Consider the following 41854-nt stretch of genomic DNA (forward strand, 5'->3'; position numbering starts at 1 on the left):
AAACAGGTATTCATGGGGCAAATTTTGTAGGCGCCATCATTTCTCCAAATTCCATTAATTCTGCATGGGTCAAAAAGGAACTTGAAATCGCAATGACGCATGAAAAGTATCTTAATAAAACTAAAGTAATTGCAATAATCTGTGAAAAGTGTGAATTGCCAGAGTTTTTACAAAATCGATTAAATGTAGATTTTACAGACTCTCTAAAATTTCAGTTTGCATTTGAGAAATTAATAACAGCAATTATTGAAAAAGCTCCTCCAGTGTTATTTTCAGCTAGAGAAGCCCTTATCGAATTAAAAGGTAAAACAAGAGGAGTCGGAAATCTTGTTGGGATTAGCCAGCAAGGAATTAACCAACAATATATTAACTTAAATAATCGTGGTAACTGGAATTCTGCAGACGCAAAAACTGGAAGAAGCAGAACCTGGATTGCAGAATATTTTAATTATAATACTCTCAAATATAATTCTTTTGGTTTTTGTGACGGTCAAATTACTGAATATCCAATTTTAACTGTTCCAAAAGAACATTCCCAAAAGATTCAAGTAGTAAATTTTGTTGTTATTGATTCAGTAGATTATAAACAAAGCTATTAACTATTTTAATAAGCAAAACCCTAATCTAAGTTCATACAAAGATATCATTATACTGACAAGGATGTTTTTTGATAATAAATCAAAAGCTTTCATATGGAAAATAATGTTTTATGATATTGTATTTGTTGAGTGTATTTATGCTTCAGATTTTTCTGCTAAAACTGGAGAACTACTTTTTGAACATTACGTGAGAGTATAGGAGTTAGAAGAACAAAATAAATCTTATAATTTTAACAGTTCTGAAGATTCTAATTCATATGATATTTGGAAATATTTTAATGACAATATCCCAAATCTAAAATCAGTTATAATTAATGCTGCCGCCAATGCAAAAAGTAAAATTATTGGCGATATTAACCGACTGTGATGATTAACAAAAATAAAATAATCATTAACCAACATTAATAAGAAAATATGAAAAGTAATGTTACAATGACTCTTGCATTAGTGAACGGGATTGGAAATGTATTAACAGTAATTTCAATTCTTTGTTTCGTAATTTTCTTAATCCTCTGCTTTGTTTCGGGTTCTAGATTGGAGAAAGAATTATTTAATATAGTAGTATTGGTATTGTTGCTTTCTGGTTAATTGCACGAATTTGTAAAATAGTAATTCACAGTTCAGAAGGTTGATCTCTTCGCACAATTGAACTATCGAAACGAAATCAAAAAAAGCTACAACATGAATTCCTAAGGGCTGAATCTGAATGAGTGATATTTTCAATCCTATAATCCATTTTAGGAAAAAGTGTTAGTTCCTAGCCATCTCCATCGAAACAAAACATCCTTTCAACTTGTTGTAAACAATACTTTTTTTCCCTCATTTTGTACAGAGCTAATCTTGTTGGCTTCATTTGAATGTTCTGGTATTAAAGGACAAATCAGCATACATGACCACCGAATCATATAAAATCGCAGCACAAATCATGAAACCTCAGAAAGAACTTTCAGCAACAGAGCGTACTCAACTGCTCAATACATTAAAAGTCCGCTTTGCCAAAAACATGAAACGCCATACAGGGTTTGAATGGGACAAAGTAATAACGAGGCTGGAATCCCATGAAGACAAATTATGGTCGCTTTACCAAATGGAAATGACTGGGGGAGAGCCTGATGTTGTTGGGTTTGATGCAGCCACCGGGGAATTTGTATTTTATGATTGTGCCGTGGAAAGTCCGAAAGGCCGGCGGTCTCTTTGTTATGATTATGAAGCATTAGAATCGAGGAAGGAGTTCAAGCCAGAGGATTCTGCAATGGAAATGGCTGCAGCTATGGGTATTGAGTTATTAACGGAAGAGCAATACAGGTACCTTCAGCAACTGGGTAATTTCGATATGAAAACATCCAGTTGGGTCAAGACAACCGATGGAGTTCGTGAACTTGGGGGTGCTTTCTTTTGTGATTACCGCTACGGACAAGTATTCCTGTATCACAATGGGGCCTCGTCCTATTACGCTGCCAGGGGATTTCGTGGCATGCTGAAGGTGTAAAGCCGATGCTAAAACGAATTTGTTGAGAAATTACTTCAATTCATCAAACCAGAGTATCGTACTGATCCCCCATGGTATGAGCCCGCTATCATGTGTAGCCGCCGGAATGGGGATGAGTGTTACCTTTGAGGGACTCACACCAAGATCCACAAACTGGTTATAAATGATATCCGATTGTTCAGGTGGCACATTTTTATCAGCAGTTCCATGGTAAAAACGGATTGTAGCAGCCGGATTCCAGGCTTGCAGACTATTGTTAGTCATACTGGCCCTTAAGGAAGCAAACTCAGAGGAGGTCGCGAGTTCCAGCCGCAGGGCATCGGTAACAAGGCTGGCAATGGTATCTGTGAGTTGCTCATTAACCTCTGAGTTGGTATAATTTCCATTAAAGATCTCTGGTATACGGGTATTAAATGGCTCTTTAAAGAAGGCTGAAAGGGGTTGGGTAAGTTCACCCGATTCAATCCTGGAATAAATAAAATATGGCAGGTAAAGTGGTCCGGGATAGATTTCCTTGGCCAGCACATACTCCGACATTTCTTTAATATCATAGGCTCCGGCTCCACAGGAAGCAGCTGTAACCGTCATTTTATCTGTATAGTTCACTTCTGCTTCTTTTAATGCAGCCAGTGTGGCCCATCCTCCTTGAGAATATCCCATCAGGAAATGTTTTCCATTACTTTCTGCTTTCACACTCTTATCCTTTACCAGTTCCTGGGTTGCCAGTATCATATCCATCACCACCTGGTTACTGGAGACTTTGTCATAATAAGGGTGCAAAAGATCACTGCTACTGCCGAAACCGAGGTAGTCGGGGATACATACCACATACCCATGGCTGGCCATCAATTCGAGCAGGGTATAAAGGGGATCCGAAGGATTAACAGATGGGGCATTTAGTTTAAAAGTATTGGTCCCATTCTGGAAGCTGAGAATCGGGAAACTCTCCCCTGAAGCAGGTACACTAACCAATCCGGAAGCTATTACCTCAGCCCCTTTATATTGAGTTTTATAGGTAATCTTGTAGAGGTCAACTCCGTATTCAACATCAGAAACCAGGGTGTCAATGCCGGGGTAAACTGAATTCATCGAACCCAGCAATACCCTGATAAAAGGAGCGCTGTAATTATTCAACTTTTCGAAATCAACCAGGTAAACGGTTTCAGAAGGGGTTGCTTCTTCCTCTTTTTGACAGCCAGAATAGACAATAATGATTGAGAATACTATAAGATAGATGCTCACCCGAAACCATTTTCCGGTGATATTCAGATTATTACAAGAGTTCATAGAGTTTCCGGATAAGTTAAGATATATGATTTATAAAGGGATTCCAGTATTTGCAACCTAATCTTTAAAGAAAACAAAAGTAGTTACGGATTGTTTTTATTGATAAAGGTAAACATATTATGCGGGAGCATTCATAAATTGCAACATACTGCCTTGTCCCGGACAAAAAACAATTTTTTATCAAGGCTATCGTTATAGTCAAAACCATTGAACAATTTACAGGGTTTATTAAAGAAAGCCCTGCCTATTGCTAAACCTCAATAAAACAAATATGAAACGACAGAGAAACTTCATTTTACTCGCTATTCTTTTTGCAATGACTCTTGGAATTCTGTCCACAACAGGTTGCAAGAAGGACGAAGATCCTCCAACAACTCCCGCCATCCCGCCACAAGCTGGATTCGTAATGAATTTCAATGATTTTTCCAGTGCCGGTGATACATTAAAATCAACAGCTCAAACTGATACTTATCTCAATTGGGGCTATTCCTATTTGAATGTAGCCATCTGGAATTCAGTTCTAACCGTTGGGTTAGCGATCCCGGTTGCATCCTTTGCTGAAGCATTCAACCACGAAGCTATCTATCATCCGGATAATAATAACTGGACCTGGTCCTACAATTTCAATGTCGGCTTCACTGCCTATGAAGCAGAATTAACAGGAGCTTATGTTGCTGATAGTACCTCCTGGGAAATGAGAATTACCAAAGCCGGCGAATATGCTGACTTCCTTTGGTATACCGGAAAAGCATCTGTTACTCAAACCGGTGGATACTGGATCTTAAAAGAGAACCCTCAAACCCCGGGAAACCTTCTTCGCATCGACTGGAATAAGTATACGGATGGAACCTCTGATATTAAATACACGAACATTAAGTCCAATATTCCGGAGAATGGCTCCTATATCTATTATGGATCTACTCTTGATGTATTCAACAGGTTCTATCAAATTTACCATAAGAACCTGAATAATACCACCACCATTGAATGGAGTTCAACCCTCAAAAACGGGCATGTAAAAGATCCTGCTCATTTTAATGACATCAGTTGGCATTGTTGGGATTATACACTCCAGGATGTCATCTGTCCCTGATCACCAAATAGTTAAGTAAATATCAAAAGAACTCCCCGGAATGTCTTCAGCTTAGGTTGAAGATTTCCGGGGAGTTTGCTTAAGAGTATTATTATTCGTTTCTGCGATGTTTGTGGTCTTCCAGTTAGTTCACGGTCACCAGCAGTTTTAACAGTGTACTGTCATCCCTGGCGGAACTACCTCTCTTTGATTGCCGGCTTATATCAGTAAGCAATCCAAGATTCCTGATCTGGCCCTGTATCTCATCGGGCAATGACTGTTCGGCCAATTCTACTGGTTTTATTTTATGGGGATTCCTCTCCTTTATTGTTGTATAGTCATTGCTATCTGAGGCAATAGCATCCTCCTTAAGACGCTCAACATAAACTGTATCTGTAATGGTAACTGTTCTAACTTCCACTTTGCCAGACTGGTTCATTCTAAGTAAAAAGGCAAAAGCAATCAGAATTAGGACTATTGCAGCAGGCAAAGCCACAGCCAGCCTGATTTTATATTGCAGGAAATTATACAAAGCACCGGTTTTGACAGGTTGCTTATGGCCATGGACCTGGTGAAACCGCGAAACCAGCTGTTCCCTGATACCAGGAATGGCTTTCAGCACTTCGGATTCCCGGGCAAAAATCTTGCGGGAAGAATGTATCATTGTTTTCAATTCGTCATAAGTAGCTTCCCCGAAATGATCTTTCACCCAAAGCTGATCTTCGGTGCTTAGCTGAGCAAAATCACTGGTCTCAAGAAGTTCCTGGAGCCTGGCAATAGCTTTCTGATCTGGTGTTTCCATCTTATCTAATTTTTATTCGGGTCAAAGATACTTAGGGTGGCTGCCAAGGAACGGGTAGCATAGAAAAGGCGGGATTTTACCGTTCCCTCGGGGCAGTCGATCAATGTAGCGATTTCTTTAACGGGAAGGTCCTGCTGATATCGGAGCAGGAATACCAACCTATGAATCTCCTCCATCTTATTAAGTGCATCAGAAAGCTGAGTTTCGAAGGATTGTAAGTCAATTGACAGTTCTGTAAGTTCTGGCATTGCCTCCTGTTTGATTTCATTCAATTTTTCAATGGAGTAGGATTCCCTGACATTCTGTCGCCTGTATTCATTTTTGCAAAGGTTATAGGCTACATTGAAAACCCAGGTATCGAAACGACGAAGAGGGTCAAATGCATTCGGATTTTCAATGATTTTCATAAAGATATCCTGCATGAAATCCTGGGCTTTGTTTTCATCTTTATTGAGCATTCGATAGAAAAAATTGAGCAGTTTCCCGGCATAACGGTCATAGATTTCAGCAAAAGCCAACTTATGGCCCTCTTTCACCAGAGCCATAAGCTGTTCATCCGACATTTCAGAAAAATTTTGCTGTTTCAGCCTCATCATGCTTTATTCACATACAAACTTAGACGAATATTCGCTTTTCATCCCAACAGATTCTGCAATTTTAAGTCCCAGTTGTTTAGCTTTCAGGGCTTTGTCGCTTTCTCCTGAAAGAGTATAATGTTCGCACAGTTTAATCAACATGGGCTCATATCCAAGGTTCATGTAGTTTACCAAGTCCAATCCCCTGTCATAAGTAAAGCCCTGGCTAAGATAATCCAACAGGAACCGGCTTTCAAAAGCCTTTCTCAAAAGGGCAATATTATCAACATTCTCTCCTGAAAAAAGCATGGCCAATCCTGTGAGGTACAGTGAATCGTCGATAGATTCAGTTTCGTAAGTATCTCTGTAAACTGTATTGGCAATGTAAACAGGTCTTTTTGAATTATTGAGAATAAAATGGATGAGTTCTTTAAAATCCGGCACTTGTTCATTGGTATCTGAACCAAAAGCAGGAAGTTGCAATTCAGTGAAGATGCCGTCACGGTAAGCTTTTACAGACCCTAAAAGGAATATATTCAGAACCCTGACATTCTTTTTCACCCCAAGTGCATCCTGCAGCAACCACAATGGATAGGTATCATTGTCGCCGTTGGTAAACAAGACAGCATTGTCGGCCACTGACATCAGGACATTGTAATTATAGTTCAGCAGGGCCGGTGACATATCATTGCTATTGAACCATTGTTCAGCAATCTCTGCCCTTCCTTTTAACAATCCTTGTGTTTCATAGAAATTGATCATTAAGGGAAATACTTCGGGCCTGTTTTTACCCATTTCATAAGCCTTAAGAATTGTTTTCTCCTTAATGAGTTGAGGGAGACTTTCTTCTGAAGCCTTCATGAAATAATATTCATATGTTCCAGGCACTGCTTTGGATGCTTCCTTCAAAATACTGCTCAGATTCTGAAAATAATCGACTTTCAGCGCATCATAGTCTTTACGGAACATCCGGGCATACCGGTTTGCGCAATAATAATTAAACCAGGCATCAGCATCAGCAGGATTTTTTCCCAGAAATTCCTTCCACTGCTGTGCTAAATTTCTGTAATACTCAAAATCATGGTTTTCCTTTACAATGGTAACCACTTTTGCTGGCCTTTGTCCAAAAACTGCTGGGGGCAGGCAGCAAGCCGACAGGATTGTCATCAGGATTAAGAACGGAATAATTTTCATTTTTCAGATTTTCCATTGCTTACACCTGAGTTTTCAAATTTTCAAATTTTCAAATTGTCAAATTGTCAAATTGTCAAATTGTCGAGCCAAATTCACTTCGGGAAATTGTCGAATTATTTAAGGCTATTTCTGAAAAAGTGATAGGTCTCCAGTTGAGATTGAATTTTCTTCACGCCTGGTTCCCGTTCGATATATTCATTAGTATTCTGATTGCCTAGTAACCTGGATTTTGAATTATCACTCAGTTGGATATCGAGCATGGTTTTCAACTCCGATTTGATTACCGGATCATAAACCGGGCATGCCACTTCAATGCGGTGGTCGAAATTGCGTACCATCCAATCTGCGGATGAAATATAATAAAGAGGGTCGCCACTATTGGCAAATACGAAAACGCGCGAATGTTCGAGGAATCGATCTACAATACTTATGGCTTCGATATTTTCACTCAGTCCAGGAACGCCTGGAACCAATACACAAATCCCTCTAATAATCAGCTTGATTTTCACACCTGCCTGGCTGGCTTCATAGAGTTTTTTTACCGATTTCTCATCTACCAGGCTATTGAGTTTCAGGGTGATCCATGCTTCTTTTCCTTTTTTGGCATTCCTGATCTCATTGTTGATCAGTTTAAAGAAATGGTTCCTCATGGAAAAAGGAGCAACCACCAGGTGTTTAAACTTTGGTACAGAATATTTTGATTCAAAAAGATGGAATACTGCATTCACTTCTGCTGCAATTGCTTTATCAGAAGTGAATAAAGTAGAATCACCGTATACTCTTGCAGTAGTTTCATTGAAATTTCCCGTACTGATGGCTGTATAGTAAACATTCTTATCACCATTTTCTTTCCTTCGGACAAGCAAGAGCTTGGCGTGCACCTTAAATCCCGGTATCGATTGAATGACTTTTACCCCTTCTTCCTGCATTTTTTCCGACCAATAGATATTGGCTTCTTCATCAAAACGAGCCTGCAATTCCAGGAATACAGTGACCTCTTTCCCATTCCTTGCTGCATTGATGAGGGCATTCACCACGCTGGATTTGGAGGCTACCCGGTATAGTGTCATTTTAATAGCCCTTACAGTAGGATCGATAGATGCTTCCCTGAGTAAATCAATGATATGCTGAAATGACTGGTAAGGATACTGAATCATGATATCCTGCTGCTTCAGGTGTGCCAGTATACTTTCCTTGAAAGATAAAGCGGGATGGTGTAAAGGGGGAATTGGTGCATACTCCAGGCTGGTATTCCCGAAATTCGGAAATGCCATGAAATCACGAAAGTTATGATACCTCCCACTGGGAATGATAGTATCACTCTTAGTGGTTTGGAGTTTTACCAGCAACTGGTTCAGCAATTTTTCAGGCATATGCCGGTCGTAAGTAAATCGAACCGTAGATCCGGCATCCCGTTGCTTGATACTCTCCGTCATAATTTCCAGAAAACTCTTGGATACATCATTATCGATATCCAGTTCTGCATCACGGGTGAATTTCACTGCATAAGCCCTGAAGACATTGAATCCGAAAACAGAGAATATATCATCCAGGCAATAACGGATGATATCGTCGAGCAGGATAAAAAACTTCTTATCTCCTTCTGCAGGAAGAATCAGGAAACGGGGCAATGGTCCGACCGGTACCTCAATCAATGCATATTTCTCCAGTTCAGGCTTGTTTCTTACCTGGAGGACAACCGCCATATAAAGTGAACGATCGCTAAGTACCGAAGATTTCAGGTTATTGAGCATAATCGGGAACAACTTCGGACGTATATTATCCTGGAAATAACGTTCCACAAACAAGCCCTGCTCAGGCGTGAGTTCCTTATCATTCAGAAAAAAGATATTATTCTTTGCCAGTTGGGTGATCAGTGATTTGAAAATACTCAGGAATTCTTTTTGTTTACCCTTATCGATCAGGTTGATTTCTTTGAGTGTTTTCTTCGGATTGATGTAGGCATCATGATATAATCTCTTATCCATTCCCTGCATCCTGTTGAGCGTGGCGACCCTTACCCTGAAGAATTCATCAAGGTTATTCGAGTATATCCCAAGGAAACGGATCTTTTCAATCAAAGGAGTATCGGGATCAATGGCTTCCTGTAGCACTCTCTCATTAAAATGAAGCCAGGAAATTTCCCTGTTGAGTATTGTTTTATTCAATTTCGGCATAATAAGCATTAATTATTCAATCAGCCATAAGACTCTCTTTGATTTCCCATCAGTAAGGATAAGGAAATGTTGCTTACTTGAATTTGTCATCCCAGCATTTTGGGGAATACAATAAAATTCAGCTTTGGCCGACTTTTAATAATTTCATCCCACTCGTTGATATTAAAAGTGAGGGATACTACACCTGAAGTAGGCATATATTCGATGCTTTCATCCAGGAATTTATTGACAAAATCAGTGACAGCCGGATTATGGCCAATAAGTAAGACTTCGGATACTGAACGTGGAACCTCAAGAAATAAATCCTCCAGTTGATCTGCATCAGATGTATAGATGGATTTCTCCACACGGAGAGTCTGTTTATTCAATTCCAGACCATTAACCATGAGTATGGCGGTTTCCATAGCCCGAAGAGCCGGACTGGAAAATACCAGGTCAGGATTAACTTTTTTCTTCATCAGGTAATGAATAACATTTTGTGTCCGTTTTTTCCCCTTTTCAAGGATGGGCCGGTCAAAATCATTCAGTCCCGGTTCTCCCCATGCCGATTTTGCATGCCTCATTACAAATAATGTCTTCATTTCAATGAAATCTTGATTTTCAAACCAAATCTAACAATTTATTAATAATAACAATCTCCTGCAAAAAGAGTTAACAATTAAGTAACATTAGAAAACTGAAATTCGGTAAAGCAAGCCACTGTTGAGTTAGAAGCAGGTCGCTTTGGAATCAAACCTCCCGGTTTTATAAGGCGCCTTCCATAAATCGATTAAGATGAAGGGATGTCAGCCGGTTCCATTCCATCTCATCTTTACATCTCAATAATTCCAGCAGGCTTTTTTCATCCACATGCATGAATGCCCCGAAATACTTCCAATATTCCTTCATTTTGCTCATCCAGAAGTGCTTCTCTGTTTTTATGGTATCCTCCAGTTCACGGTAATACCTGGAATATCTTTCTTCAGCCCCGGCAGGCAGCACGGATTTCCCCTCCCTGATCATTTCAGGCAGGAATGGATTGTGAAATATTCCCCTGCCTAGCATAAAGGAAGAGATAGCAGGAAAACGATTGCTGATGGCGACGAACTGATCGTATCTATGAATGTCACCGTTGTAAATCAGACTGTGATGAATCAATGGTAGCATTCCCTCAAATTCATCCAGCATAACAGTTCCCTCATACTGCTGAATCCCGATCCTGGGATGCAGCGTAATGTTACTTAAAGGATATTTATTCAGAACGTCGATAACAGCCGGGAACTCCTCTGCAGAATTCAAGCCTAGTCGTAGCTTGACAGAGAGTTTCAACCTGATGGAAGGAATTATTTCTGAGAGGAGGCTGTCGATCAGTTCAGGGTAAGGCAGAATCCCGGAACCCCGTTTTTTATTAACAATTCCACGAATCGGGCAACCCAGGTTCCAGTTCACTTCAGTATAACCCAACTCATCAGAAAGGTAGTTGCATAAAAGTATAAATTCAGAAGTTTCATTCCCTAAAATTTGAGGAATCAACGCCTTGAAGTGGTTGTTAAGCGGCAACAACTCCCTGACTTTCAAAGGCGTAATCTTATCTGCATGAGTGAGTGAGATAAATGGCGCCATTGCTTCATCCAATGCATGGAAATGCTTGAAATAGACATTTCTGAATGTCGAATCAGTGAATCCGTGCAAGGGGGCGAGAATAAGGTGCATTAGTGCTACTATTTCAGAATGCGATAAAAAAGCAGTGTATCCAAAATGTTATTTTACAGCAGGACTATAAAATTGAGTTGAATTTAAATATAAAAAAAATGGCGTCGCGAAAAGGACGCCATCTGGTATCAATTTCATTAGGTATTTTAGTAAGCAAACAATGGGAATTCAGCCATCATTTCATTTACTCGTCCACGTACCTTGTTGATGATTTCTTCATTTTCAGTATTGCTTATCACCTCATCAATCAGGTCAACAATTGCAGGCATATGGTTTTCCTTCAGTCCGCGGGTAGTAATAGCCGGAGTTCCGACTCTTATTCCCGAAGTAGTGAATGGGGTGCGGCTATCGAAAGGAACCATGTTTTTATTGATGGTGATATCAGCTTTAACAAGCGTATTTTCAACTGTTTTACCAGTGATATCAGGGAATTTTGACCGGAGATCAATCAGCATAAGATGATTGTCGGTACCGCCTGAGATGACCTTGTAACCTTTGCTGATAAAGGCTTTAGCCATTACCTGGGCGTTCTTTTTAACCTGTATAATATAATCCATATACTCATCGCTGAGGCATTCACCAAAGGCGACGGCTTTTGATGCAATAACATGTTCAAGCGGACCGCCCTGGATTCCAGGGAATACAGCACTATCAAGCATTGCTGACATCATTTTGGTTTCACCCTTTGGAGTCTTCAGTCCCCATGGATTTTCAAAATCTTTGCCCATAAGGATCATACCGCCCCTGGGGCCACGGAGTGTTTTGTGGGTAGTAGTGGTAATGATATGGCAATGAGGCACAGGGTCATTTAATAAACCGCGGGCAATAAGTCCGGCAGGATGGGCAATGTCAGCCATAAGGATAGCCCCGATTTTATCAGCAATCTGCCTCATACGTTTATAATCCCAGTCGCGGCTATAGGCTGAAGCACCTGCAATTATGAGTTTTGGTTTTTCGGCAAGGGCTACCGACTCCATAATATCATAATTGATGGTCCCTGTGGTTTCTTCTACACCATAGGCAACAGGTCTGTAAAGAATACCTGATGAATTCACCGGGGAGCCATGAGAAAGGTGACCTCCATGAGAAAGGTTTAATCCCATAAAAGTATCACCGGGTTTCAAAATTGTCATTAAAACGGCCATATTGGCCTGTGCCCCTGAATGAGGCTGAACATTGGCCCATTCAGCACCAAAAAGAGCCCTGGCCCTGTCGATGGCAATCTGCTCAGTCTGGTCAACTACCTGGCAACCTCCATAATAACGCCTTCCGGGATACCCTTCAGCATATTTGTTGGTGAGTACCGAACCCATCGCTTTCAGCACTTGTTCACTAACGAAATTCTCCGAAGCAATTAATTCAATGCCATGCATCTGCCTTGCTTCTTCTTCCTTTATCAAGTCGAAAATGACCTTGTCCTTTTTCATATGGATATTTTGTAATATATTGTTTTTAAACCATTTACTGATAGAATACTGATCAGTTGACAAAGGTATAAATTCCATCGACATCAGCAATAATGTTCCAAAAAGAATTCCCCCAGGGGGGGCCAGAAGCTTTCAAATAATTTCCATTTGCTATCCGGCGTCAATCAAAAACTCAGTTACATCCTTGTGAGTAACCATCTAAGGACTATGCGTCTAAGGGGGAAACAAGGTTATAAGCATTGTTATCAATCATTATCAGGTCGGAAAGATCCATCAGACCGTCACCATTAATATCAGCTGGCAGGTAACCTTCCTGGAAACCCGAAACTTCATTTTCAGCAAGGGTTTTATCGGCAGGGTTGATGATACCATCCTGATTCACATCACCTGAGAAGAAACAGAATGCTCCCCCTATTTCTTTCATGTTGGAGCCGAAAGCTTTGTCAGCAGAAGTAGTGAAATCATAACTGGTTACGCCTGATGTAAAAGCTACAGGGCCGGCAGTGGTGACTGCAATGCTATTCCGATGCCTGACTGTAACGTAGTAGGAACCGCTGAAACCTGAAGGGATGCTAGTGAGTGCTATGGTACCGTTGGTATTAAGACTGACATCATTTGCTGAAAACACGACAGTCGGGTAATCAAGCGGATCGTGAAATTCTATATTTACCTTATCTGCGATTGTACCTGAAAACTGGTCAGTGGTCTGGTTTTTAGCTTTATTCATCAAGGCATTGCCGGCATAGAGCCCTTCGATAAATAATTTCAGGTTAAGTGTTTTTTCTGTAGAAACGGGGTTAACAGTGAGCACTCCTGAAACATTCTGACTACCATCCCAGAAACCTGAATTATATCCTCCGTAGAAAAAAGAACCAGTCCCGGCCTGAAATCGGCTTGCATAATAGAATATACCCGCTCCGGGTAAAACTGAGCCCAGGTCGGTGACATACTCATCATTAGCTCCGGCAACCCCTGAATAAGAAGCAGGCACCCAATTTGTCCAGGTATCAGGATGGGTATTGGAAGTACTGTAACCTATCCATGCCGAAATGCCATAAGCTCCACCAGCAACGCCTGTCTTACCATTAGGAATCGTCACCCTGCTGTACACCATCAGGGGAGCCCCCTGGGTAATACTGCCATTCGCAGGCCATTGAAGATTCGCCCAGCTGATCTCACCTCCCCAGGTGTTATGTAAAGTAGAATTCCCGTTCACTGCCACCTGTCGATTTGAGCCACCACTCCATTCACCGCCATTCCAGCCGGAATTAAGGAAATGTTTGAATTCATAGTTTCCCACTGGCAAGTAAAGCATAAGTGAATAATTCAAACTCCCTGGCTGATCTGCTACCATCATCATAGAAGGGTTATCTCCCGGAGTGATCCATGACGCCCCCGGAAAGCCCCCTGACAGATAAACAGCATCAATCCCCGGTTGAAACCCGGCAGCGGTTGCCATATCCACCATAAAACTAATAGCTGAATGCGTTACAAACTGTATATCTGACCCATAAATAGTCCCGCTGGTAGTAGTCGCATAGGCTCTCACATGATAGGCAGAAGCTGGACTAAGGCCTGCCAGTGCGGAAGTAAATGTTCCTTCTCCTGCACCATCTGTAGTAAATGAATCAGTTAAATCCGGATTACTTTCTGTACTCCAGCAAACCCCTCTGGCAAGGATACTTTCACCTCCTGAACCAACAATGGTCCCGCCTGAAACTGCAGAATTCCCTGTAATGGCAGAAACAGCTGCAGTTGAAACACTCATTTGCTGGCTGCCTACAGGGATTGAATAGTTTAAGCCCCCATTATTATTGATCTTAATACTTTTCATGTCGTAATCGCTATTCACTCCTGCCAATGCAGAAGAGAAAGCATAACAAGAAACCGAGGTGCCATTTGTTTGTGCCGGGAGGATAACTGTTCCTGTGTTTCCTGACATTGAGATCTGGAGGCAAAGAGAGGTTACCCATGCATCAGTGGAATAACGCAGATAGAAAATTTCTTCCGGACAGGGAATTGAGGATGTAGTCATACCAATATTGATAGGTGAACCGGCAACAGCCAATGCAGGCACAGTTACTGCTGAAATATCAACAGGCAGAGCGCTGGTTTCCATAAAAATTGCCTGGGTACCGGTATAACCGCTATCCTTCCAGTTCATGGTGTACCACTTTCCATTCACAACAGTAATCTGGTTATCAGAACTCCCCTGGTAGGTATAAGTTTGAAGCGTATTCATGGCTACAGTCACATCTTTCCAGGTATTTCCCCAGGGATTTGAAGCAGAACCGCTTGTAAAAAGGAAAGGATAACTCCCTCCAACGATATCCCCACCGCTGGCAGCCACCTTGAACCAGGTCTGCCAGCGAACAGTACCGGAAGTAATTTTAGTTACCCTTCCGCCACTTACCTGCGTGGCACTTGCAAGGGCCAGATTACCATAAGGCGGATTGCTCCAGCTGTTCCACCCACCCGGAAGATTGATCCCTTCAGGTTCCCAGATTTGTGCGCTTAATTTCTCTATGGGCATCACTTCCATGAGAATGAACATGCAAAACATTTTCAGAATTGATGAGAGAATATTTGGGTATTGAAATTTCATGGATCGTAGTATTTTTTGTATCGGGCTAGTCATAATTTAGTTGAAACAGCATTACTATTCAGGGAGTTCCGCCTGGATTAATGTTGCTGCATTGTTATCAAGCAGGATCAGGTCCGAGGCATCAACGAGCCCATCTCCATTCAGATCTTCAATCACATAGCCGGTTATAAAGCCATAAGATGCATTGTACACCAGGTTCATATCTGTGGGGTTGACCAATCCGTCCTGGTTAACATCACCACTCCAAATCACCCAAGACCCATCTTCCAATTGTTTCAGGTTTCCTCCATAAGCTTTGGATGGATTGTCAAAAGCATAACTGGTGCCAGGGCTGCTAAGATTAACAGGATTTGCACTGACAGTTTCTATACTGTTCCGGTGGCGAACCGTAATATAATAGCTGCCGGAAACACCAGCAGGTAATTGAACGAGTGCACTTCCGTCGGTATGTAATTCTATTCCCGGGATGGTAAAAGCTACCACACCATAATCAGAGGGATTATGAAGTTCAACAGTAACATGATCAGCAATCCCGGTACCCCAATAATTACCGGAAGTGCCATAGACAGGGTTCATCGTTCCTTCACCCTGGTAAAGCCCTTCGAGCAGCACCTGAAGAGCAAGCTGTTTTCCAGTATTTCCTTCCTGTGTAAGGGTTACCAAAACCGGTGTTAAGCCGGCTACCGTAATTGTTATGGTTGAATTTCTGGAAGCAGATAAGGCATTAGCTTCAAAATCAACTGTGATATTCCCATTGCCATACCCTGAAGCAGTTACCTGGCACCATGCGACACTGCTTTCAGCCGTCCATGCGGCATTGGTAGTCACATTCAAAACGGCTTCCCCGGCAATCGCCCCGACCATGAGTTCCGGAGGATTCACAGCAAGGAATGGAGCCGCATTTAACACCTCATTGGAACAAAGGCTGTAGCAGTTAGAGGTACTAGTGGTTTGTAATGTATTGACCTCCCCAATATACCGGCTGACCAGTGTGGCATAAGGCCGGAGAGTGAAATTAAAGGCAAGGTCAGGAGCTGATGGCCCAAATGGAACTGTATTGGAAATCCTTATCCTGCAAACCCGGTCCGGCAAATAAGGATCGGTGGAGATCAGGGTCCCATTTCCGGCACCGGGAGGTGATACAGTTGCCAGTTTTACCAGGTTTCCCTCTTGTGAGAGATCAATATTTAAGGGTACCTGAGCCATTGAAAGTGTTGATGTACCCGGGATTATTTCAACTGATACTTCTCCACCATTGACAATGGCCGGATTAAAGGATATGCCTGCCTGTATCCCGCCCAGTTCAAAGGTTTCAATAATATCAAAATCACTCAATAAGAGATCGAATTCAAAACTTCGGTCAGAGGTTTGCTGATCGTTATCCATGACCAACAAGAAATCCGGGAGAATTGCAGCTTCCTGTGTCAGAGTGACAACTACCGGAAGTGCACCTGTTCCACTTACTGTAACATGTGCAACCCTTGCTACGGCAAAAGGATTCGGGGAATACTGAATACTCAGGGAACCACTGCCACTTCCTCCGGGGCCGGCTGTACACCATCCCTGGTCAGTAACTGCTGACCATATGGTGTTTGATGTAACTGACAATGAAAGGGTTCCGGCAGCAGCTGACAGGTTTTGCACCAATGGTGAAACGCTAAGCATAGTATCAGCCGTTGGTAGAATGGGTATATGAAAATTGAGCCCATTGTTGTTATTCCAGGTGTTATTGTTGTAATGGAGAACAAAATCGACAGCATTAACTACCTGGGCGGGATTATTGAAGGGCCCTATCTGTATGGTATTGGCATTTCCGGGGCTGGGACCGGTCATTGGGCTTTCAACAGCAGGACCTGTATTGTTGAATAAAACAGAGCCTGATGGTTGGTAAGAAGTAATTGGTGACTGCCACGATGACCCAACAGCATTTACTCCCCAATGCAGTTTTGCGCCAACAGCAGCGGGAGATTCAGTGATGGTAATTACATCATTGGCTGTGGGATTCTGAGGCGACCAGGTCAGACCCGTGGTACCGGATTCACCTCCGCTTCCAACATATACATGCTGAATAGGAGATTTAGAAATATTTCCATAGATGTCGGTAATCTCAACATAGTAATCCACCAGGGTATCCGTAAGCCCGGTCACCTGTCCATAGTATTCCCCGGCAATGTAATCGGGCAGAATAAAGAAACTGATATCCGGGTTATTTGTAACATTTCCGGTTGGGAAAGCCCTGAATGACATATTGATGGATTGCCAGGGCTGAACTCCGCTTCCACCCGCATAGGTTTCGTTGTCATTATTACCAATAGGATTGTTTCCATCATTATCGAGCCTGTATTTTAATACGGCAGTCTGTATTCCTGAAACATCATAGGCAAAGGTCCAGACAAAGAAATCGGATGAATTCATATGTTGCTGGTAGCTGTAATTTGGTCCGAAACCGATTGATCCCGGGTTATAAGGATACCGCTGAGGAATGAAAACGGTAGGAGGAGTGAGATCGGTAGAGGGATGTGCATTAATTACCTGGTTGGCAAAACCTGTTGCGATATTACAGGCGAGTGTTTGTTTCACCTCCATATCCAGCGACGTGCCATAATACATATAACCGCTATTGTAGGCAGGCAGAAGGTGATGCCATGCCCGTTCTGCAGCATTTGCAGATCCTGATGGCTGAACAATATTGGCAATATTGACTGATCCTTGCAGGTCTTCTGCCATCTGCACCCTGTTTTCGGCAGCTATCAATACCGCCCAGTTTCGTGCATCTTCAGTCCAGCCATTGGGGTCGAACTGGTAACCAGGGGTATACATCGGCCATATCCAGTTGATGAATTGAGGATGTCCCCAGTCATTTGCTGCATTGAACCAAGAACCATCTTCAACATGCACTATATCGGATTCCGGAACCGGGTGCTGACTAAGAAAATGTTGAATGGTAGTTGGAACATATCCTTTAGAAGCAGCTTCATTGGCAAAACCCGGCACTGATTGACTGTAATAATCATATCCACCTCCCCAGGCGTTGTCGCCATCATGTGCCAATAATACGATTGATGGTTGTGAAGGGTTATTGAAGGGTGCAATATGAGCATCTATATCTCCGGTTCCCATCAGAGAATAACCATTCTGGTAACTCAGGAGATCACACATGGGAACGACATCAATTTTGAATTCTGTTCCGGTGGAAGGATCAACATATTTTGCTTTGTGTGCCTGGTAACAATAGGGAGCGGCAAAAGCCCCGCCCCTGCCGTCGATCTGGCCACTCCACCAGTTTGTCCCTGCTGCACTTACTTTATCCGCAGCATTGGGTGGATCAATATTGCATCCTGAAGTGCCGAATTGGAGGGGATAATCGCTCAGCGTTCGTGCAAGGTGGCTATTGGCAATAATACTCCATTCAAAACCTTCTTCTACAAGCGCTTTTATAATCCTTTCGCTGAATGCTCCTTCTGCAGGCCAGTAACCTTTTGAATAATTGGGAGAAGTGCCGAATAGTTGATTAGAAAGATACCTGTGAGCCTGAATTTGTTTCCGCAACAATTTTTCACTAACCAAAGGAGATAATGCATGATTCATGGAAAATCCCACCATATCCATTCGGGGTTTCCCTGCAGAAGTGGTCCATCCCCTGGCAGTGATGAAATTATTCTCCCAACCGCTGGAATATCCCCACTGACCAGCATCAGAAAGGCTCTTTACATTCTCCATCAGGCAGCCTGAGTAGCTAACCTGTGCTCCTGCTTCAGGATGTCCAAGCAATGATTGAACAGCATCCTTTGCCCTGTATTGGTATACGGCTTTGCGGTCATCATTCCCGAAAATTTCCTGGAGGTTATTCAGAGGATGTTGCAAGCCATCACCATATTGATTCCCATTGTTGAATTTGAGGTAATTGGATTCCCATACTTTCTGGTACTGGTAGGGGTTCCAGGTGCTGGTCTCAGGCCAGTAATTCGGCTGTTCAAGATGCCATAAATAGGTAGTATGAACCTGGCTGGAAACGACAAGAGGTGCGGACCATGCGACTATGGCCAACACTAGAGTCCGGAAGAAAGACATAGTATTTGGGTTTGAAAACAAAGTTAGGATAATTAATGAATCCTACAAATATGTGGCAGAAAGTACAGAATCGTCTGATATACTGATCACAAGCAGGGTATTGGAAAATTTTTCATACATATGCATATAAAATTCATATTACTAATGCGAATAATAGCGATAATCCATAGAGAGTCCTTTATTTTGCATCTTTTGAATAGCTATTGATTACATCATGATTGGTTTTTTAAATCGGTTATTGACACGCAGATATGCACTGGTTAGCATTAAGCTATCCATACTTCTAATCTTTTTCACACTTATCTGGATAGGTTTTAAAGGCAGGGTGGATCATCCCGGTTCAATGGAACATATCAGGAATACCAATCTGGGAAGCCTGGTAATATGGAATCTTTGGTGGCCGATGATAATAGTCCTGGCTGTTTTTCTGGGCAGAATATGGTGCATGGTATGCCCTGTAGAATTAATAACAACGTTGTTCTCAAGAATTGGATTCAGAAAATCCCGGCCGAAATGGTTCTTTACCGGCTGGGGAATCACGATATTTTATATCCTGATACTTGTGATTGGAATTGAAGGGTTTCACATCCACCACAATCCCATCGCCATGTCAGTGTACCTGGTATCTATTATGGCAGCAGCATTATTGATCGGCCTCATCTATGAAAAGAATACTTTCTGCAGGAGTTTCTGTCCGGTTGGGAACCTGCTTGCCTTATATTCAAGGCTTTCCTTTCTGGGCTGGAGGGTTAAAAATCATGAAAAATGTGATCACTGTTCGGATAAATCCTGCGTACAGAAAGACAGAATTTATGCCTTCACAAATAAGAGTTGTGGTGTCGATCTCTATCCGGCCCATATTGATTCCAATTCGGATTGTATTTTATGCGGGGGATGCAGGCAATCCTGTGCCCATGAAAATCCTTCCAAAGTGAATGGCAGACCAAACCCCGGGCTGACTTTCATAGGTTTCGCATCAGATTTGTTCAGGCTGAAACCACTCCGGATGGCAGAAGCCGTCTTTATATTTGTAGTCACAGGCTTTGTAATCAATGAAGTGTTGTCGGAGTGGACCCAGGGAGGGTTTATGGCATCGCTGGCACCTGAAAGGATAATGGGTGAAGGGATTCACCATCATGAAGTGCTATGCAATATCCTTGGTTTTGGATTAATCTGCATCATTGTTCCGACCATCTTATGGCTTCCCTCCTACCTGGGAGCCCGGATGCTGGGGCTGGACCTTTCTTTAAAAAAGTATTTCTTTCACTATTCGGTCGCCTTTATTCCATTGGTAGCATTCACCGAAGTGAGCAATGCCCTGCTTGAATCAGTTTCCCATTATATCTATTATCCGCATGCCATTCACGATTTCAGTGGTGTACAAACAGCGAGGCTGATGTCTCTTGGGGAAATACTCATCCATCCTGTGCCTCATTGGCTTTTCTTTTCGATGAGTTTATTGGTGGTTGGATTATTACTGGTTGGTTTCTATTACTGTATCAGGGTAATCTATCAGACCAATCAGCTGCTTTTCGGGAAGGATAAAAGAGGATACATTTTCCTGCTTATCCCGCTCCTGTTTGGGCTTATTACCGTGCTTTCTATACTTGGAGTGTAATATTTCCGCCCCTTTCAGACTTACTTTTTCTTTTCCCTGCCTTCCTTTCGCCATTCCTCCTGTTCCTTGCTTTCCCTGATCATGTCTTCAGGATTGTCAATATCAGGGCCCTGGTTCAGTTCTTTCCAGTTGAATTTCTCATCAAATGGATCCAGGGCTTTCTGGGGGTCAAAGATCCTTACATCCACGGGAAGAGCTTTGTAGGGGCTAAAATCAGGGACCGAGGTAAAAAAATCAGCCATATCGGTAGCACCGGCATCATACTGGTTCAGATAAGGCAACCCCATCAGGTTCCAGAAGGTCTTAAAAATGCTCCCGAAGCTATAATGTACATGACTTACGTAATTTTTCCTGGCATAGGGCGAAATAACCATGAGGACGGAACGATGTGCATCAATATGGTCCACTCCATTCTGTGCATCATCCTCCGTAATCACAATCAACATCTCTTTCCAATACTCCGTATGTGAAAGGAACTCAACGATACGGCCAACGGCAAGGTCATTATCTGCCATATAACTTTCACGAAAGGGATAACCGGCTTCAGGTCTCTCCCCTGCCCCATGGTCATTGGGAATGATTACTGTTAACAAGGAAGGGAGAGGACTTTTCCCATCTCCCCATTTCTCGCTGAACTCTTTCATGAACATATCTACCCTGAATTGATCAGGAATAGCTGTGTTATAGGTGGGATAAACCCTGGATGTCCTGTCAAACAAGCTTTGCGGCAGGGGAAAATTTGCCACTTGTTTAATGCCTCCATATTTGTAGGTATCCTTGTAATCCGCAGGTTCAAACATCACACTAAATCCAAAATTAAAATACTCAACCTTATGCCTTGCCAGGTGGTCCCACATTGAGCCGGATTCATTGTAATCCTCAGGATAAATGGCTCCAGCAGCACCATTGATACCCAGGTTACCGGGAGCATTGGAATTTTCACGATAGTCGCGGTTACCACCGTAATTGGCAGGGGTAGTGGCTTCCACCCATTCATTTGGATAAGTATTGACAAGCCAGCGGTGACCATCCGCTGACACATCAGAATCCACGTAAAAATTATCTCCCATCCCAAAAGCCTTTGCAAGGGCCAGGTGATTAGGCATCACCGTCGCATTTTCAACTTTCAGCGACTTATTCTTATTGGTAAAACTGGCATTCATCCCATACCTGGCGATTGTCGGATCTCCTTTCCCCTGCTCCATTTGTCCGAAGATTTCATCGTATGTGCGGTTCTCTTTCGAAATAAAGACAATATGCCTGATCGGAGAGTCATACTGACCAGGAAAACCAGGGATCGGATTCAGGGTACTACTGGTTGAAACCGGCACTGGATCGAAGTGAAAATTATTATCCAATACCTGGCTGCTTAACTGAGGCAACTGCTCATCTTCAGGAATATCAAGTATTTCCACGGTTCCCTTCATTAAAGAACCGATATAGGTACCTTCAGGTCCTGCTTTGTAATCTTTCCCACCATTTGGGCCGCTTCCAAAGCCTTTGGCATTGGCCACAATTAATTTCTTACCATCGGGGGTCACTTTCAGTTTAGCCGGAAACCAACCTACAGGGATGTGCCCGAGGAGTTTAAGAGCTTTTGCATCTATTACAGCCACTGCATTCAGGCCTGACTCTGCAACATACACCCTGTCTCCGCCCGGAGAAACAGCAAGTCCGAAGGGAATAATTCCCCTGAGTTTGTCAATCCTCGGGTCCAGTGAAAGGGAGATGTGCCCTATGATCTTTTCAGCTTTAAGATCCAGCACCGTTATATTATCATTGTTCCCATTACTCACAAATACAAAATCCTTGTTTGCCACAATCGAGTTAGGACTGGCACCCCCAACAGCGGGAAAGTCCTCTACCATCTGGCCGACAAGCCTGCCGGTTTTAACTTTTGATAAAACTGCAGGATTCCTGGCATCACTTACACCTACAGCCCATACTGAGAAGGAGGCATCTGAATTCAAAGGGCCCAGCCCCGGGATCCAGATACTATCATTCAGAATTCCTTTTTCAGCTTCTTCAGAACCATAAGCAAAAGCCGGGAAATCAATGGTTCCTGTTTTCCAGGCTCCCTGCTGCTTCCTTTTCACCAGTCCATACCTGTACATGCCAACATTGGCAACATAGACCGTTTTTTCATCCGGAGAAAGGGCCACTCCAAAAGGATATCTGCCAACAGGAACATTTGACAGGATTGTTTTAGTTTCTGTATCAATCACAATCAGCCTGAAGCCAATCTGATCAGCTACATATAGCCTTTTCCCATCGGAACTCAGCACCATGTCACCCAGGTATCCGTGGGTAAAATCCATCGTGTCATTCTTCTGGCTGCAATCGATAAATCCTAGCTTCTGACCACTGGCCAGCTCAAAAACGAAAACCTTGTTTTCCTGACCACCGGCTACATAAACCACCTTATTATCCGGCGAAACCGCCAATCCCATAAAGACAGATGCCAGCACTCCCTTATCCGTAGTTGTCCCTGGCGGAACTTGCTGAATATCCGGGTTCCCTGATTGCAGATTTCGAATAATGGTAATAGCCAGGGGTTGAATACCGGAGTTAGCGGTCACAGCAATGGTTCCATCAGGGCTGAGCGCCAGTCCGTAAGGATGGGGTGCCACCTGGTAAGAAACTCCCATTGGAGAAAGGATCCGGCCATTGGGGATAACTGTCAAACCTTTGGGATCTATTTGAGTATATAAACTCCCCGCGGGTGCAGAAATTCGTGTTTGTGCATTTACCAGGGAAAATGCCAATAAAAATATGGGGAGTATCAGTTTTCTCATTCCTGTAATTCTTGTTGATCTTAATAAATTGATGCTATTTTTTTCATTCCCGGAATCCGGATTCAAAGGTTTAACTGAATTCTTAAAGATTTCGCTTTGGGCGACCTGCTTCTACACGAGGCTTTGTCCAGTCGATTAAGTGCATTTCTTCATCATCATAACAAAATTACACGGAATCGGTTAATAGTCTTCATTTAGAAAGAGATTAAAAACTGAAAATGGTCTTAATCTGCAAATAGAGTATTTTTGTGCTCATTGAAAAACGTAAGAATTGAAATCGGATGATATTATTTGACAGGTTTACATTGGATAACGGGCTAAAGGTGATTGTCCACCAGGATACATCCACTCCTTTGGTTGCAATGAATATAATTTACAATGTGGGGGCGAGGGATGAAGACCCAGAGCGCACCGGTTTTGCTCATCTGTTTGAGCACCTGATGTTCGGGGGGTCGGCTCATATACCTAAATACGATGAACCCCTTGAGCGGGTTGGAGGAGAGAACAATGCTTTCACCAATAACGATATCACCAATTATTACCTGACCCTTCCGAAAGAGAACCTTGAAACGGCTTTCTGGCTGGAATCCGACAGGATGTTTGACCTTGCATTCTCTGAAAAGAGTTTCGATGTTCAGAGGAGTGTTGTTGTTGAGGAATTCCGGCAGAATTACCTGAATCAGCCTTATGGCGATGCATGGATGATCATGCGCCCCCTCACTTACGAGGTTCACCCCTATCAATGGGCAACCATTGGCAAAGACCCGTCCCATATTGAGAATGCCAGTATGGAAGAGGTTAAGGCTTTCTATTCAAAATATTACAATCCCTGTAATGCCATTCTTGTCGTTGCTGGAAATGTGAACACTACTGAAGTCAAGGAACTCACAATTAAATGGTTTGGGCCCATTCAGAAAGGAGAACTCATACACCGCAATTTACCCGTGGAGCCCCGACAAACAGAAGCCCGATCCTTGACAGTAGAAAGGAATGTTCCCATCGATTCCATTTACAAAGCCTGGCATATGTGCGGACGGCTTGATCAGGAATTTTATGCAACGGATCTGATTTCCGACATTTTATCTGCCGGGCAGTCGGGCAGGCTCTACCAGGCCCTGGTAAAGAAGCAACAGTTATTTAGTGATCTGAATGCCTTTATAACCGGTGATATTGATGCCGGTTTGTTTGTAATTACCGGCAAACTTATGAAGGGTGTGAGCTTTGAAACGGCCGAAACCGCTATTGAAGCAGAATTGGAAAAAATGAGGACTCAGGAGGTTGAGGAAACGGAACTTACAAAAGTGAAAAACAGGATGGAGTCAATGGTGGAATTCGGAGAAATGAGGGTACTGGACAAGGCTATGAACCTGGCGTATTATGAATTACTTGGAGATGCAGACCTGATCAACAAAATAGTGGATCATTATGCAAAAGTAACAGCAGCAGAAATCAGGGAGCAGGCTGCAACTATCCTGACTCCCGGGAATTGTTCCACACTCTATTATAAAGCTATATGAACCGACTTATCCAACCTGAAATAAAACAACTTAACCATTTCATCCTGGATGAGCCGGAGATATATACCCTTGAAAACGGAATAAAAGTAGTTCAGTTTAATGCCGGAACACAGGAATTAGTAAAGATCGAACTCGTTTTCGAAGCCGGGAGCTGGTATCAGTCGAGGAACTTCACTGCCCTGGCTACCAACCTGATGCTGAGGGAAGGAACACAGAAATATTCATCCCGGCAGATCTCGGACTTACTCGATTTTTATGGCGCTCACCTGGAGAGCACTGCGGAAAAGGACAATGCGTATATCACATTGTACACGCTCAATAAACACCTTCCAAATACCCTTCCTATCCTGGAAGATATCGTTAAAAATGCCGCATTTGCTGATACTGAATTCCAGATTTTTTCCGCGAAACAAAAGCAACTGCTAAGCGTAAATATGGAGAAGGTGAACTTTGTTGCCCGGACAAGGTTCAACTCCCTGATTTATGGCAAATCGCATGCATATGGTAACTTCCTGAGTACTGAGGATATCGACCTCACCACTTCAGCAGATCTTCGGGAATTCCATCAAAAATTCTACAACCCTGCCCATTGCACGATTGTAGTTGCGGGCAAGATTCATCCTGATCTCAAAAATCAACTGGAACAGTCGTTTGGAAAGATAGAAACAGGTACAACCCCGGCTGCCGGAATGATGCTTGCTCCCCAACCGGAATCAGGGCTGAAACATGTCATCGAAAAAGACGGTGCTTTGCAATCAGCGATAAGGATCGGCAGAATTTTGTTTAATCGCTCCCATCCCGACTATATGGGAATGAGGGTACTCAACACCTTGCTGGGCGGATATTTTGGTTCAAGACTCATGACGAATCTCAGGGAGGATAAAGGATATACCTATGGCATTGGTTCTGCTGTAGTTCCTTTGAAGCATTCAGGATATTTTTTCATTTCCTGTGAAGTTGGCGCAGATGTGACCCATGACGCCATCACTCAAATTGAGACAGAACTTGAAAAGTTAAGAACAGAAACGATTCCGGCACATGAACTGGACCTGGTAAAAAACTATATGATCGGCAACTTCCTGAGAGGGATTGACGGGCCTTTTGCATTGGCAGACACCTACAGGGATATCATGGAACAAGGATTGGACAACCGCTTCCATTACCAGTTGCTTGACCTGATCCGCAATATTTCCGCAGAAGAGTTAAAAACACTTGCTATAAAATACCTGGACCCAACAGGAATGCATCAACTGATTGTCGGAACAGAATAACAATTTGTTTGAGCAGGGTAAAGTCGTTTTTGAAACAGAAATTACCTTTTAGCATTTATACTGAGCGTGTTGCGAACAATATTTTTATAGTGATCCTGTTCGGCTAAAGGATATTATAATTTTTATTCATTTGAATCGTTAACTTTATGGCATTCCCGATCAGATGAAGCTACTGAAACCCATATACCTGCTATTGTTTTTCACCCTGTTATTTTCTTCAGGGAAAATGAGTGCGCAGGATTATGTATGTATCTCGACAGATCCGGTAACAGGGCAGATCACCTTAACCTGGAGTTTCCCGAATAATACGGCTACAGTCGATTACTATTTCCTTCAGTGGAGCCTTACAAGCGGAAGCTGGAATAATACCGATTCCGTTGGGTTTGCCAGTCCATCGGCAGTAACAACATATACCGTTCCCGGCATCAATGGAAATAATAACCGATACTATTTCCGGATTTATGCGCAAAATACGAATACGACCGGTTTTGAAATCTGGCCTTCAAACATTTTCCTTACTGTAACAGAGATTAACAAAGGAATAGCAAAACTATCTTGGAATCCCGATTGGCTTGCATCTACCGGAACACACCATCTGCAACGACTTGATAATTCGCTTTGGAGAACCATTTACAGCATCCCCAATAATTTAGCTCATGCAAGTCTTTCCTATAATGACACTTTATCATTCCCCTATTGCGATACAACTGAAATCAAATACCGTGTCTCTTTTGAACAGGCATTCGGGGGCTGTTCTTCTATTTCAAACATTGATTCCGGAGAGTTTCTCGACACCTATACCCCCTCTAATCCTTCCGGAGACACTGTGAGCATTTACCGTGATCCTGCAGGGCCTTATACCGGTTGTCCAATCATCGGCTGGACAAAAAGTCCGGAGAAAGACATTGCCGGCTATATCATTTATAGGGAGGACCCTGTTTTTATTGCCATTGACACAATTCCTTCCGATTCAACTGTGTTTCTGGATAAGGCAGTGAAAGGCTGTCTGAAGTCTTACACCTATGCCCTTGCAGCCATTGACAGTTGCGGGAAAACAAGCTATGGCACCTATGTGCTTGCCCCACATAATATGGTTCTGGATTCCCTTTCCATTGACCCCTGCGAAAGAAAAGCCTATCTAAGGTGGAATGCTTACGATAATATGCCTGGCGGCCTGGGAGGGTATATCGTTTACCGTCAGATAAATTTTGGTAGTTTCACTGCAGTAGGGAACATTGCTCCTGGTATAACAAGCTTTTATGATTCTACACAATTCATCAACGGGAATGATTACACCTATTACATTCAGGCATTCAGCCAGACCGGAGCCGGGACTTCCTCCTCCTGTATGAAAAAAGTAACCTATCATGGCCCGGTCATACCGGATACCTTATACATCACCCAGGTGAATATTGCCAATAACAATGTTGTAGAAGTGGGATATTATTATTCTCCTCCCAACAGGATCAGGCAAATGGTCCTGGAGAGGTCTGATGATCCTTTGGGTCCATTTAGCCCCGTGGATACCCTGGGTGCAGCCACAGGCTTTTTCCTGCCTCAGCTATTCCAACTGGATGATCCCACAGCGAATGTAAATCAACAAAGCTATTATTACAGGCTCGCAATGATTGATAGCTGCAATAAAACTGCCATGTATTCGGAGAATGTTTCCCGCACTATTTTCCTGAATATTACGAGTCCTTCAACAGCCTACAATCTCCTTGAATGGAATGATTATTCCACCTGGTATAACGGGGTTGAGCAATACGAAGTTTACAGGACCCTGAATGGTGTTCCTGATCCATCTTCCCCGCTGGGCCTGGTGACGGGTATGCCTTACAGCTTCCAGGATAATTTACTGTCTGTATCCCCTACAGCCCAGGTTTGCTATTATATCCGTGCTGTTGAAAACCCCGGCAATCCGGTTGTATCCATTGCTTTTTCGATGTCGAACCTGGCATGTGTTATTCGGGAGCCCCTGTTTATCATGCCCACTGCATTCAATCCCGAAGGGACAAATTACAGGTTTCGGCCTATACAGGCATTTGTGGATCCGGATGCTTTCATGATGCAGATTTATAATAAATGGGGACAGAGAATTTTTGAGACTTCTGATATTGATGCCGGGTGGAATGGTATGGTGAAAGGCATTTTGGCCCCGGCAGATGTTTATGTATATTATATTAAATACAGATCATTACAAGGAGAAGACTACGAGAAAAGGGGGACAGTTGTTTTAATAAAGTAGTTACTGCAATTGCTAAAATGACAGACCATTGTCAGCCCACTTTTTTGTTGCCAGAACATTTCACTTATAATTTTGTTATCAATTTTTATATTAAAAACAATCAGATACTGAATTCGCAATTTAAACCCTATCCCGGATTAAAAATCTATGATCATTTCCCGAAAATTTTATCTGCGAAAATCAGATGAAAGTTTATTGAAAAATGACGGGAACCCTGAAAATCGATAGATAGAACAGGCAATAAAAAACAAACTTATGAGAAAAAACATTGGTCTTAGCTTCATTCTGCTTTTAGCAACTTCATTACTTTTCATCACCTGCAAAAAAGATTCATCCGAAGATGGCAAACTCGACCTTCTGCAGTTAGGCAACAGTAATATAGTGCCTTCTGACTGGGGAATCAGAGGATTTAATCACGCCGGCATGCCTATTATTCATCATCCGACCGATAATTTGTATGAATGGGATGAAAAAGACAATACATTTAATAAACTCGGGAATACGATTCCCAATGCTGTGCAGGTAGCAAATTCAAGAGTAGCACAGGATGCAAAAGGAGATTACTATTATCTTACAGGCTTGCAGGGTGATGTTTACATTTTAAACAAATCAACCAATCAGTGGGATTTATTAAACATAGCAGATGGTTATAAAAACAAAATGCTTGTGAATAATACAGGAGATATTCTGTTGTATATGGATAACAGGCCAATTGGCGGAAAAGAAAGCTATTATCTAAAGGCTTCCACCTCCTCCGATTGGGTGAAACTGATTGATAAACCCTCTGATATTGATGAAACAGCAGTTCCTGCTTTTTTGACTGATGACGGACTCGCCTATTTTAACTACGCCTCTTCTCCAGCAACGGTTGATGGAAGCGGAATTTATTCTGACATTGTACTAAACACTAAAACGGGTACATTTCACAAATTATTTGATAAGTCGGAACCAGATAATTTTCCAGTGACAGAAGGCTATATTTACAATGCATTTAACACTGATTGTATAACTTCAGAAGGTGTAATTTATGCTATAATCAACAGCACAACAAGTGCTACAGCGGCCATTTATAAACTTACTCCCGATGTACTTCCTGCCAAATTTGTAAAAATTCAGGATCTTGACCTAACCAGATTAGAAGAAGACGGTTATTTGAGTTTGCGCGGATATAAAATAAATGAAGCAACCGGGAAAGTGAAGATCAGGTTAAGCTGTATGAAAGGTTTATATTCTCACAAAAACATTGGCATTGCCAGCTTAGGTTCTTCAAGTATAAAAATTCTTGAACATGATGGTCCTCAACGAGGTTTTATATCAAGGCCCTGATGGTTCTGTTTTTGTGCAAAACTATCAAGGTTATATATATAAATGGAACTAAATACCGGTGATTTTACAAACACAGCCATTTATTCAGAAGCTAAATAGGTTTGCGATCCGCCAACCGGCGGATAAAATAACAACTCCCGGTATAACTCATTCTAAACAGCTTGGAAGTTGCAAACCAGGTAAGAATGAGTTTATAACAAGAAAAAAAAGATTTAATATCGATTCGTGAGTTAATAAATATGCATAAAAAAAATTGTCAGGCTGCCGCAAGGTGGCCTATTTTTTTGTTGAAAATGAAGAAGTTTTTATTAATTTAGAGCTGAGGTATAGAGTAATAAAATTTTGTTTATCCACTCATAAAGACAACTAGCATAAATTTTATGACTGCTATAAACGAAATATCCTGACACCAAACTCACACCACCTCTTCCGAAAACGCAAATGCCAATTTAAAGTGAGTTTTTTAAAATAGCTAAATCTAATTGTCCAAGTTCAAAGAAAAGCTTCTAAATTTTAAAATAATTGCATATTAACCTTTAATCTGATGGTTATGAAAAAATTAACTACTCTTTGGATCTGCTCATTTGCAGTAATAGTAATTGCATTGCTCCTTTCCAGCAGTTGCAAGAAGGATAAAGACAATTCTACTCCACAAGTGCCGGAATTTACCATAACTGCTGATACCGTCTGGCTTCAGGGAGGGGGAGATGGATTGCAATTCTTTGGTAAATGCACAAATGAGGATGTTAAGATGAATAAAGTGATCGTAACCTCTCCTCTCTCTGCCCAGACTTCCATCTTTGAATTAAATGGTATTTCGGTTGATAAAAACACCGAATTTTCTTTACAGGACAATAATGTTGCTTATTATAAAGAAGTCGGAACCTGGAGTTTTACTTTTTTGGGGAAACGTGCTTCAGATAATGAAAGCTTTTCGGTAAGTAAAACGCTTTTAATTTCTTCTAAATAATTGTGATCATGCCAACATAAAGCTTTAGTAAAAGCATTATTAAGTATACCCGTCACTATACCGAAACTACAGAATTCTGGATTCTTGAATTCTGGTTCGCCAACTGGCGGATGAATTCTTTTCACCCCTCCCATCAATATCATATCATACAAATCATCTATAAAAGAAATATAATAATTCACGCGTGGAATATCAAGAGCAATTTCTATCATTTATCCTTAACAATTTTTAATAAAGCCTTTCGTGAAATTTAATAAATTTGCACATTCAAAAAAAAGGCTATGTTCACTGATGATCAAAAATTTGCCGGCGAAGGACTGACTTACGATGACGTACTTTTGGTACCGGCATATTCTGAGGTTTTGCCACGGGAAGTTGACACCTCTTCGTTCTTTACCCGACGGATCCGGCTGAACATTCCGATTGTTTCGGCTGCTATGGATACGGTTACCGGGTCTACGATGGCAATCGCCATTGCCCAGGAAGGCGGGATTGGGGTGATGCACAAGAATATGAGCATCGAAGAGCAGGGTAACGAGGTATACAAGGTGAAACGTGCTGAAAATGGTATGATCATCGAACCTATTACCCTGAAAGAGGATGCACTGGTTGAAGATGCTCATAAGATTATGAGGGAATTCAAGATCGGGGGCATTCCCATTATCAATAACCATGGAATACTGGTAGGGATTGTCACCAACCGTGATCTTCGTTTCGAAAGGAATGCTTTGCGTCCTATTGCGGAGATCATGACCACCAATAACCTAATCACAACTACTGAATTCACGGATTTTGAAAAAGCTGCAGACATCCTGCAGGAGCATAAAATCGAGAAACTGCCTGTAGTGGATAAGGATTACCGGCTGGTTGGCCTTATCACCTACAAAGATATTATCAAGATCAAAGCCAGGCCCAACGCCTGTAAAGATGAGCATGGACGCCTAAGGGTTGCCGCTGCTGTGGGTGTAACCGGTGACACACTTGAACGTGTAACTGAATTGGTACGTCATTCGGTGGATGCTGTGGTGATTGATACCGCTCATGGCCACTCGAAAGGGGTTTTGGAAGCTGCCCTGATGGTAAAGAGGCATTTTCCTGACCTGGAGTTAATTATTGGAAATATAGCTACAGCAGAAGCCGCCCTGGCCCTTGCAAAAGCAGGAGCCGATGCAGTTAAAGTCGGAATTGGCCCGGGATCTATTTGCACCACACGTATAATTGCAGGGATAGGAGTTCCGCAGCTTTCAGCCATTTATGAAGTAGCAAAAGCATTAAAAGGAAGCGGGATACCGGTAATTGCCGACGGAGGAATCCGCTATACCGGCGATATCGTAAAAGCCCTGGCTGCAGGTGCACATTCCATTATGGCAGGATCACTCTTTGCCGGGGTGGATGAGTCACCCGGTGAAACCATCATTTACGAAGGACGAAAATACAAGACTTACAGGGGAATGGGGTCTATTGAAGCCATGCAAAAAGGTTCCAAAGACCGCTATTTCCAGGATGCGGAAGATGATATCAAGAAACTTGTTCCGGAAGGAATCGTTGGCAGGGTACCCTATAAAGGGACACTTTCAGAGGTAATTCACCAGATGGTCGGTGGATTGCGGGCAGGCATGGGCTATACCGGCTCTTCAAATATTGCAGAACTCCAGAAAGCCCGGTTCATAAAGATCTCAAGTGCAGGGGTCACTGAAAGCCATCCGCATGATATTACCATCACCAGTGAAGCACCCAATTACAGCAGGTAAGGAAATTGTTTAGCATCTGCATTCAGTATTGATGTGCCGGCCTTTTTCTTCATACATCCAAACCTCAGGACACCTGCCTTTCATGTAATAAAGAAACCATTCAGATTCATCTGTAAAAGAAAGACTATCTATAATAAACCCAACAATGAAAAGGATACTACCCGTTATTTTCTTTTTGCTTTTAACCGGCATTTCAATTAAGCCATCATTTGCCCAGACTAATGATCCTGTAATGATACAGGTTGCTGACGAATCCATTACCCAAGGAGAATTTTTGAGAGTTTACCAGAAGAACAACACTAAAGGTGAAGCCCTTGAACGCCAGGCCCTCGAAGAATATCTTGAACTGTATATCAATTTCAGGCTTAAAGTAAAAGAAGCGATGTCGTTGGGGATGGATACCATCAAATCATTCCGTGATGAGCTCTCCTCCTATCGCAGGCAATTAGCTCAACCTTATCTTATTGATGATAAATCGATTGAAGCTCTCGTACAGGAAGCGTACAATCGCAAACTTTATGATATCAGGGCCAGCCATATCCTGCTGAAGGTCGACAGGATGGCTTCTGCAGCTGATACACTTGCTGCCTGGAATAAGATCATGGAACTCAGGAAAAGGATCATGAAAGGAGAAGATTTCGGTAAACTAGCCATGGAGGCTTCTGAAGATCCATCAGCAAAAGACCGTATGTCGGAAGGCCGGAATGTTAAAGGAAACCACGGCGACCTGGGCTATTTTACCGCTTTCGACATGGTTTATCCTTTCGAAAATGCAGCGTATAAATGTAAGATCGGAGAAGTTACCCAGCCAGTAAGAACCGATTACGGTTACCACCTGATCAAGGTAACAGATAAACTTCCGGCAATGGGGAAAGTCCAGATTGCCCATATCATGATGGTATTCCCTAAAAAAGCCTCAGTGGATGATTCACTCAAAGTGGCTGATTCCGCCAATATGGCCTATAAACTATTACAATCCGGCACCGAATTCGCCACAGTTGTAAAGCAGTTCACCGACGACAAGAGCACTGCCGATAAAGGGGGGTTGCTTCCCTGGTTTGGAGTTAACCGCATGCTTCCTGAATTTATCCAGGCAATCAGCAAACTCAGGAAAAATGGCGATTTTACAGAGCCTTTCCAGACAGATTATGGTTGGCATATCCTCAAACTGAATGACAGAAAACCCATTCCTGGATTCGATGAGGATAAGGATGAACTCAAAACAAAGGTGAATAAGAATGACAGGGTGGTTCAATCACAGGATGCCTTTGTTAAACAGGTGAGAAATGAATATGGATTCCGCGAGGATCTTACTGCTATGAGGGAATTGAAGACCGTTGTCACCGATTCAATTTTCAATGCCAGCTGGACTTCCAGGGAAGCAGGCGCATTAACAAAAACCATCTTTACCATCGGAACAAAAAATGTTACTCAGACCGATTTTGCTGAATTCCTTGCGAAGAATCAGAAAAAAGGACCCAAACATGATATTGCAGCTTATATCGAGACCCAATACACTGATTTTGTAGATGAATCAATTATTAAATATGCTGATAATCAGCTTGAAAACAAATATCCTGACTTCAAAGCTTTGATGACAGAGTACCATGATGGCATCCTGTTATTCGACCTTACCGACAAAAAAGTCTGGACCAAAGCTGTTAAGGATACCATTGGTTTACAATCATTCTATGAGGAAACCAAGAAAAACTACATGTGGGATCAAAGGCTGGAAGCTTCCATTTTCACCATCAAGGATATGAGTGCCGTTAAATTACTGAAGAAGATGACTAAAAAAGGGCTTCCGGATGATGTGATACTGGCTGCCATAAACAAAGACACCATTCAGAAAGTAACTGTAGAGCGTAAGAAATTTATCCGCGGAGAAAATGCCATTATCGACAGCCTTGACTGGAAACCTTCCATTACCGGGCCATTTACAACTTCCTCCGGAAAGAATGTACTCACTGTTATTCATAGGGTTGTAAGTCCGGAACCTAAACTGCTGAGTGAAGCCCGGGGATTGATCACGGCCGATTATCAAAATTATCTTGAAAAGGAATGGATTGCCGAACTAAGGTCTAAATATCCGGTGAAAGTGAATAAGGATGTTTTCAATGCTATTTTCATTAAATGATAAGGAACCTACTGGTATTTTTTACTTGTGCCCTGTTTGTATCAGCCTGCAACTTATTGCCCAAAAAGCAGGACAGTAAGGGCTCGGTTGCACGTGTTTATGATAAATACCTTTATGCCAAAGAGCTGAATGGTCTTGTACCCGCAGGCACCAGTAGCAAAGACAGCCTCAATATCACCCAGAATTACATCAATAACTGGATTCGGCAGGAATTGCTTCTTCACCAGGCTGAAGCAAATCTTGATGATATTCAGATGAATTTCACACAACAAGTTGAACAGTACAGGAATTCCCTGATCATCTTCCAATATGAATCGGAGTTGGTTAAGCAAAAGCTTGATACCAATATTACCATGCAGGAGATTGAGGATTACTATAAGCAAAATCAAAGCAATTTCCTGCTTCATGAAAACATCATCCGGAACATATATGTTTCTGTTAGAAAGAGTTCTCCTCATCTTCCCCGTTTCCGCCAACTTATACGAAGTGAAAGAGATGCCGATAAGGAGAAACTCATGGAATTCTGCCAGATGTATGCCGAAACCTATCAGCTTGACGATCAGGCCTGGACTTCCTTCAACGAATTTGTGTCTAAAGTGCCTGTAGCGGCAGAAGATCAGAGAAGTTTCCTGGAACGCAATCCCTACTTTGAAGTTCAGGATTCTACCTTCCAATACCTTGTACGAATAAAAGAGTTTAAAATAAAAGAGAGTGTTTCACCGTTGAGTTTTGAGGCAGCCAATATCAGGGTTATCCTTTTGAATAAGCGGAAATCGGAAATGCTTAGCCGAATGGAGGAAGATCTGTTCAAAGCTGCTCAACAGAAGAAAAATATTGAAATCTACTAACGACTGATCCAAATACGATGATTAAGCAAGTATTCCTGATTGCCCTGGCCTTCCTACTGGTATTAATAGTAAAACCTGTTTCCAGCCAGGACAAGGTCATAGATGAGATCGTTGCAGTCGTCGGCAGTCATCCGATACTGCTTTCTGATGTTGAAAATCAGTATCAGCAGGCGCGTATTCAGGGTACAATAGGTGATCCTGTAATGCTTAGGTGCAGAATATTTGAGGATCTGCTCTTTCAGAAATTATTGTTATATCAATCGGAAGTGGATAGCCTTGTTGTGGATGACGACCAGGTAAATGGTGAGTTGGACAGGCGATTACGTTATTATATTCAACAGTTTGGTTCCCAGGAGAAACTGGAAGATTTTTATGATAAGTCAATTGTTGAATTCAAGGCTGAATTGCGGGAACCGCTTCGCCAGGAAATGCTTGCTGCCCAGCAACAGGGTAAAATCACGGAAAATATCAAGGTCACCCCTTCGGAAATAAAGGCATTTTTTCATCAACTCCCCCCCGACAGTGTGCCTATCATCCCTACTGAATATGAAATTGCCCAAATCGTTAAACAGCCTCCTATCAGCCAGGAAGAGCTAACAGCAGCAAGGGAAAAGATCAGCGGACTGAGAGAGCGTATCCTGAAAGGTGAGAAATTTGCCACCCTTGCTATCCTTTATTCTGAAGACCCCGGGTCAGCTACCAAGGGTGGTGAACTGGGATTGTTCGGGAGAGGAACAATGTATCCGGAGTTCGAAGCTGCTGCCTTCAACCTGAAAAGTAAATCAGATGTTTCAGAAATCATCAAGACCAAAGCTGGTTTCCATATTCTTCAACTTATAGAACGAAAAGGTGAATTTGTAAACATCAGGCATATTCTTATTGTCCCGAAGGTTTCTACCCTCGACCTGATGAAAGCAAGCAGTAAACTCGACAGTATTGCTGAACTGATCAGAATTGATTCCATCACTTTTGATAAAGCAGTTAAAAAATATAGTGATGATCCCGGCAGGGTGAATGGCGGCCTGCTTCAGAATGCCAATAGCGGAAATACACGCTGGCCTGCTGATGAACTGGATCCAAAAGTTTTCTTCATCATCGACAAGTTGAAAGTAGGGGAAACCTCCGCGGCTATTCCTTATACCACTGATGATGGAACCCAGGCATACCGTTTGCTTAACCTGAAACTTCGCACCGATCCCCACAGGGCTAATCTTAAGGATGACTATAATACCATTCAGGAATGGGCCTTGAATAAAAAGAAAGAAGAAGCAATGGGGAAATGGATCGGGGAAAAATCAAAAACAGCCTATATCCGCCTCAACGACAAGTATAAAAATTGCGAATTGAAGTATGAGTGGAATAGGGATTAGTTAATTCGACAATTCGACAATTCGACAATTTGAAAATTTGAAAATTTGAAAATTTGAGTAGGAAATGTGGAGATTGGGGAGAGATAATGAGAGAGTGTGGAGAGTGGAGTTGGGGGGGGGGGGGGTTGTGGTGGTGGGGGGGGGGGGGTGTGGGGGGGTTGGTGGGGGGGGGGGGTTGGGAAATGGGAAGGGTTGGGCCAGCGGCGGAGGTCTTGAATAACTAGCGCCCCCTTTCCAAGGGGTGTCCGCCTGAGGCGGACGGGGGATTTTTGCGATCTTCGTATATATCACAGTATCACCAAAAAGGATATTAAGAAGTGACGATTAAAATTGAGATAATAAGCTGATTAAATTGAAGAATAGAAACACAGATTTTAGCCGATAGATAAAAATTTGACAATCTGCTTAAGTATTAATTCATATTTTGCGAGTGCCTGTAAAGGAGTGTTCAACTAACAAGTAACCAAATCAAGATCGATTCATGACCCCATATAAATCAGATACAGAAGCCCTGGATGCCTTCGTTGTAAAATACAACGAACTAAGGAAGGAGATCGGCAAAGTGATTGTCGGGCAGGATGAAGTTGTAAAAAACGTCCTGATTGCTATTTTCAGCAAAGGACATGGCTTGCTTGTAGGGGTTCCGGGTCTGGCAAAGACTCTCATGGTAAATACGATCAGCCGTGCACTGGGACTTACCTATAGCCGTATACAGTTTACGCCCGACTTAATGCCCAGTGATATCATTGGAACGGAAATCCTCGATGAAAACCGTCATTTTAAATTCATCAAGGGTCCTGTTTTTGCCAATATTATCCTCGCTGATGAAATCAACCGCACTCCGCCCAAAACACAGAGTGCATTGTTGGAGGCCATGCAGGAAAAAGCTGTAACAGTTGCAGGGATCAACCATAAACTTGAAGAGCCTTTTTTTGTATTGGCAACACAAAACCCAATTGAGCAGGAAGGCACCTATCCCCTTCCTGAAGCCCAGCTTGACCGATTCATGTTCAATATCTGGCTGGATTATCCTTCCTTTGAAGAAGAAATCAGGGTGGTGAAAACTACAACAGCCAATTATGTAGCAGATATAAAAGTGATTCTGCAGGCTGATGAAATTGTATACTTCCAGGATCTGATCCGCAGAATTCCTGTTGCTGACAATGTTTACGAATATGCTGTAAAACTGGCTGCCAGGACACGTCCTGGTACTACAAGTGCACATCCCTGGGCAAATGATTACCTCACATGGGGCGCCGGTCCACGTGCCTCCCAATACCTGATCCTGGGCGCAAAATGCCATGCTGCAGTTAATGGTAAATACTCCCCGGATATTGAAGATGTTATGGCTATTTCTACCGCTATATTAAGACATCGTATTGTCCGCAATTACAAAGCGGAAGCCGAAGGAATCAAAGAAGAACATATTGTAAAAGAGTTTCTGAAATAGGCAGGGCAGAGGAGGATAAGGGGGCCCCCCCTCCATTCTGCGGCTGTTGTCTTCCACCCCCCCACAAAATTCCCTTGATTTAAGAATGTCGATTAACCCCGCCTGAATGCGAAAAACCACCCCAAAACAACAAACCCCCCGGGGGGGGGGGGATTTTTGATTTTTGAAGTGCTTTACTTCTAAATTCTCAATTCGTTGATCTTCATTCGTTAATCAATATTACTTCCTGTTTTCAGACTTCCTATTATTCGTTGTACTTTTACACTAAAATCGTTTTTCGCTTTTCATTCCTCAATACACCCCATGCCATTTTCATCCCTGGGCCTTTCAAAAGCCCTCATAGAAGTGATTGCTGAACAAAACTATGCTCAGCCCTACCCTATTCAGCTGGAGGCCATCCCTGCCATTCTGAAAGGCAAAGACCTGCTTGGGATTGCCCGAACAGGCTCAGGTAAAACAGCGGGCTATGTATTGCCTATACTGGAAATGTTGCAGCATCAGGAACCGACGAAAAACAGGTATATAAAAACCCTTGTTCTTGTACCATCAAGGGAACTTGCTGTCCAGGTGGGAGAGGTTTTTCAGTTGTTTGCATCCCGACTTCCCCGAAAGGTTAAGATCCGTTCTGTTTTTGGAGGGGTCTCCGTTAATCCCCAGATGATGCAGATGATAGGTACCGATATCCTTGTTGCCACTCCCGGACGCCTGCTCGACCTGGTTTCCTCCAATGCTGTGAAACTCTCAAAAGTGAACACATTGGTAGTGGATGAAGCTGATAAAATGCTTAATCTTGGCTTTAAAGAGGAAATGAATTCAATATTTACGCTCTTACCGGCAGAAAGACAGAACCTCCTTTTCTCGGCTACATTAAGTAATGAAGTAATTACTATCAAGGAATTGCTTTTGAAGGATCCGGGAATTATCCGGATAGATGAGGAAGACACCTATATCGAACACATCAGGCAGGTTGGCTATTACATTGAAAATGAGCGGAAAGGTCCTCTTTTACGGTATCTCATCAAAAAAGAGAATATGCAGCAGGTGCTGGTCTTTGTTTCTTCCATCAAACGTGCAGACAATGTTGTAAACAAGCTTTATATAAATGGGATAGATGCAGAAGCTTTGCATAGTGAGCGCAGCCAGGGAGGAAGGACCACTGCATTGAAAAATTTCAAATCAGGAAAACTAAGGGTACTGGTCGCAACAGATCTTGCTTCCCGCGGACTGGACATCCAATTCCTTCCCTATGTCATAAATTATGAATTGCCACGCTCTCCCAAGGATTATATTCATCGCATAGGCCGGACCGGACGGGCTGAATCGTCAGGAACAGCTATTTCCCTTATTTGTCCCGAGGATATTCAACATTTTAAAGTAATCCAGAAAAAAATGGGCCGTATTGTAGATATGACTGAGACCTTTGACCTGGATTTAAGGGGATACTAGAAATCTAGTCACAAATAACAGGGAGTCAGATACTCTTTCACGGGTCGTTATTCTCAAAATCCAATTGTTAATGAATTGGATTGTCGATTAACGATTTTTGATTTTTGAAGTGCTTTACTTCTAAATTCCGAATTCGTTGATCTTCATTCGTTAATCAAAATTGCTCCTTGAATTCAGATTGTCGATTAACGATCTTTGATTTTTGAAGTGCTTTACTTCTAAATTCCGAATTCGTTGATCTTCATTCGTTAATCAAAATTGCTCCTTGAATTTAGATTGTCGATTAACGATCTTTGATTTTTGAAGTGCTTTACTTCTAAATTCCAAATTCGTTGATCTTCATTCGTTAATCAAAATTGCTCCTTGAATTCAGATTGTCGACTAACCTTTGCTTTTCATGTGATTTCTCGTTATCAGTCTCTGCGATCTGAGGCAAGCTATTCACTGTGATTTTGAAGTGCTTTACTTCTAAATTCTCAATTCGTTGATCTTCAATCGCTAATCAAAATTGCTCCTTGAATTTGGATTGTCGATTAACGATCTTTGATTTTTGAAGTGCTTTACTTCTAAATTCTCAATTCGTTGATCTTCAATCGTTAATCAAAATTGCTCCTTGAATTTGGATTGTCGATTAACGATCTTTGATTTTTGAAGTGCTTTACTTCTAAATTCTGAATTCGTTAATCTTCAATCGCTAATCATTATTTGATCATCAAATGCAATGATAAATCCAGCTTTACCTGAACAGCTTGATGATATCGTTTCCGTTGGCAAAGATCAGTAAGGCAAACAAGAGTACCATTCCAACAATCTGGGCATATTCCAGGAATTTATCACTGGGTTTACGTCCGCTGATAATTTCGAACAGCAGGAATAGTACATGCCCGCCATCGAGTGCAGGGATAGGCAATACATTCAGGATTGCAAGCATGATCGACAGGAAGGCTGTCAGGCCCCAGAATGCTTCCCAATCCCAGGTAGAAGGGAATATCTTCCCAATGGTAATAAAGCCGCCTACCGATTCGTATGCCTTTACTTCAGGCGAAAAGATCAGCTTTAGTTGCTTCAGGTAATTGCCAACTCCCCTGTAAGCCTTTTTAATGCCTGCGGGCACCGCTTCTATGATATTATAATGATGTTCTTTGAACGTAAAATAGCCGATCGGTGGTTTGGGTGCAATACCTAGCATACCTGTTTCAGGGACTTTAACGATCATCCTGGCGGTATCGGCTCCCCTGAGGGCAACAACTGTCACTTCCTGGTTCTTTTTCTTGCCCAATTCTGTTTTAAACTGGTCAAAGTAAGGGGTTGAAAGCTCATTCAGACCGATGATCTTATCACCGACTTTAATACCTGCGCCCGGAGCAATTGAACCTTTAGCAAAATCCGCTACTTCGAAAGGAATCCTGACACTGATAAATTCAGGTGACTGGTGCTTAATAAGTTTCGAGATAAAGCCCTGTGGAACTTTAAGATCGAGCTTTTGACCTTCTCTTTCAACCTGGATGCTTTGTGCATTGTCGAGAATAATTCGCCCGGGGATTTTAAAGAAATCTTCAACCTCTTCATTATTGACACTCAAAATTTTGTCGCCATTCTGCAAGCCAAGCAATTGTCCGACAGAATCCACAGTAATCCCGTACTTCACCTCTTTGGTTGGCAGGTACTCTTCTCCCCATGCGGCAAGGGTGATAATATAAATCCCGATGGCAAGGAGAATATTCACAGTTACACCACCCAACATGATTATCAGCCGCTGCCAAGCCGGTTTAGAGCGGAATTCCCATGGCTGGGGCGGGAGTTTCATGGCTTCCTTGTCCATGGATTCATCAATCATTCCTGAGATTTTCACATAGCCACCCAATGGTAACCAACCTACTCCATATTCTGTATCTCCCTTCTTAAACTTGAACAATGAGAACCAGGGATCGAAAAAGAGATAAAATTTCTCCACGCGTGTTTTAAAGATCCTGGCAGCCAGAAAATGTCCGAACTCGTGAAAGATCACGAGAATTGAAAGGCTTAATAAGAGCTGTGCGGCTTTGATAAGTATGATCATGAATGGCAATTCTATTTGTTATTACTTTTTAGTGCTGGGTGCTGGGTGCTGGGTGCTG

27 protein-coding genes are annotated in these 41854 nt (G+C 42.4%); 15 read left to right on the forward strand and 12 right to left on the reverse strand.

Annotated features, from left to right (window positions below; translation table 11 throughout):
* Positions 1 to 599: toll/interleukin-1 receptor domain-containing protein (locus IPH84_16140; GenBank protein MBK7174717.1), on the forward strand; the 599-nt coding region annotated here is incomplete at its 5' end.
* Positions 600 to 1524: 925 nt separating this feature from the next.
* Positions 1525 to 2088 carry a DUF4256 domain-containing protein gene (locus IPH84_16145; protein ID MBK7174718.1) on the forward strand — a complete coding sequence of 188 codons (564 nt, stop codon included), beginning with the start codon at positions 1525 to 1527 and terminating at the stop codon, positions 2086 to 2088.
* Positions 2089 to 2118: 30 nt separating this feature from the next.
* Here the strand turns inward: IPH84_16145 and IPH84_16150 are convergent, their stop codons facing one another.
* Positions 2119 to 3375 carry an alpha/beta hydrolase gene (locus tag IPH84_16150; GenBank protein MBK7174719.1) on the reverse strand — a complete coding sequence of 419 codons (1257 nt, stop codon included), beginning with the start codon at positions 3373 to 3375 and terminating at the stop codon, positions 2119 to 2121.
* Positions 3376 to 3646: 271 nt separating this feature from the next.
* Between IPH84_16150 and IPH84_16155 the strand changes: the two genes are divergently transcribed.
* Positions 3647 to 4468, forward strand: coding sequence for a hypothetical protein (locus tag IPH84_16155; protein ID MBK7174720.1), 822 nt, complete (start codon positions 3647 to 3649; stop codon positions 4466 to 4468).
* Positions 4469 to 4592: 124 nt separating this feature from the next.
* On the opposite strand, the gene IPH84_16160 is transcribed toward IPH84_16155, so the two are convergent.
* The 9 genes from IPH84_16160 to IPH84_16200 form a co-directional block, all read right to left on the reverse strand.
* A complete protein-coding gene (locus IPH84_16160) occupies positions 4593 to 5249 on the reverse strand; it encodes a hypothetical protein (protein ID MBK7174721.1) in 657 nt (218 codons plus the stop codon).
* 5 nt (positions 5250 to 5254) lie between these two features.
* Complete coding sequence (locus tag IPH84_16165) at positions 5255 to 5812, reverse strand: RNA polymerase sigma factor (protein MBK7174722.1); 558 nt, start codon at positions 5810 to 5812, stop codon at positions 5255 to 5257.
* A gap of 36 nt (positions 5813 to 5848) precedes the next feature.
* The gene (locus tag IPH84_16170; protein ID MBK7174723.1) at positions 5849 to 7018 is read right to left on the reverse strand and encodes a hypothetical protein; all 1170 of its coding nucleotides are present in this window, start codon (positions 7016 to 7018) and stop codon (positions 5849 to 5851) included.
* 113 nt (positions 7019 to 7131) lie between these two features.
* Positions 7132 to 9195 (reverse strand): polyphosphate kinase 1, encoded by a 2064-nt coding sequence (ppk1, locus tag IPH84_16175; protein ID MBK7174724.1) that lies wholly within the window; start codon positions 9193 to 9195, stop codon positions 7132 to 7134.
* An 86-nt stretch (positions 9196 to 9281) separates the two neighbouring features.
* The gene (locus tag IPH84_16180; protein ID MBK7174725.1) at positions 9282 to 9776 is read right to left on the reverse strand and encodes a histidine phosphatase family protein; all 495 of its coding nucleotides are present in this window, start codon (positions 9774 to 9776) and stop codon (positions 9282 to 9284) included.
* Between the two features lie 163 nt (positions 9777 to 9939).
* A complete protein-coding gene (locus IPH84_16185; protein ID MBK7174726.1) occupies positions 9940 to 10887 on the reverse strand; it encodes a tRNA-dihydrouridine synthase family protein in 948 nt (315 codons plus the stop codon).
* A 146-nt stretch (positions 10888 to 11033) separates the two neighbouring features.
* Complete coding sequence (locus tag IPH84_16190; protein MBK7174727.1) at positions 11034 to 12314, reverse strand: serine hydroxymethyltransferase; 1281 nt, start codon at positions 12312 to 12314, stop codon at positions 11034 to 11036.
* 205 nt (positions 12315 to 12519) lie between these two features.
* A complete protein-coding gene (locus tag IPH84_16195; GenBank protein MBK7174728.1) occupies positions 12520 to 14868 on the reverse strand; it encodes a hypothetical protein in 2349 nt (782 codons plus the stop codon).
* A gap of 105 nt (positions 14869 to 14973) precedes the next feature.
* Positions 14974 to 18990: a hypothetical protein gene (locus tag IPH84_16200; GenBank protein MBK7174729.1), complete on the reverse strand. Its 4017-nt coding sequence runs from the start codon at positions 18988 to 18990 to the stop codon at positions 14974 to 14976.
* A 214-nt stretch (positions 18991 to 19204) separates the two neighbouring features.
* Here IPH84_16200 and IPH84_16205 point away from each other — a divergent pair, with 214 nt between their 5' ends.
* On the forward strand, positions 19205 to 20608 hold the full coding sequence (locus IPH84_16205) for a 4Fe-4S binding protein (GenBank protein ID MBK7174730.1): 1404 nt from the start codon (positions 19205 to 19207) through the stop codon (positions 20606 to 20608).
* 20 nt (positions 20609 to 20628) lie between these two features.
* Here IPH84_16205 and IPH84_16210 read toward each other — a convergent pair whose 3' ends face one another.
* Positions 20629 to 23403 (reverse strand): beta-propeller fold lactonase family protein, encoded by a 2775-nt coding sequence (locus IPH84_16210; protein ID MBK7174731.1) that lies wholly within the window; start codon positions 23401 to 23403, stop codon positions 20629 to 20631.
* A 281-nt stretch (positions 23404 to 23684) separates the two neighbouring features.
* Here IPH84_16210 and IPH84_16215 point away from each other — a divergent pair, with 281 nt between their 5' ends.
* The 11 genes from IPH84_16215 (at position 23685) to IPH84_16265 (ending at position 39737) form a co-directional block, all read left to right on the forward strand.
* Entirely contained in the window at positions 23685 to 24920 is a 1236-nt protein-coding gene (locus IPH84_16215; GenBank protein ID MBK7174732.1) for an insulinase family protein, read from the forward strand.
* Entirely contained in the window at positions 24917 to 26191 is a 1275-nt protein-coding gene (locus IPH84_16220) for an insulinase family protein (protein ID MBK7174733.1), read from the forward strand. Before IPH84_16215 ends, IPH84_16220 begins: the two co-directional genes overlap by 4 nt.
* A 163-nt stretch (positions 26192 to 26354) precedes the next feature.
* Positions 26355 to 28439, forward strand: a complete 2085-nt coding sequence (locus tag IPH84_16225; GenBank protein ID MBK7174734.1) for a gliding motility-associated C-terminal domain-containing protein — start codon at positions 26355 to 26357, stop codon at positions 28437 to 28439.
* 255 nt (positions 28440 to 28694) lie between these two features.
* Positions 28695 to 29765 carry a hypothetical protein gene (locus tag IPH84_16230; protein MBK7174735.1) on the forward strand — a complete coding sequence of 357 codons (1071 nt, stop codon included), beginning with the start codon at positions 28695 to 28697 and terminating at the stop codon, positions 29763 to 29765.
* A 550-nt stretch (positions 29766 to 30315) separates the two neighbouring features.
* Complete coding sequence (locus tag IPH84_16235) at positions 30316 to 30735, forward strand: hypothetical protein (protein ID MBK7174736.1); 420 nt, start codon at positions 30316 to 30318, stop codon at positions 30733 to 30735.
* A 281-nt stretch (positions 30736 to 31016) separates the two neighbouring features.
* The gene (guaB, locus tag IPH84_16240) at positions 31017 to 32486 is read left to right on the forward strand and encodes an IMP dehydrogenase (GenBank protein ID MBK7174737.1); all 1470 of its coding nucleotides are present in this window, start codon (positions 31017 to 31019) and stop codon (positions 32484 to 32486) included.
* A gap of 145 nt (positions 32487 to 32631) precedes the next feature.
* A complete protein-coding gene (locus IPH84_16245; protein MBK7174738.1) occupies positions 32632 to 34623 on the forward strand; it encodes a peptidylprolyl isomerase in 1992 nt (663 codons plus the stop codon).
* A complete protein-coding gene (locus tag IPH84_16250) occupies positions 34620 to 35471 on the forward strand; it encodes a hypothetical protein (GenBank protein ID MBK7174739.1) in 852 nt (283 codons plus the stop codon). The genes IPH84_16245 and IPH84_16250 overlap by 4 nt, the downstream gene beginning before the upstream one ends.
* 17 nt (positions 35472 to 35488) lie before the next feature.
* Positions 35489 to 36841 carry a peptidylprolyl isomerase gene (locus IPH84_16255; GenBank protein ID MBK7174740.1) on the forward strand — a complete coding sequence of 451 codons (1353 nt, stop codon included), beginning with the start codon at positions 35489 to 35491 and terminating at the stop codon, positions 36839 to 36841.
* 481 nt (positions 36842 to 37322) lie between these two features.
* A complete protein-coding gene (locus IPH84_16260; GenBank protein ID MBK7174741.1) occupies positions 37323 to 38291 on the forward strand; it encodes an AAA family ATPase in 969 nt (322 codons plus the stop codon).
* Between the two features lie 303 nt (positions 38292 to 38594).
* A complete protein-coding gene (locus IPH84_16265) occupies positions 38595 to 39737 on the forward strand; it encodes a DEAD/DEAH box helicase (protein MBK7174742.1) in 1143 nt (380 codons plus the stop codon).
* A 736-nt stretch (positions 39738 to 40473) separates the two neighbouring features.
* Here IPH84_16265 and rseP read toward each other — a convergent pair.
* Positions 40474 to 41796, reverse strand: a complete 1323-nt coding sequence (rseP, locus tag IPH84_16270) for an RIP metalloprotease RseP (protein MBK7174743.1) — start codon at positions 41794 to 41796, stop codon at positions 40474 to 40476.
* Positions 41797 to 41854: the final 58 nt, after the last annotated feature.

This window comes from Bacteroidales bacterium, assembly GCA_016707785.1.
Lineage (GTDB): Bacteria > Bacteroidota > Bacteroidia > Bacteroidales > UBA4417 > UBA4417.

Coding starts and splice junctions, on each gene's coding strand:
- IPH84_16180 (MBK7174725.1), bottom strand. CDS start 9,776: ATGAAGACATTATTTGTAATGAGGCATGCAAAATCGGCATGGGGAGAA.
- IPH84_16200 (MBK7174729.1), bottom strand. CDS start 18,990: ATGTCTTTCTTCCGGACTCTAGTGTTGGCCATAGTCGCATGGTCCGCA.
- IPH84_16235 (MBK7174736.1), top strand. CDS start 30,316: ATGAAAAAATTAACTACTCTTTGGATCTGCTCATTTGCAGTAATAGTA.
- IPH84_16205 (MBK7174730.1), top strand. CDS start 19,205: ATGATTGGTTTTTTAAATCGGTTATTGACACGCAGATATGCACTGGTT.
- IPH84_16165 (MBK7174722.1), bottom strand. CDS start 5,812: ATGTCGGATGAACAGCTTATGGCTCTGGTGAAAGAGGGCCATAAGTTG.
- IPH84_16145 (MBK7174718.1), top strand. CDS start 1,525: ATGAAACCTCAGAAAGAACTTTCAGCAACAGAGCGTACTCAACTGCTC.
- rseP (MBK7174743.1), bottom strand. CDS start 41,796: ATGATCATACTTATCAAAGCCGCACAGCTCTTATTAAGCCTTTCAATT.
- IPH84_16215 (MBK7174732.1), top strand. CDS start 23,685: ATGATATTATTTGACAGGTTTACATTGGATAACGGGCTAAAGGTGATT.
- IPH84_16245 (MBK7174738.1), top strand. CDS start 32,632: ATGAAAAGGATACTACCCGTTATTTTCTTTTTGCTTTTAACCGGCATT.
- IPH84_16195 (MBK7174728.1), bottom strand. CDS start 14,868: ATGTTCATTCTCATGGAAGTGATGCCCATAGAGAAATTAAGCGCACAA.
- IPH84_16260 (MBK7174741.1), top strand. CDS start 37,323: ATGACCCCATATAAATCAGATACAGAAGCCCTGGATGCCTTCGTTGTA.
- IPH84_16250 (MBK7174739.1), top strand. CDS start 34,620: ATGATAAGGAACCTACTGGTATTTTTTACTTGTGCCCTGTTTGTATCA.
- IPH84_16150 (MBK7174719.1), bottom strand. CDS start 3,375: ATGAACTCTTGTAATAATCTGAATATCACCGGAAAATGGTTTCGGGTG.
- IPH84_16160 (MBK7174721.1), bottom strand. CDS start 5,249: ATGGAAACACCAGATCAGAAAGCTATTGCCAGGCTCCAGGAACTTCTT.
- IPH84_16225 (MBK7174734.1), top strand. CDS start 26,355: ATGAAGCTACTGAAACCCATATACCTGCTATTGTTTTTCACCCTGTTA.
- guaB (MBK7174737.1), top strand. CDS start 31,017: ATGTTCACTGATGATCAAAAATTTGCCGGCGAAGGACTGACTTACGAT.
- IPH84_16230 (MBK7174735.1), top strand. CDS start 28,695: ATGAGAAAAAACATTGGTCTTAGCTTCATTCTGCTTTTAGCAACTTCA.
- IPH84_16255 (MBK7174740.1), top strand. CDS start 35,489: ATGATTAAGCAAGTATTCCTGATTGCCCTGGCCTTCCTACTGGTATTA.
- IPH84_16185 (MBK7174726.1), bottom strand. CDS start 10,887: ATGCACCTTATTCTCGCCCCCTTGCACGGATTCACTGATTCGACATTC.
- ppk1 (MBK7174724.1), bottom strand. CDS start 9,195: ATGCCGAAATTGAATAAAACAATACTCAACAGGGAAATTTCCTGGCTT.
- IPH84_16220 (MBK7174733.1), top strand. CDS start 24,917: ATGAACCGACTTATCCAACCTGAAATAAAACAACTTAACCATTTCATC.
- IPH84_16155 (MBK7174720.1), top strand. CDS start 3,647: ATGAAACGACAGAGAAACTTCATTTTACTCGCTATTCTTTTTGCAATG.
- IPH84_16265 (MBK7174742.1), top strand. CDS start 38,595: ATGCCATTTTCATCCCTGGGCCTTTCAAAAGCCCTCATAGAAGTGATT.
- IPH84_16190 (MBK7174727.1), bottom strand. CDS start 12,314: ATGAAAAAGGACAAGGTCATTTTCGACTTGATAAAGGAAGAAGAAGCA.
- IPH84_16170 (MBK7174723.1), bottom strand. CDS start 7,018: ATGAAAATTATTCCGTTCTTAATCCTGATGACAATCCTGTCGGCTTGC.
- IPH84_16210 (MBK7174731.1), bottom strand. CDS start 23,403: ATGAGAAAACTGATACTCCCCATATTTTTATTGGCATTTTCCCTGGTA.